This window comes from Pseudoxanthomonas sp. J35 (assembly GCF_000513995.1).
In the GTDB taxonomy this organism is placed as follows: Bacteria; Pseudomonadota; Gammaproteobacteria; order Xanthomonadales; family Xanthomonadaceae; genus Pseudoxanthomonas.
Map to the genome: position 1 here is coordinate 1 of NZ_AZVB01000010.1, position 55,552 is coordinate 55,552.

At 71.0% G+C, this 55,552-nt stretch carries 52 protein-coding genes and 1 tRNA gene (1 of these 53 cut by a window edge); 26 read left to right on the top strand and 27 right to left on the bottom strand.

Going from position 1 to position 55,552, the window contains the following annotated elements:
- Positions 1 to 280: hypothetical protein (locus PSEJ35_RS17450; protein WP_198014169.1), on the top strand; the 280-nt coding region annotated here is incomplete at its 5' end.
- Between the two features lie 215 nt (positions 281 to 495).
- Here the strand turns inward: PSEJ35_RS17450 and PSEJ35_RS0107740 are convergent.
- From PSEJ35_RS0107740 to PSEJ35_RS16945, 5 genes are read right to left on the bottom strand one after another with little or no spacing between them, the layout of a single operon-like run.
- The gene (locus PSEJ35_RS0107740; protein WP_028917286.1) at positions 496 to 1,281 is read right to left on the bottom strand and encodes a succinate dehydrogenase iron-sulfur subunit; all 786 of its coding nucleotides are present in this window, start codon (positions 1,279 to 1,281) and stop codon (positions 496 to 498) included.
- 21 nt (positions 1,282 to 1,302) lie between these two features.
- Complete coding sequence (gene sdhA / locus PSEJ35_RS0107745) at positions 1,303 to 3,096, bottom strand: succinate dehydrogenase flavoprotein subunit (RefSeq protein ID WP_028917287.1); 1,794 nt, start codon at positions 3,094 to 3,096, stop codon at positions 1,303 to 1,305.
- Between the two features lie 28 nt (positions 3,097 to 3,124).
- On the bottom strand, positions 3,125 to 3,508 hold the full coding sequence (gene sdhD / locus PSEJ35_RS0107750; protein WP_028917288.1) for a succinate dehydrogenase, hydrophobic membrane anchor protein: 384 nt from the start codon (positions 3,506 to 3,508) through the stop codon (positions 3,125 to 3,127).
- Positions 3,505 to 3,897 carry a succinate dehydrogenase, cytochrome b556 subunit gene (sdhC, locus tag PSEJ35_RS0107755; protein ID WP_028917289.1) on the bottom strand — a complete coding sequence of 131 codons (393 nt, stop codon included), beginning with the start codon at positions 3,895 to 3,897 and terminating at the stop codon, positions 3,505 to 3,507. Before sdhC ends, sdhD begins: the two co-directional genes overlap by 4 nt.
- Positions 3,898 to 3,954: 57 nt before the next feature.
- On the bottom strand, positions 3,955 to 4,128 hold the full coding sequence (locus PSEJ35_RS16945; RefSeq protein WP_084635483.1) for a DUF1674 domain-containing protein: 174 nt from the start codon (positions 4,126 to 4,128) through the stop codon (positions 3,955 to 3,957).
- 82 nt (positions 4,129 to 4,210) lie between these two features.
- Here PSEJ35_RS16945 and PSEJ35_RS0107760 point away from each other — a divergent pair, with 82 nt between their 5' ends.
- Complete coding sequence (locus tag PSEJ35_RS0107760; protein WP_028917290.1) at positions 4,211 to 5,056, top strand: hypothetical protein; 846 nt, start codon at positions 4,211 to 4,213, stop codon at positions 5,054 to 5,056.
- A 2-nt stretch (positions 5,057 to 5,058) separates the two neighbouring features.
- On the opposite strand, the gene ugpC is transcribed toward PSEJ35_RS0107760, so the two are convergent.
- Positions 5,059 to 6,135, bottom strand: a complete 1,077-nt coding sequence (gene ugpC / locus PSEJ35_RS0107765; RefSeq protein ID WP_028917291.1) for a sn-glycerol-3-phosphate ABC transporter ATP-binding protein UgpC — start codon at positions 6,133 to 6,135, stop codon at positions 5,059 to 5,061.
- 321 nt (positions 6,136 to 6,456) lie between these two features.
- Between ugpC and zwf the strand changes: the two genes are divergently transcribed.
- From zwf to eda, 5 genes are all read left to right on the top strand, one after another.
- Positions 6,457 to 7,896, top strand: coding sequence for a glucose-6-phosphate dehydrogenase (gene zwf, locus PSEJ35_RS0107770; protein ID WP_028917292.1), 1,440 nt, complete (start codon positions 6,457 to 6,459; stop codon positions 7,894 to 7,896).
- A gap of 2 nt (positions 7,897 to 7,898) precedes the next feature.
- The gene (glk, locus tag PSEJ35_RS0107775; RefSeq protein WP_037082769.1) at positions 7,899 to 8,891 is read left to right on the top strand and encodes a glucokinase; all 993 of its coding nucleotides are present in this window, start codon (positions 7,899 to 7,901) and stop codon (positions 8,889 to 8,891) included.
- Complete coding sequence (pgl, locus tag PSEJ35_RS0107780; protein ID WP_028917294.1) at positions 8,888 to 9,601, top strand: 6-phosphogluconolactonase; 714 nt, start codon at positions 8,888 to 8,890, stop codon at positions 9,599 to 9,601. Before glk ends, pgl begins: the two co-directional genes overlap by 4 nt.
- Before the next feature lie 127 nt (positions 9,602 to 9,728).
- Positions 9,729 to 11,642, top strand: coding sequence for a phosphogluconate dehydratase (gene edd / locus PSEJ35_RS0107785; protein ID WP_028917295.1), 1,914 nt, complete (start codon positions 9,729 to 9,731; stop codon positions 11,640 to 11,642).
- A gap of 142 nt (positions 11,643 to 11,784) precedes the next feature.
- On the top strand, positions 11,785 to 12,444 hold the full coding sequence (eda, locus tag PSEJ35_RS0107790; protein ID WP_028917296.1) for a bifunctional 4-hydroxy-2-oxoglutarate aldolase/2-dehydro-3-deoxy-phosphogluconate aldolase: 660 nt from the start codon (positions 11,785 to 11,787) through the stop codon (positions 12,442 to 12,444).
- A gap of 688 nt (positions 12,445 to 13,132) precedes the next feature.
- Here eda and PSEJ35_RS17210 read toward each other — a convergent pair.
- From PSEJ35_RS17210 to PSEJ35_RS0107830, 8 genes are all read right to left on the bottom strand, one after another.
- Positions 13,133 to 13,276, bottom strand: a complete 144-nt coding sequence (locus tag PSEJ35_RS17210) for a hypothetical protein (protein ID WP_156924766.1) — start codon at positions 13,274 to 13,276, stop codon at positions 13,133 to 13,135.
- 88 nt (positions 13,277 to 13,364) lie between these two features.
- Positions 13,365 to 16,484 carry a discoidin domain-containing protein gene (locus PSEJ35_RS0107800; RefSeq protein WP_028917297.1) on the bottom strand — a complete coding sequence of 1,040 codons (3,120 nt, stop codon included), beginning with the start codon at positions 16,482 to 16,484 and terminating at the stop codon, positions 13,365 to 13,367.
- A 67-nt stretch (positions 16,485 to 16,551) separates the two neighbouring features.
- Positions 16,552 to 17,388: a carbohydrate ABC transporter permease gene (locus PSEJ35_RS0107805; protein WP_028917298.1), complete on the bottom strand. Its 837-nt coding sequence runs from the start codon at positions 17,386 to 17,388 to the stop codon at positions 16,552 to 16,554.
- Entirely contained in the window at positions 17,385 to 18,263 is an 879-nt protein-coding gene (locus tag PSEJ35_RS0107810; protein ID WP_028917299.1) for a sugar ABC transporter permease, read from the bottom strand. The genes PSEJ35_RS0107805 and PSEJ35_RS0107810 overlap by 4 nt, the downstream gene beginning before the upstream one ends.
- The gene (locus PSEJ35_RS0107815) at positions 18,260 to 19,558 is read right to left on the bottom strand and encodes a sugar ABC transporter substrate-binding protein (RefSeq protein ID WP_028917300.1); all 1,299 of its coding nucleotides are present in this window, start codon (positions 19,556 to 19,558) and stop codon (positions 18,260 to 18,262) included. Before PSEJ35_RS0107815 ends, PSEJ35_RS0107810 begins: the two co-directional genes overlap by 4 nt.
- A gap of 8 nt (positions 19,559 to 19,566) precedes the next feature.
- Entirely contained in the window at positions 19,567 to 21,201 is a 1,635-nt protein-coding gene (locus PSEJ35_RS0107820; protein ID WP_232207605.1) for a glucoamylase family protein, read from the bottom strand.
- A gap of 136 nt (positions 21,202 to 21,337) precedes the next feature.
- Entirely contained in the window at positions 21,338 to 24,301 is a 2,964-nt protein-coding gene (locus PSEJ35_RS0107825) for a TonB-dependent receptor (protein WP_028917302.1), read from the bottom strand.
- Positions 24,302 to 24,329: 28 nt separating this feature from the next.
- Entirely contained in the window at positions 24,330 to 25,385 is a 1,056-nt protein-coding gene (locus PSEJ35_RS0107830; RefSeq protein WP_028917303.1) for a LacI family DNA-binding transcriptional regulator, read from the bottom strand.
- 580 nt (positions 25,386 to 25,965) lie between these two features.
- Here PSEJ35_RS0107830 and PSEJ35_RS0107835 point away from each other — a divergent pair.
- The 3 genes from PSEJ35_RS0107835 to rluB are packed head-to-tail and all read left to right on the top strand — an operon-like array spanning position 25,966 to position 29,223.
- Positions 25,966 to 26,880, top strand: a complete 915-nt coding sequence (locus PSEJ35_RS0107835) for a ScpA family protein (RefSeq protein WP_028917304.1) — start codon at positions 25,966 to 25,968, stop codon at positions 26,878 to 26,880.
- A 43-nt stretch (positions 26,881 to 26,923) separates the two neighbouring features.
- Positions 26,924 to 27,832 carry an SMC-Scp complex subunit ScpB gene (scpB, locus tag PSEJ35_RS15745; protein ID WP_037082773.1) on the top strand — a complete coding sequence of 303 codons (909 nt, stop codon included), beginning with the start codon at positions 26,924 to 26,926 and terminating at the stop codon, positions 27,830 to 27,832.
- Positions 27,832 to 29,223, top strand: coding sequence for a 23S rRNA pseudouridine(2605) synthase RluB (gene rluB, locus PSEJ35_RS15750; RefSeq protein WP_051412582.1), 1,392 nt, complete (start codon positions 27,832 to 27,834; stop codon positions 29,221 to 29,223). Before scpB ends, rluB begins: the two co-directional genes overlap by 1 nt.
- Positions 29,224 to 29,383: 160 nt before the next feature.
- Here the strand turns inward: rluB and PSEJ35_RS0107850 are convergent, their stop codons facing one another.
- The 3 genes from PSEJ35_RS0107850 to PSEJ35_RS0107860 form a co-directional block, all read right to left on the bottom strand.
- Entirely contained in the window at positions 29,384 to 29,818 is a 435-nt protein-coding gene (locus PSEJ35_RS0107850) for a hypothetical protein (RefSeq protein WP_028917305.1), read from the bottom strand.
- A 435-nt stretch (positions 29,819 to 30,253) separates the two neighbouring features.
- Entirely contained in the window at positions 30,254 to 31,054 is an 801-nt protein-coding gene (locus PSEJ35_RS0107855; protein ID WP_028917306.1) for an amidohydrolase, read from the bottom strand.
- 163 nt (positions 31,055 to 31,217) lie between these two features.
- Positions 31,218 to 32,375 carry a pyridoxal phosphate-dependent aminotransferase gene (locus PSEJ35_RS0107860; RefSeq protein ID WP_028917307.1) on the bottom strand — a complete coding sequence of 386 codons (1,158 nt, stop codon included), beginning with the start codon at positions 32,373 to 32,375 and terminating at the stop codon, positions 31,218 to 31,220.
- Positions 32,376 to 32,483: 108 nt separating this feature from the next.
- Between PSEJ35_RS0107860 and PSEJ35_RS0107865 the strand changes: the two genes are divergently transcribed.
- The 14 genes from PSEJ35_RS0107865 to PSEJ35_RS0107930 all read left to right on the top strand — a co-directional run bounded on the left by PSEJ35_RS0107865 (position 32,484) and on the right by PSEJ35_RS0107930 (position 43,341).
- A complete protein-coding gene (locus tag PSEJ35_RS0107865; RefSeq protein WP_232207606.1) occupies positions 32,484 to 32,969 on the top strand; it encodes a DUF3293 domain-containing protein in 486 nt (161 codons plus the stop codon).
- A gap of 98 nt (positions 32,970 to 33,067) precedes the next feature.
- Complete coding sequence (gene ccmA, locus PSEJ35_RS0107870) at positions 33,068 to 33,706, top strand: heme ABC exporter ATP-binding protein CcmA (protein ID WP_028917309.1); 639 nt, start codon at positions 33,068 to 33,070, stop codon at positions 33,704 to 33,706.
- The gene (ccmB, locus tag PSEJ35_RS0107875) at positions 33,703 to 34,392 is read left to right on the top strand and encodes a heme exporter protein CcmB (RefSeq protein ID WP_028917310.1); all 690 of its coding nucleotides are present in this window, start codon (positions 33,703 to 33,705) and stop codon (positions 34,390 to 34,392) included. Before ccmA ends, ccmB begins: the two co-directional genes overlap by 4 nt.
- 1,170 nt (positions 34,393 to 35,562) lie before the next feature.
- The gene (locus PSEJ35_RS0107880; protein WP_028917311.1) at positions 35,563 to 36,312 is read left to right on the top strand and encodes a heme ABC transporter permease; all 750 of its coding nucleotides are present in this window, start codon (positions 35,563 to 35,565) and stop codon (positions 36,310 to 36,312) included.
- Positions 36,309 to 36,485, top strand: a complete 177-nt coding sequence (ccmD, locus tag PSEJ35_RS0107885) for a heme exporter protein CcmD (protein ID WP_028917312.1) — start codon at positions 36,309 to 36,311, stop codon at positions 36,483 to 36,485. The genes PSEJ35_RS0107880 and ccmD overlap by 4 nt, the downstream gene beginning before the upstream one ends.
- Positions 36,482 to 36,946: a cytochrome c maturation protein CcmE gene (gene ccmE / locus PSEJ35_RS0107890; RefSeq protein ID WP_028917313.1), complete on the top strand. Its 465-nt coding sequence runs from the start codon at positions 36,482 to 36,484 to the stop codon at positions 36,944 to 36,946. Before ccmD ends, ccmE begins: the two co-directional genes overlap by 4 nt.
- 51 nt (positions 36,947 to 36,997) lie before the next feature.
- Positions 36,998 to 38,920 (top strand): heme lyase CcmF/NrfE family subunit, encoded by a 1,923-nt coding sequence (locus PSEJ35_RS0107895; RefSeq protein ID WP_028917314.1) that lies wholly within the window; start codon positions 36,998 to 37,000, stop codon positions 38,918 to 38,920.
- Positions 38,917 to 39,504, top strand: coding sequence for a DsbE family thiol:disulfide interchange protein (locus tag PSEJ35_RS0107900; protein WP_037082777.1), 588 nt, complete (start codon positions 38,917 to 38,919; stop codon positions 39,502 to 39,504). Before PSEJ35_RS0107895 ends, PSEJ35_RS0107900 begins: the two co-directional genes overlap by 4 nt.
- On the top strand, positions 39,501 to 39,956 hold the full coding sequence (locus PSEJ35_RS0107905) for a cytochrome c-type biogenesis protein (RefSeq protein WP_037082780.1): 456 nt from the start codon (positions 39,501 to 39,503) through the stop codon (positions 39,954 to 39,956). Before PSEJ35_RS0107900 ends, PSEJ35_RS0107905 begins: the two co-directional genes overlap by 4 nt.
- Positions 39,950 to 40,981: a cytochrome c biogenesis protein gene (locus PSEJ35_RS0107910; RefSeq protein WP_051412584.1), complete on the top strand. Its 1,032-nt coding sequence runs from the start codon at positions 39,950 to 39,952 to the stop codon at positions 40,979 to 40,981. The genes PSEJ35_RS0107905 and PSEJ35_RS0107910 overlap by 7 nt, the downstream gene beginning before the upstream one ends.
- 58 nt (positions 40,982 to 41,039) lie before the next feature.
- On the top strand, positions 41,040 to 42,182 hold the full coding sequence (locus PSEJ35_RS0107915; RefSeq protein ID WP_028917318.1) for a homoserine O-acetyltransferase: 1,143 nt from the start codon (positions 41,040 to 41,042) through the stop codon (positions 42,180 to 42,182).
- 44 nt (positions 42,183 to 42,226) lie between these two features.
- Complete coding sequence (locus PSEJ35_RS0107920) at positions 42,227 to 42,835, top strand: cysteine dioxygenase family protein (RefSeq protein WP_232207607.1); 609 nt, start codon at positions 42,227 to 42,229, stop codon at positions 42,833 to 42,835.
- Positions 42,836 to 42,874: 39 nt separating this feature from the next.
- Positions 42,875 to 42,960: transfer RNA gene (locus PSEJ35_RS0107925), tRNA-Leu, on the top strand.
- A gap of 96 nt (positions 42,961 to 43,056) precedes the next feature.
- On the top strand, positions 43,057 to 43,341 hold the full coding sequence (locus tag PSEJ35_RS0107930; RefSeq protein ID WP_028917320.1) for a DUF3247 family protein: 285 nt from the start codon (positions 43,057 to 43,059) through the stop codon (positions 43,339 to 43,341).
- Positions 43,342 to 43,404: 63 nt separating this feature from the next.
- On the opposite strand, the gene PSEJ35_RS0107935 is transcribed toward PSEJ35_RS0107930, so the two are convergent.
- The 8 genes from PSEJ35_RS0107935 to PSEJ35_RS0107970 form a co-directional block, all read right to left on the bottom strand.
- Complete coding sequence (locus PSEJ35_RS0107935; protein ID WP_028917321.1) at positions 43,405 to 43,644, bottom strand: hypothetical protein; 240 nt, start codon at positions 43,642 to 43,644, stop codon at positions 43,405 to 43,407.
- Positions 43,645 to 43,794: 150 nt separating this feature from the next.
- Positions 43,795 to 44,223, bottom strand: coding sequence for a hypothetical protein (locus PSEJ35_RS0107940; protein ID WP_051412596.1), 429 nt, complete (start codon positions 44,221 to 44,223; stop codon positions 43,795 to 43,797).
- 44 nt (positions 44,224 to 44,267) lie between these two features.
- Complete coding sequence (locus PSEJ35_RS0107945; protein WP_024869546.1) at positions 44,268 to 44,477, bottom strand: PspC domain-containing protein; 210 nt, start codon at positions 44,475 to 44,477, stop codon at positions 44,268 to 44,270.
- Positions 44,478 to 44,511: 34 nt separating this feature from the next.
- On the bottom strand, positions 44,512 to 44,907 hold the full coding sequence (locus PSEJ35_RS15755; protein ID WP_232207608.1) for a DUF5329 domain-containing protein: 396 nt from the start codon (positions 44,905 to 44,907) through the stop codon (positions 44,512 to 44,514).
- A gap of 105 nt (positions 44,908 to 45,012) precedes the next feature.
- A complete protein-coding gene (locus tag PSEJ35_RS0107955) occupies positions 45,013 to 46,080 on the bottom strand; it encodes a class III poly(R)-hydroxyalkanoic acid synthase subunit PhaC (protein ID WP_028917323.1) in 1,068 nt (355 codons plus the stop codon).
- The gene (locus PSEJ35_RS17805; RefSeq protein ID WP_051412585.1) at positions 46,077 to 47,618 is read right to left on the bottom strand and encodes a poly(R)-hydroxyalkanoic acid synthase subunit PhaE; all 1,542 of its coding nucleotides are present in this window, start codon (positions 47,616 to 47,618) and stop codon (positions 46,077 to 46,079) included. Before PSEJ35_RS17805 ends, PSEJ35_RS0107955 begins: the two co-directional genes overlap by 4 nt.
- A 57-nt stretch (positions 47,619 to 47,675) precedes the next feature.
- Complete coding sequence (locus PSEJ35_RS0107965) at positions 47,676 to 48,290, bottom strand: CDP-alcohol phosphatidyltransferase family protein (protein WP_028917324.1); 615 nt, start codon at positions 48,288 to 48,290, stop codon at positions 47,676 to 47,678.
- 138 nt (positions 48,291 to 48,428) lie between these two features.
- Positions 48,429 to 50,171, bottom strand: coding sequence for a 3-hydroxybutyrate oligomer hydrolase family protein (locus tag PSEJ35_RS0107970; RefSeq protein WP_028917325.1), 1,743 nt, complete (start codon positions 50,169 to 50,171; stop codon positions 48,429 to 48,431).
- A gap of 229 nt (positions 50,172 to 50,400) precedes the next feature.
- On the opposite strand from PSEJ35_RS0107970, the gene PSEJ35_RS0107975 reads away from it, so the two are divergent.
- On the top strand, positions 50,401 to 51,159 hold the full coding sequence (locus tag PSEJ35_RS0107975; RefSeq protein ID WP_028917326.1) for a 3-hydroxybutyrate dehydrogenase: 759 nt from the start codon (positions 50,401 to 50,403) through the stop codon (positions 51,157 to 51,159).
- 4 nt (positions 51,160 to 51,163) lie between these two features.
- Entirely contained in the window at positions 51,164 to 51,829 is a 666-nt protein-coding gene (locus PSEJ35_RS0107980; RefSeq protein ID WP_028917327.1) for a response regulator transcription factor, read from the top strand.
- Positions 51,830 to 52,150: 321 nt separating this feature from the next.
- Here PSEJ35_RS0107980 and PSEJ35_RS0107985 read toward each other — a convergent pair whose 3' ends face one another.
- Complete coding sequence (locus PSEJ35_RS0107985; protein WP_028917328.1) at positions 52,151 to 52,639, bottom strand: 8-oxo-dGTP diphosphatase; 489 nt, start codon at positions 52,637 to 52,639, stop codon at positions 52,151 to 52,153.
- 75 nt (positions 52,640 to 52,714) lie between these two features.
- Positions 52,715 to 55,552, bottom strand: partial view of a PAS domain-containing hybrid sensor histidine kinase/response regulator gene (locus PSEJ35_RS0107990; RefSeq protein ID WP_028917329.1) — the 3' portion only. It continues 507 nt past the right edge of the window; 2,838 of the gene's 3,345 nt are visible here — the last part of the coding sequence; its start codon lies beyond the right edge, outside the window — the gene reads right to left on this strand; it ends in the stop codon at positions 52,715 to 52,717.

Sequence of the window (55,552 nt, forward strand, 5' to 3'; positions counted from 1 at the left end):
CAACGGCAACGGCAACGGCAACGGCAACGGCAACGGCAACGGCAACGGCAACGGCAACGGCAACGGCAACGGCAACGGCAACGGCAACGGCAACGACGGAAGCAACGGCAACCGCAGCCGCAACCGCAACGCAGCGGCGTCGACGGGCGCCGGATGCGCCGGGCGTGCGGGGCCTGGGTACTCATGTCCCCCGGTGCCGGCCTGCGGCCGGCACCTCCTCCTTTACTTCGCACCCGGGCCCCGCACACCCGACGCCCTGCGCGTTGCTGGCGCTCGCTGACGAGCAACGACGCCGACAACAGCAACAGCGAGAGCCAAGAATCGGAGACCGCAGCCCGGTTTCCGCATGATTGGAGCACCCAGCCCCGGCACGGTGGGCGGGCCGGGGCCCTTCAGGTGGCGACGCTGTCGGGCACCGCCTGGGGCCCGCTGCGACGACCAAAAACAAAGGCCCGGAAAACCGGGCCTTTGTTTTAACCATGCCGGAAGCGGGGATCAGGAACGGCGCTCCATCATCAGCTTCTTGATCTCCGCGATCGCCAGAGCCGGGTTGAGGCCCTTCGGACAGGTGCGGGTGCAGTTCATGATGGTGTGGCAGCGGTACAGCTTGAACGGATCCTCGAGGTCGTCCAGCCGCGCACCGGTGTCCTCGTCGCGCGAGTCGATGATCCAGCGGTAGGCCTGCAGGAGGATCGCCGGGCCCAGGTAACGCTCACCGTTCCACCAGTAGCTCGGGCAGCTGGTCGAGCAGCAGGCGCACAGGATGCACTCGTACAGGCCGTCGAGCTTCTTGCGGTCCTCCGGCGACTGCAGGCGCTCGCGGTCCGGCGGCGGCGGGGTCTGGGTGCGGATCCAGGGCTTGATCGAGGCGTACTGCGCGTAGAAGTGGGTCAGGTCCGGGACCAGGTCCTTGACCACGTACATGTGCGGCAGCGGGTAGATCGGGACCTCGTCCTTCTTGCAGTCGCCGATCGCCTTGGTGCAGGCCAGCGTGTTCGTGCCGTCGATGTTCATCGCGCACGAACCGCAGATGCCCTCGCGGCAGGAACGGCGGAAGGTCAGGGTCGGGTCGACCTCGTTCTTGATCTTGATCAGCGCGTCCAGGACCATCGGGCCGCACTTGTCGAGGTCGAGCTCGTAGGTGTCGGTGCGCGGGTTGGCGCCGTCGTCCGGGTTCCAGCGATACACCTTGAAGGTGCGCACGTTTTTCGCACCGGCCGGCGCGGGGAAGTGCTTGCCCTTGGTGATGCGGGAATTCTTGGGGAGTGCAAACTCTGCCATTGGTCTTTCTCTCGCCCTGGCTCAGTACACGCGTGGCTTGGGCGGCACCACATCCACATCCTTGCTCAGGGTGTACATGTGCACCGGACGGTAGTCGAAGCTGGTCTTGCCGGTCTGGGCATCGACCGTGACCAGGGTGTGCTTTTGCCAGTTGGCGTCGTCGCGCTCAGGATAGTCCTCGTGCGCGTGCGCGCCGCGGCTTTCCTTGCGCTGTTCGGCCGAGTTGATCGTGGCGACGGCGTTGAGCAGCAGGTTGTGCAGCTCGTAGGTCTCGATCAGGTCGGAGTTCCAGACCAGCGAGCGGTCGGAGACCTTGACGTCCTCGAAGCTGGCGAAGATGTCGGCCATCTTCTCGCAGCCTTCCTTCAGCGTCTTGCTGGTGCGGAACACCGCCGCGTCGGCCTGCATGGTGCGCTGCATCCGGTCGCGGATGACCGCGGTCGGGGTGCCGCCGTTGGCGTTGCGCAGCCTGTCGAGCTGGGACAGCGCCTTGTCGCAGGCGTCCGAGGCCAGCGGCTTGTGCGGCGCGCCCTTCCTGATCGTCTCGGCGCAGCGGTTGGCGACCGCGCGGCCGAACACCACCAGGTCCAGCAGCGAGTTGGAGCCCAGGCGGTTGGCGCCGTGCACAGACACGCAGGCCGCCTCGCCGATGGCGTACAGGCCCGGCACGACCGCATCCGGGTCGTCGCCGACCTTGCGCACCACTTCGCCGTGGTAATTGGTCGGGATGCCGCCCATGTTGTAGTGCACGGTCGGGATCACCGGGATCGGCTCCTTGTGCACGTCGACGCCGGCGAAGATACGGGCGCTCTCGGCGATGCCCGGCAGCTTCTCGTCGATCACCTCCGGGCCCAGGTGGGTCAGGTCGAGCAGGATGTGGTCCTTGTGCTCGCCGACGCCGCGGCCTTCGCGGATCTCGATGGTCATCGAGCGCGAGACCACGTCGCGCGAGGCCAGGTCCTTGTAGTGCGGCGCGTAGCGCTCCATGAAGCGCTCGCCGTTGGAGTTGCGCAGGATGCCGCCTTCGCCGCGGACGCCCTCGGTGATCAGGCAGCCGGCGCCGTAGATGCCGGTCGGGTGGAACTGCACGAACTCCATGTCCTGCATCGGCAGGCCGGCGCGCATCACCAGGCCGCCGCCGTCGCCGGTGCAGGTGTGGGCGGAGGTGGCGCTGAAGTAGGCGCGGCCGTAGCCGCCGGTCGCCAGGACCACGCCGTGGGCGCGGAACAGGTGCAGCGTGCCTTCGGCCATGTCCAGGGCGAGCACGCCGCGGCACACGCCCTCTTCGTCGAAGATCAGGTCCAGCGCGAAGTACTCGATCATGAAGCGCGCGTTGTGCGCCAGCGACTGCTGGTACAGCGTGTGCAGCATGGCGTGGCCGGTGCGGTCGGCCGCGGCGCAGGTGCGCTGCGCCGGCGGGCCCTCGCCGTAGCGGGTGGTCATGCCGCCGAACGGGCGCTGGTAGATCTTGCCTTCCTCGGTGCGCGAGAACGGCACGCCGTAGTGCTCCAGCTCGATGATCGCGGGGATCGCCTCGCGGCACATGTACTCGATGGCGTCCTGGTCGCCCAGCCAGTCCGAACCCTTGATGGTGTCGTAGAAGTGGTAGCGCCAGTCGTCCTCGCCCATGTTGCCCAGCGCGGCGGAAATGCCGCCCTGCGCCGCCACGGTGTGGGAGCGGGTCGGGAAGACCTTGGTCAGGCACACCGTCTGCAGGCCCTTCTGGGCCAGGCCGAAGGTGGCGCGCAGGCCGGCGCCACCGGCGCCGACGACGACCATGTCGTACTTGTGTTCGGTGATCTTGTAGGCGGACATCGGGTCTGTGTTCCTTGGCTGCCGGCGGTCAGTGGGCCAGCGCGATGCGGGCCACGGCGAAGATGCTGACGATCGCGCCGAGCACCGCGATGAACTTCACGCCGGTCTGCAACACCAGGGCCAGCAGCGAATGATGGATGTAGTCCTCGAGCACGACCTGCAGGCCGAGCTGCGCGTGCCAGAAGGCGGCGACCAGGAAGCCGACCAGCAGCACGGCGTTCCACGGGCGGGAGACGGCGTCGGTGGCGGCCAGGTAGTCGCTGCCGACCAGGCCCAGGACGAACCAGACGAACCACAGGCCGAGGATGACCAGCGCGGTGGCGGTCAGGCGCTGGTGGATGAAGTGCTCCGTGCCGGTCTTGGCCGAGCCCCAGCCACGCACGTTCTTCAGGGGGGTACGGTAGCGGCTCATGCGGCACCTCCGTTCAGCGCGCAAACCCAGATCAGGGCGGTGATCACCAGGCTGCCCACGACCGACAGCCAGCTGTTGCGCACGAAGGCCGGGATGCTGAAGCCGATGGCGAAGTCCTGGACGACGTGGCGGACGCCGTTGCACAGGTGGTAGGCGAAGGCCCAGCTCCACCCGAACAGGAACAGCTTGCCGTACCAGGCGCCGGCGACGCCGGTGAAGCAGGCCCAGGATTCAGGGCCGATCATCAGGGACAGCAGGCCGGCGGCGATGACCAGGGCGCCGGCGGCCAGCACCACGCCGGTGGCGCGGTGCAGGATCGAGGTCACCATCTGGATCTGCCAGCGGTACACCTGCAGATGCGGTGACAGGGGGCGTTCGCGACTGCTCATGCGCTGGTATGTCTCGGCTGTGCGGCCGTCATGGCCGCGTGGCTTGTAGGCGCCGCGTCAGAAATCGACGCAGCGTCCGTTCTTTTCCCAGTCCCCGTAGCGGGTAGGTTCGGGGCCCTCGCGCCCGCCGATCTCGCGCGGCAACGCCGGCGTGGCGCCATCGCTGGACGACTGCGTTCCACGTTCCTCGGGCTTCTCCGCCTCGGGAACGCCAGGGCTTTGGCCTATCATGGGACTCCTTGCAACGCACAAAATTTTAAGCCCCGGTTCACCGGCTGACAACCGCCACGCCCACCATCCTTTGGTATCCCCCTTGATTCCCGCGGACTTTTTCGCACTCGACGAGCATACGGTACTCGCCCTCGACGGACCGGAGGCGCTGGTGTTCGCGCAGGCGCAGTTCGCCAACGACGTGGCTGCGCTGTCACCCGGCCAATGGCAGTGGAACGCCTGGCTCAACGCCAAGGGACGCGTCATCGCCGTGTTCGCCTTGCTGCGCTGCGGCGACGCCCTGCGCCTGGTCCTGCCCGACCACGATGTCAGCGGACTGGGCGACGCGCTGCGCCGCTTCGTGTTCCGGCGCAAGGTGACCGTCACGCCGCGCCCGGACCTGCACGTCGCCGGCGCGTTCGCGGCGTCCGCCACCGCCTCCGGCGCCCGGCTGGCCGGCGACGAGGGAGCCGGCCTGGAACTGGATTACGGCGCCCCCGCCCTGCCCCGCACCCTGCGTCTCGGCCCGGTGGCCGCACCGGCGGATCCGGCCGCGCGCGAAGCCTGGGCCGTGGCCGACCTGCGCCTGGGCCTGCCACGCCTGCCGGTGTCGCAGCGCGAGCAGTGGACGCCGCAGCAGCTGGCGCTGGACCGGCTGCGCGCCTACAGCGTGAAGAAGGGTTGCTACCCGGGCCAGGAAATCGTGGCCCGCACCCACTTCCTGGGAAAGGCCAAGCGCGAACCGCTGCTGGTGCACGTGCCCGCGGCCGTGGAAGCCGGCGCGGAAGTGCGGCAGTCCGGGCGCGCGATCGGCCACGTGGCCAGCGTCGCCGGCAGCGCGCCGCGGCTGGCGCTGGCGGTGCTGCCGCTGGACCGCGGGGACGCGCCACTGGAAGTGGCCGGCGTGGCCGCCCCGGTCGAGCCCTTCGTCGAAGGCCTGGCGCGCTGAGGTCAGGCGGCCAGCCGCGCGCCGCCGACCGGATCGAAGAAATGCAGGTGCGCCGGATCGGCGCGCAGGCGCAGCGTGCTGCCCGCTTCGGGCAGGGCCTGCGGCGGCAGCCGCGACACCAGCGGGCGGCCGCCGAAATCCAGGTGCAGGTAGGCCTCGCTGCCGACCGCCTCGACCACGTCCACCCGCGCCTGCAGGCCCTCCTCCGCCGGCAGCAGGTGTTCCGGGCGTACGCCCAGCGCCACCCGCCGGCCCAGCCAGGACGGCGGCACTTCGGCCCCGGGCAGCGGCACCTGGCCCTGCCGGTCCAGCACCAGGCGCAACCCTTCGACCGCCTGCAGTTCGCCCTCGAGCACGTTCATCGCCGGGCTGCCGAGGAAACCGGCCACGAACAGGTTGGCCGGGCGCTCGTACAGCGCCATCGGCGTGTCGATCTGCTGCACCTTGCCCGCGTCCAGCACCACGATGCGCTGGCCCAGGGTCATCGCCTCGACCTGGTCGTGGGTGACGTAGACCATGGTCGCGCCGAGGCGCTGGTGCAGGCGCGCGATCTCGGTGCGGGTGGAATGGCGCAGCTTGGCGTCGAGGTTGGACAGCGGCTCGTCGAGCAGGAACACCGCCGGTTCGCGCACCAGCGCCCGGCCCAGGGCCACGCGCTGGCGCTGGCCGCCGGACATCTCGCGCGGCTTCTTGCCGAGCATGTCCTGCAGCCCCAGCATCGCCGCCGCCTCGCCGACCCGGCGCTCCACCTCCGCGCGCGGCAGGCCGCGCAGCTTCAGGCCGAAGGCCAGGTTCTCGGCCACGGTCATGTGCGGGTACAGCGCGTAGCTCTGGAACACCATGGCGATGTCGCGGTCCTTCGGGGCCACGTCGTTCACCACGCGGTCGCCGATCCTCAGGGTGCCGGAGGTGATCTCCTCCAGCCCCGCGATCATCCGCAGCAGGGTCGACTTGCCGCAGCCGGACGGCCCAACCAGGACCATCAGCTCGCCGTCGGCGATGTCGAAGGTGGCGCCGTCCACGGCCACCTGGCCGTTGTCGTAGACCTTGCGCACCCGGTCCAGCTGCAAACCCGCCATCACGCCTCCGCAGGAATACGTATGCGGACACGGTATACGGCGTCCGCGCACGCCGGGATGATGTCACGCTGTGGCGGCGATGGCGACCGCCGCCGCGGAGGCGCCCGACCGTGCGCCGCGGCATGGAAGAACCGTTTCCACGGAGACGTTCCTGACCACTGGACAAGAGGCTTGCCGCACGGCGATATTCCAATGGTTTGCACGCGACCAGGCGTGTCCCCACGCCATCCCCCGCCGCCCTTCCGCGCGCCCGCCAAGGCGGGCGCCGCGGCCTCCAGAGAATCCACGGACCCGATGTCGAACGCCACGGAAGCCCACCGGATGCATGACACCCTGCTGCTGTTCGGCGCCACCGGCGACCTCGCGCAGCGCTACCTGTTTCCCTCGCTGCTGCGCCTGCAGGGCGACGGCCTGCTGCCGCCGGACTTCCGCGTGCGCGCCCTGGCCCTGTCGCCGCACGACACCGGGAAGTTCCGCCAGATCCTGCGTGAGCGCTTCGCCACCCTGTCGCACTACACGCCCACGGCGGAGCAGGTCGAGGAATTCCTGGCGCGGGTGGACTACCGCTCGGTGGACATGCGCACGCCGGCATCGGTGGCCGAGGCGGTGGCCGACTGCGTCGACCGCCCCTGCGTGAGCTACCTGTCGATCCCGCCGGGCCTGTACATCAGCACCTGCGAAGGCCTGGCCCTGGGCGGCGCGTTCAAGGCGCCCAACCGCCTGATGCTGGAAAAGCCGATCGGCCACGACCTGGCCTCGGCGCGCGAGATCAACGCCACCATCGGCCGGCTGATCGACGAGGACCGGATCTTCCGCATCGACCACTACCTGGGCAAGGCGGCGGTGCAGAACCTGCTGGCCCTGCGCTTCGCCAACACCCTGCTGGAGGCGGTGTGGAACCGCAACTACATTGACTCGGTCAACATCCTGGTGTCCGAGACCGAGGGCGTGGACGGGCGCAATTCCTACTACGCCCGCTCCGGCGCGCTGCGCGACATGGTCCAGAGCCACATCCTGCAGCTGCTGTGCCTGGTGGCGATGGAGCCGCCGGCCTCGCTGGCCGCCGACCGCATCCGCGACGAGAAGGTCAAGGTGCTGCGCGCCCTGCGCCCGTTCACCGCCGCCGAGGCGCAGCGCCACAGCGTGCGCGCCCGCTACATCGCGGGGACGATCGAGGGCCAGCCGGTGCAGGCTTACATGCCCCCGGATGACAGCGATGTCGAAACCTTCGTCGGCGTCACCGCGCACATCGACAACTGGCGCTGGGCCGGGGTGCCGTTCCACCTGGCCACCGGCAAGCGCATGGCCGAGCGCTCCACGGTGGTGACGGTGACGCTCAAGCCGGTCACCCACTGGCTGTTCGAGCGCCCCGATGGCGCGCATGCGGCGCCCAACCGCCTCACCTTCCGCCTGCAGCCGCAGGAGGACATCGAGCTGGGCTTGATGAGCAGCCTGGCCGGCCCGGAATGGGGCACGCTGGAACTGCATCCGCTGGAGCTGGAACTGTCCTCGCAGACCGGGCAGAACCGCCGCATCGCCTACGAGCGCCTGTTCCTCGACGCCATGCACGGCAACCACGCGCTGTTCGTGCGCAACGACGAGGTCGAGGCCGCCTGGGCCTGGATCGACAGCGTGGTCGAGGGCTGGAAGGCCGGCGACGTGCCGCTGGAGTACTACCCCGCCGGTACCTGGGGCCCGCGCGAGGCGCTGCCGTTCCTGCCGGCGCAGTTCGACGCGATCGTCCCGCGGCGCGAGGCGTGAGCATGGCCGGCCACCTGCTGATCGCCGACATCGGCGGCACCAACGCCCGTTTCGCCCTGGCCGATCCGGACGCCAGCGTCCCGCTGCTGGACGACAGCGTGCGCGAGTTCGCGGTCGCCGAGTTCCCGTCGCTGGCCGACGCCGCGCGCCACTACCTGGAACAGGTCGGCGCCGAGGCCCGCCGCGGCGTGTTCGCCGTGGCCGGGCGCGTGGACGGCGACGAGGCGCGGATCACCAACCACCCCTGGGTGATCTCGCGCACCCGCACCCGCGACATGCTCGGCTTCGACCAGGTGCACCTGGTCAACGACTTCGCCGCGCAGGCGATGGCGATCAGCCTGTTCCGCGCCGAGGACGTGGTGCCGATCGGCGGCACCGGCTGGGCCCCGGCTCCGCTGAGCGAGCCGCGCACCTACGCCGTGCTCGGCCCGGGCACCGGCCTGGGCGTGGGCGGCCTGATCATCCGCGACGGCCGCTGCTATCCGCTGGAAACCGAAGGCGGCCACGTCAGCTTCCCGCCGGGGACGCCGGAGGAGATCCGCATCCTCGAGATCCTCTCGGCGCAGTTCGGCCGCGTTTCCAACGAACGGCTGATCTGCGGCCCGGGCCTGGTCAACATCCACCGTGCGCTGTGCGAGATCGCCGGCGTCGATCCGGGCCTGCTCGAACCGAAGGACATCACCGCCCGCGCCGCCGCCGGCGACGCCCTGGGCATGCGCGCCGTGGACGTGTTCTGCGCGCTGTTCGGCGCCATCGCCGGCGACCTGGTGCTGACCCTGGGCGCCTGGGACGGTGTGTTCCTCACCGGCGGCCTGGTACCGAAGATGCTCGACTCGCTGCGCCATTCCGGCTTCCGCCAGCGCTTCGAGTACAAGGGCCGGTTCTCGCCGAACATGGCCCGCGTGCCCTCGCTGGCGGTGATGCATCCGCGCGCCGGCCTGCTCGGCGCGGCGGCCTACGCGGTCGACCTGCTGAAGCGCGAGGCGGCGGCATGAAGGCCGACCCGCGCGTCGAATGGTTCGAGCACCGCGACGCCGAGGCGTGGATCCACGCCGTCGCGGCGGACATGGAACGCATCCTCGCCGTGGAGCTGGCGATCCGCGGCGAGGCGCGCATGCTGCTGTCCGGCGGCACCACCCCTGCACCGGTCTACGAGCAGGTCGCGGTCGCGCCGCTGGACTGGCCGAAGGTCACCGTCGGCCTGGTCGACGAACGCTGGCTGTCGCCGCGCGACAGCGCCAGCAACGCCCGCCTGGTGCGCGAGAGCCTGCTGGAGCGCGCCGACGTCGGCCATTTCGAGCCGCTGGTGCGCGAAGGCCTGACCCTGGCCGAATCGGTGCACGCGGCCAACCTCGAGGCCAGCCACGCCGCCGACGCCTGCCTGGCCGTGCTGGGGATGGGCAACGACGGCCACACCGCTTCGCTGTTCCCCGGCTCGGCCGACCTGGACCGCGTGCTGGCCAGCGACCAGCCCTACGCCGCCCTCGACGCCACCGGCTGCCCGGTGGCCGGCGAATGGCCGCTGCGCATCACCCTGACCCCGGCCGGCCTGGCCCGCACCCGCCACCGCCTGCTGCTGCTGCGCGGCCAGACCAAGCGCGAGGTGTTCGAACGCGCGCTAGCCGGCGACGATGTGCGCGAACTGCCGATCCGCGTGGCGCTGGGCCTCGGCATCGAGCCGCTGCGGGTGCACTGGTGCCCCTGACCGCAGCCCCGCGGCGCGTGCGCCCCGTCCTGACCCGACCCATGCACGCCCTGCACGGAGTCGCCTCCCCGGCCCTGCCTAGAATGGCCGCAGGGCCTTCCCCCCGGGTTTCACCAGCCATACGCCCATGAACCTGCATCCCCAGATCGAAGCGGTCACCGAGCGCATCCGCAAGCGCAGCGCGCCCTCCCGCGCCGCCTACCTGGCCGGCATCGAGCAGGCCGTGCGCAACGGTCCCAACCGCACCCGGCTCAGCTGCGCCAACCTGGCCCACGTGTTCGCCGCCTGCGGCGACCACGACAAGGCCCGCCTGCGCGGCGCGGCCACGCCCAACCTCGGCATCATCACCGCCTACAACGACATGCTCTCGGCGCACCAGCCGTACGAGCCCTACCCCGAGCGCATCCGCGCCCTCGCCCGCAGCCTCGGCGCCACGGCCCAGGTCGCCGGCGGCGTGCCGGCGATGTGCGACGGCGTCACCCAGGGGCGCCCGGGCATGGAGCTGTCGCTGTTCTCGCGCGACGTGATCGCCCAGGGCACCGCGGTCGGCCTCAGCCACGATGCCTTCGACGCCGCCCTGTACCTGGGCATCTGCGACAAGATCGTGCCGGGCCTGCTGATCGGCGCGCTGGCCTTCGGCCACCTGCCGGCGCTGTTCGTCCCGGCCGGGCCGATGCCGCCGGGCATCCCCAACAAGAAGAAGGCCGAGGTGCGCGAACGTTACGCCGCCGGCGAGGCCACCCGGGAGGAACTGCTGGAGGTGGAGGCGCAGTCCTACCACTCGCCGGGCACCTGCACCTTCTACGGCACCGCCAATTCCAACCAGGTGCTGCTGGAGGCGATGGGCGTGCAGCTGCCGGGCAGCTCGTTCATCAACCCGGGCACGCCGCTGCGCCAGGCGCTGGACGAGGAGGCGGTGCGCCGCGTGCTGCAGATGACCGCGCTGGGCGAGGACTACCGTCCGCTCGGCCGGCTGATCGACGAGCGCGCCATCGTCAACGCCATCGTCGCGCTGATGGCCACCGGCGGCTCGACCAACCACACCATCCACTGGATCGCCGTGGCCCGCGCCGCCGGCATCGTCCTGACCTGGGACGACATGGACCAGATCTCGCAGGTGGTGCCACTGCTGGCGCGCGTGTATCCCAACGGCGAGGCGGACGTGAACCGCTTCCAGGCCGCCGGCGGCGTGCCGTTCGTGTTCCGCGAGCTGCTCGACGCGGGCCTCATGCACGACCTCACCACCGTGGTCCCGGAGGGCATGCGCGCCTATACCCGCGAGCCGCGGCTCGAGGACGGCATGCTGTCCTCCGCGCCGTCGGCGACCGTGTCGGCCGACGAGACCGTGGTGCGCACCGTGGCGGCGCCGTTCGAGGCGCAGGGCGGCCTGCGCCTGCTCCGCGGCAACATCGGCCGCGGCCTGATCAAGCTGTCGGCGGTCAAGCCCGAATACCGCTTCATCGAAGCGCAGGCGGTGGTCGTGGACGCGCCGCAGAAGCTCAACAAGCTGCACGCCGCCGGCGTGCTGCCGCGCGATTTCGTTGCCGTGGTCACCTACCAGGGGCCGCGCGCCAACGGCATGCCGGAGCTGCACTCGCTGGCCCCGCTGCTGGGCATGCTGCAGAACCAGGGCCGCAAGGTCGCGCTGGTCACCGACGGCCGCCTCTCCGGCGCCTCCGGCAAGATCCCCGCGGCGATCCACGTGACGCCGGAAGCGGCGCGTGGCGGCGCCATCGGCAAGGTCCGCGACGGCGACATCGTCCGCCTCGACAGCGAGGCCGGCACGTTGGAAGTGCTGGTCGATCCGCAGGAGTTCGCCGCGCGCGAAGTGGCGCCGAACACCAGCCCGGTCGCCCACGACCTGGGCCGCAATCTGTTCGCCTTCAACCGCGCCAACGTCGGCCCGGCCGACCAGGGCGCGCTGTCGATCTCCTGCGGCCCGCCCGCCCACGACGGCAGCGCCTGGGACTACGACGCCGAGTACGAACTCGGCTGCGACAGCGAGGCCGCACTGGCGCCGCACGATTCGAAGGACGCCTGAGCCCGCACCTGGCGCGCCGCCTGGCGGCGCGCCATCGCCGGCAGCGACCGCGCGCTGATGGATGCAGCCGCAACCGACATCCGTCCCCGCAATGGAGGCGGGTAGAATCGCCCCACCCCCGCATCCTGGAGTTCCACGCCCCATGAGCATCGCCGACACCCAGTCCCAGGCCGAACAGCTGCTGCGCAGGTCCGGCATCCTGCCGGTCGTCACTGCCGACAGCGTCGACGAGGCGCGCAAGCTGTCCGCCGCGCTGCTCAAGGGCGGGCTCACCGCGATCGAACTGACCCTGCGCACGCCGGCTGCGCTCGACGCGCTGGTCGCGCTGAAGAAGGAACTGCCCGGTATCGCCGTGGGCATGGGCACGGTGCTCACCGTCGAGCAGATGCAGAAGTGCATCGAGCTCGGTGCCGACTTCCTGGTCACCCCCGGCACCCCGCCGGAGCTGGCCGATGCGCTGGCCAAGGCGCAGATCCCGGTCGTGCCGGGTGGCGCCACGCCGACCGAATTCCTCTCGCTGATGGCGCGTGGCTTCCGCGTGTGCAAGCTGTTCCCGGCCACCGCCGTCGGCGGCATCACCATGCTCAAGGGCCTGGCCGGCCCGCTGGCCGAGCTGAAGATCTGCCCCACCGGCGGCATCACCGAGGACACCGCGGCCGAGTTCCTCTCCCAGCCCAACGTGGTCTGCGTGGGCGGCTCGTGGATGGTGCCGAAGAACTGGCTCAAGGCCGGCGAATGGGACAAGGTCGAGGCCAGCGCGGCCAAGGCGGCGGGCATCGTCGCTTCGGTCCGCGCCCGTTGAGAACCCGAAGGTCGTAGCCCGGATAAGGCCGCATCCGGGAAGGCCTGCAAGGGCAACCGGCCGGCCGGTCCCCGAGCGGCGATAGCGCGGCAACCACAACAGCAAAGGCGCATGCCGGCCTCGGACGGGGCCGTAGGCCGCATCCGGGGAGCCATGCCCTGCTACGCCGCTGCCATGGCTGGCTACGTATGAAGTGCCAGCTTGGAGCCCCTCTCCCACCGGGAGAGGGGGTTAGGGAGAGGTAGGTACACCGGCGCCGCTGGCCACCCGACCCTCACGCCCCCCCGCTCCGCGCCCAGGCCCACGACCACGGGACGCGGGCGTTCGACGGCACGCGCCAGTCGCGCGCAGATATGCCGCCTCACCGGGAGGGAGAAGAGGAACGAGCGAAGCCACGACCTGAAAGCGACTGAAGACGCGGTAGCGCGGGGGTATGCCGCAAGCAGCACATGGATGTGCTGCGTTCGCGCGTTGGAGCCAAGGATGGCGGAACCGCGCGATGCGGCATACCCCCGTGCTGCCGCGGCTCCGTCCGAAGCCGACGCGGCCTTTGCCTTTGCCGTTGCCGTTGCTGTGCTTTTGCTATGCACGTAACCCCCAAGAACGCACGCCGCATCCCGGTGACTGCGTGCCATTCCTGGCCAAGCGCCTGTCGCACACCTCCCCGGATGCGCTGCGCTTATCCGGGCTACGGATCGAGCGACAGGACGAGGCGTTGGCCGCGCCAGGCCCAGGCCTGCAGGAGGTGCAGCGACAGCCACCAGGCCAGGTGCACGGCCACGAACAGCAGCAGCGCGATCGCCAGGGGCACGGTCCACAAACGGATGGCCACGCGCGGCATGCCACCTCCACCGTAGAGCGGGGCTTGCCCCGCTGCTCCCGCCCTCTACCTACCCGGCGGACGCCACCCGGCCCGTCGCCTACTGCGTGTCGCCCACCTCGATCCGCACCTTCGCTCCCGGCCGGTCGATGCGCAGCTCGCCGTTCGACCACTTCGCCGGACGCCCATCGATGGTCGTGGCTCCCGGCGTACCCGCATACGGCCATGGCAGCACCAGCCCGCCACGCGGGATCCCGCTGCCCGCATCCACCTGCAGATCGAGCCAGCGGCCATCGCGCCGGAGCGAATAACCGAGGCGACCGTGCGGCGTGTACAGCCCTTCCACCGCCATCCCCTCGCCTTCGAACCAGGCCACCGGCACGCCCGCGGCCAGCACCAGGCTGTCGTCGCGCTCGCGCGCGTAGGCGAACATGTCCAGCGCCGAGCGCAGGAAGTCCGAGGCCACCCATGCGTGCGGCAGGTCGCCGACGAAGAACGGCTTGCGCGGGGTCGAGGAAACCACCTCGGCCCACTGGTTCCAGTCCCGTGGCGCGCGATCCCTGAAGAAGTACTCCACCGCCTCCCAGGCGCGCTCGCGCCATCCCAGGCGGACGAAGGCGGCGACGTTGCGCCACTCGTATGGCGTGTAGTCCTTCCATTCGCGCTGGCCGTCGCGGCGCTGCACGAACTCGTGCCAGTAACGCTCGAAAGTGTTCTCCAGCAGGTCGTGCGGCAGCCAGTCCTGCTCGCCGCCGGGCGCCAGCGCGATCGTGGTCGAGGTCGGGTCGAAATCGCCGAGCTCGGCCGCGCCAGGCAGGTACCCGATGCCGTGGCGCCGCGTCGCCGCGCTCAGCGAGGCGGCCAGGTCGGCGCGGAACTCGTCGCGCGCGGCGGCCATCCGCCGGGCATCGTCGTCCCGGCCCAGCGCCCGCGCGATCTCGACCGCATCCTTGTAGCCGCGCAGCGCCCAGAAGTTGTCCCAGTACGAGTGCATCGGCTTGGCCGAATAGCCCTCGTGGCTGATCGACACCGGCATCATCCCGTAGAACGCCGGGTCGAGCCTGCGGTTGGCATCGGTGCGCTCGCTGGCACGCAGCTGTTCCATGTAGGCGAACGCGCCTGCCACGTGCGGCCACATCTTCTCCAGGAAGGCGCGATCGCCGGTGTAGCGCCAGTACTCGGCGATGTTGAAGACCAGTTCGCCATGGCTGTCGTTCTCCGGTACCGGGTCGCTGCCGCGGTCGTCGACGCAGCACGGCACCTTGCCGTTGTCGAACTGGAACGGCGCGTACCACTCCAGGTAGCCGCGCACCACCTCGGGCCGGCCGAGGCGCAGCAGGCCTTCCGAGATCATCGCGCCGTCGCGGATCCAGCTGCGCGAATAGGAGCGCGTGCCCGGCTGCAGCCGCGCACCGACGCGCGAGACCAGCATGTGCGCCAGCGCGGTATGCACGGTGTCGGCGAAGGCCTGGCCATCCGCGGGCAGGCGCAGCCGGACCTGGCCCAGCAGGTCGCGCCAGTACGCCTCCGCTTCAGCCGTCGCACGCGCGACGTCGAATCCTTCGGGGATACGGGCCGCACCGGACAGCGGCGCCACCAGCGCGACCTCGCGCGATTCGCCCGGCGCCAGCCGCCAGCGGTACAGCAGCATGCCCGAGGCCAGGCCGGTGGGATCGTCCACCCCGGCAGCCCCGGGGATGTCCTCGTCGGCCAGCCGCATTACCTCCAGCCCTGCATCGAAGGGCGTGGTGAAGCCGGCATCCGGCGCCGGCGCCGCGAACACGCGTGGCCTTCCGTCCACCACCACCGTCCCGCCGGCAATGGCCAGCTGGCGGATCGGGCTGATGCCGCCGATGGTGTTGAGGAACTGGCTCGGCGGGTTGACCTGCAGCGGCCGCACCGCCAGGGCAAGCACGAAGTCGCGCGGCTGCGGATGCGGGTTGGCGAGCCTGTAGCGCGCCACCAGCTGCGAGTCCGCCGCCGTACCCTGGGCGAAAGCGAGCACCTCCAGCATCGGCTTCGCGCCCCCGGCCGCCTCCGGCAACGTCCAGGTCACCTCCGGCATCGGCAGTCCACCGTCCGGCAGTCCCTGCCCGGTGCGCACGTCGGCCCAGGTGAGCAGCCGGCCGTCGTCGACCACGAACGGCTCGATGCTGAAGCCGCCGCGCGCCACCTCGACCGCGCCGTCCTCGCCGATGAGTCCCTGCTCCACTCCGCCATCGATACCGACGATGGTCCAGTACGGCTGTTCGCCACTGAACCCGCGCGGCAGCCAGCCGCGGGGCAGGTCGGCCGCCACCGCCTTGATGAAGTCGTTCGGATGCGCGGAGAAGGCCAGCGGTTGCACCTGCGCCTCGGCCAGCGCGTAGCGGCCGCTCTCGAACACCAGCGCGATGCGCCGCGCCTCGGCTTCGGGCAACGCGATCCAGTCCGTCTTTCCGCGCCCTTCGTCGACGCGGCGCACCTCGCGCCAGCCGTCGCCGCCCAGGTCTTCCAGCTCGATCCGGTAGCGCGCCGGCCGCCGTTCCGCGTCGGCCCAGTGCAGTCGCAGTCCGCCGAACTCGCGTACCTCGGCCAGGTCCAGCACCAGGCGCTGCTGGCCGCGGGCTTCCCAGGCGGTGGCCAGGTCGCCATCGATCGCGCGTCCCGCCGTGGCCTGCGCGGTACTCGCCACCACCGCCATTGCCCGCGGCGGGGTCTGCGGATCCGGCGGCAACGCCTCCAGGGTGAGCTGGTCGAAGCAGACCGAGCCGGCTCCGCCGGCGTTGTTGTAGACGGTGAACTCGACCTTCGCGCTGCGCCGCAGGACCTTGTCGGGGTCCGGGCCCCAGGCCTTGTCAATATGGCGCTTGCGGTAGCGCACCCCGGTCCATTCCCCCGGGAAGGCCAGGCGCGGCCGGTTCACCCACCACACGTTGTCGCCGCTGGCATCGACCAGCTTGAACTGCAGGTCGTTGGCCGGCGAATCGCCGCGCAGGTGGAAGCCGAAGCGGTAGTTCTCCGGGAACTCCAGCGGCAGGTCGCGCTGGAGGCCGACGTAGCCGGACACACCGTTGAAGTCGTAGTCCAGGCACAGCGCGCCGCCCTCGACACCCTCGACCTGGCGGATCGAGCCGCTGACCTGGTTGGAAGTGACCACGCGCCACGGCGCCGGATCCTCGAACCCGTCGAGCAGCCTCGGCTGGGCCTGCGCGGATGCCGCCGCGAACCCGGCCGCCACCAGCAGCGCCCACCCGGCTCCGCGTACCGCGCCAACCACGCCCTTCCGCACCGCCATCGCCACCACCTCAACCCTTGACGCTGCCCAGCAGCAGCCCCTGTATGTAGTAACGCTGCAGCACCAGGAACAGCAGCAGCACCGGCAGCACGGTCACTACCGCGCCGGCCATCATCATCTCCACGTCCATGATGTGTTCGCGCGAAAGCGAGGCCAGCGCCACCGGCAGGGTGTAGTGCTCCTGGTCGATCAGCACGATCAGCGGCCACATGAAGTCGTTCCACGCGGCCATGAAGGTGAAGATCGCCAGGGTCACCAGCACCGGCTTGAGCATCGGCAGCACGATGCGGAAGAAGATCCGCCACTCCCCCGCCCCGTCGATCCGCGCCGCCTCCAGCAGCTCGTCGGGAATCGAGCGCGCGTACTGCCGCACCAGGAAGATGCCGAACACGCTGGCCAGCGCCGGCGCCACCACGCCGCCGTAGCTGTTGACCAGGCCCAGCTGCTTCATCATCAGGAACAGCGGCAGCATCGCCACCTGCGCCGGGATCACCAGCGCCGCCAGCAACAGCTGGAACACCCGCTCGCGGCCGGTGAAACGCAGCTTGGCGAAGGCGTAGCCGGCCAGGGTATTGAACAGCAGCGAGCCGAGGGTGATCGCCGAGGACACCAGCAGGCTGTTGGCGAAGTTCCTGGCCATGCCGGTGCGCGCGAACATCTCGCGGTAGCTGTCGAAGCTCGCCTGCGACGGCAGCAGCGGTGGCGGGAAGCGGCTGGCTTCGCCGGCGGGCATGAACGACACCGCCACCATCCACAGCAGCGGCGCCAGGCTGACCACGGACAGCGCCAGCAGCGCGCCGTTGACCAGCAGTCCGTGCCAGCGCAACTGCCCGACCTCGCGGCTCATACCAGCTCCTTGCGGCGGCCCAGCCGCAGCATCAGCGTGGTCACGCCGAGGATGATCAGGAACAGCAGGAACGCCACCGCCGAGGCGCGACCCAGGTTCCACCACTTGAAGCCTTCCTCGAACATGAAGTAAAGCACGCTGACCGTGCTCTGCAGCGGGTCGCCACGGGTCATCACGTATGGCTCGGCGAACAGCTGGAAGTAGCCGGACACGGTGATCACCCCGACCACCAGCAGCACCGGCCCCAGCTGCGGCAGCGTGATGTGCAGGAACTGCTTCCAGCGCGAGGCGCCGTCGATCCGCGCCGCCTCGTACAGGTCGCGCGGGATCGCCTGCAGACCGGCGAGGAAGATGACCATGTTGTAGCCGAAGTTCTTCCACACCGCGAACAGGATGATGGTCGGCATCGCCCAGCGCGGGTCTCCCAGCCAGTCGACCGGGCCGATGCCCACGTGGCCCAGCGCCCAGTTCACCAGGCCGTAGCTGGTGTGGAACAGGTAGCGCCAGATCACCGCCACCGCCACCAGGGTGGTCACCACCGGCGCGAACAGCGCGGTGCGGAACAGCGCGCGGAAGCGCGCGGCCGGCGCGTTGAGCAGCAGCGCCGCGCCCAGCGACACCGCCACCGACAGCGGCACGCCCACCACCACGAAGTAGGTGGTGTTCCACAGCGCCTTCCAGAACATCGGCGCCTGCAGGAGCTCCAGGTAGTTCCGCAGCCCCACGAAGCGCAGGTTGGCCGGATCGGCCAGCGCGTAGAGGTCGAAGTCGGTCAGGCTCAGCGCCAGCGCCGACAGCACCGGCAGGCCGAAGAACAGGCCGATCACCAGCAGCGCCGGCGCCGCGAACACCCATCCGGCCAGGGACGGCTTCATGGCGTGCTCCCTCCCGCGGCCGCTGCCCGGTCCCGTTCGCGCAACCAGCGGCGCTTCTCCAGGATCGCGTCGACCCGCTCGTCCAGCTCGCGCAGCGCCTGGTCCTGCGACTGCCCGCCGCGGACCACGCGTTCGCTGGCGATGCGCATCTCCTGGGCGATGCGCTCCCATTCCAGCACCCGGGGCGCCGGGCGCACGCGTTCGAGCTGGTCGCGGAACGCGCGCGACAGCTCGTCCTGCGCCAGCGCCGGGTGTTCCCAGGTGCTGCGCCGCGGCGGCAGGTTGCCGATCAGGGCGTGGAAGCGCTGCTGGATGTCCGGCCGCGACAGGAACTCCACCAGCTTCCAGGCCTGCTCCTTGCGCGGCGAATCGCGGAACACCACCAGGCTGGTACCGCCGGCAATGCCCGCGCCCGGCCCGTCCGGCCCCGGCAGCGGCATCGTGCCCCACTCCCCCGCCAGCGCCGGCGGCTGGCGCTTGCGGAACTCGCGGATGTTCCAGGGGCCGGACAGGTAGAACGCGTAGAAGCCGTTGAAGAACTCGTCCCACACGTTGGAGATCTGGGTTTCCGACATCTTCGGCGCCCAGCCCTGCTCGAAGATGTTGGCGTAGAACGCCATCGCCCGGCGGAAGCCGGGGCTCTGGAAGTTGCCGCGGGTGTCGTCGTCGCGCAACAGCGGATCGTCCTGCTGCAGGCCCAGCGACAGCAGCTGCTCGAACTCGTTGACCGGCATCAGGATCGCGTAGCGGCCGGGGCCGACGTGGCGCTTGACCGCGGCCATCGCCTGTTCCCATTCGGCCCAGTCGCGCGGGGTCCCGGCGACGCCGGCCTCGCGCAGCAGGTCGCGGCGGTAGAACAGCAGGCGCGTGTCCACGTACCAGGGGATGCCGATCAGCTCCCCGTCGATCACGCTGGTTTCCCACACGCCGGGGAAGTAGTCGTCCTGCGCGACCACCGCCGACGCATCGACCCTGCCCTGCAGCGGTTCCAGCACGCCAAGCGTGGCGAACTCCGGCAGCCAGGTGTTGCCCAGCTGGCACACGTCCGGCAGGGTCTCGGCGGCGAAGGCGGTCAGCAGCTTCTCGTGCGCCGCCGACCAGGGCACCTGCTGGATCTCCACCCGGATCCCGCTCTCACGCTCGAACTCCGGCAGCAGCGTGGCCACCACCTCGGCCTCGCGCCCCATCGCCCAGAAGCGCAGCGGCTCGTCCTCCTGGCGGCCGCAGCCGGCGAGCAGCACCGACGCCAGCAGCGCCGCCGCGACGATGCCCAACCGTTCCCGCAACCGGCGCATGCGCCCGCTCACTCCGGCGGCTGCGCCCGGTTGCTGGCGGGCTGGTCGTGCTGCTTCTGCGCCTCGGCGGCCGCCGCGCGCGACTCGGCCACGCCCAGCGCGCGGGCGGCCGCGGAGCCCGGCGCGGCGTCGTCCACCGGCGCGGCCTCCTCGTCCTCCGGGGCCAGCCAGCCGCCGCGGAAGCCAGCGCGTTCCAGGCCGCGGCGGATGTACGGGTTCTTCTTCATCACCGACCAGACGAACTCGTTCCGGTAGTTGGCGATCATCGCCAGGATCGGGCCCTGGTCGATGCCGATGTAGTCGCTGGCCACCCAGCCCTTGCCCGGCACCAGGCGCCCGGTCTTCAGCGGGATGTCGAACTCGAAGCTGGGATTGAATGAATCCAGGAAGCCGTAGCTGGAGTACAGGTAGTCGCCGTAGCGGCGGTGCATCTCCTCGGTGGCCGGGATCACCACCTCCGGCGCGAACACGATCGAGGAGATCGCCGCGGTCGGGACGATGGTGCCGTCGTCGAAGTTCTCGCGCAGGCCGGCGCCGCGCGAGGAATAGTGGCGGAACTCGCGCTCCTCGCCGCGGTAAATCTGGCGGGTGTTCTGCGGGCCGTCGCCGGCGGTCAGGCCCCACACGTTCTCGCCGTAGTCCTTCCACTTCATCGGGTTGGCGATGGCGTATTCGCGCTGCGCCAGCACGGCGCGGCGGCTGTTGAGGAAGTAGTCGATCCCGCGCGCCCGCATGTACTGGTCCTGGATGTCGCGGAAGTCGATCCAGACGTGGCTGTACTGGTGGCCGAACAGCGGACCGAACGACAGGTACTCCTGGCCGTAGTACACGCCCCAGTCGTGGTCGTACGTACGGGTCCACACCGTCCACGCGTCCGGGTCCACCGGGTGCGTGGGCGAACCGAGCGCCAGCACGTACAGCAGCATGGCCTCGTTGTAGCCCATCCAGTCGTGCTCGATGAAGCCGCTCTCCGGGAACCAGCCCATCGAGATCAGCGGCTTGCGCTGCTGCAGCCAGGTCCACTCCACCTTGCGGTAGAGCTGGTCGGCCAGGCGCCGGATCTCGCGCTCGCGCGGGTCCTCGCCCTCGTAGTAGGACTGCGCGAACAGCACGCCCATCATCAGCAGCGCGGTGTCCACGCTCGACAGTTCCACCCAGCTGTCGTAGCGGTGGCCCTGCTGCATGTCCAGGAAGTGGTAGTAGAAGCCGTGGTAGCCGCCGCGCCCGGTGCGCTGCGGGCCCTGCGGGATGTCGCGCAGGAAGCGCAGCGTGGTCAGGGTGCGGTCCACCGCCTGGGTGCGGCTGATCCAGCCGTTCTCGATGCCGATCGGGTACGCGGTCAGGGCGAAGCCGATCGAAGCGATGCTGGCGAATGGCCGCGACGGGTAGCGGTCCGGGGTGAGGCCGTTCTGCTCGTTGGTGACGTCCCAGAAGAACTGGAACGTGCGCTTCTCGATGTCGCGGAACAGCGGCGGCAGCTCCGGCCGCGGCGGGCGCTCGGGCAGAACCGGTTCGATCAGGATCACGTCGGGCTTGGGCGGCGGCGGCGCGGCAGGCGGCGGTGGCGGCTCACGTCCACAGGCGGCCAGCAGCCACATTGCCATGGCCAGTCCCGCCGCGATTCCCAGTTGCCGCCATTTCACCCTTGCGCCCTCGATGCCACGCCACTCCCCCGCCCTGCCAGGTTGTCCGCCACGCCGTGGAACGGCGGGGGCGGGAAACGCGACGACCGTCCCCGGCGGGAGAGGTGGCCGGGGGCGGCCGCCGCGCTTTTCGCGGTCACCAGTCGATGCCGATGCCCAGCTTGAACGTGCGGGTCGGCAAGGCGATCGCATTCGGCGTGCCCCAGAGCGGATTCTGCGGCTCGCCGGCGCCCCCGCGCCAGTCCTCGTACCCGGAGTAGTTCGACCAGTTGAACACGTTCAGCACGTCGAAGCGGATCCGCAGGGCGATGTCGCTGCCGGTGTCGAACACCTTCTCCATCGCCAGGTCCAGCTGCTTGAAGTCCTCGCGCGGGGTGTAGGCGTCGAAATGGCAGAACGCCCAGGCCGAGACGTTGCAGTTCTGGTAGTAGCGCGGGGTCGCGTCGGACCACACGCCCTTGCCGGAGAAGGTCAGGCCCCACGGGCCGTCCCAGATGCCGGTCAGCACCACCCGGTTCTCCGGCACCTTGCCCGGGAACCAGCCGTAGTCCTCGATGAACTCGGCGTTGAACGCGCCCGGCCAGCCGTCGATCGGGCTGTTCTGCTCCGAATCGGTCCAGGTGTAGGCCAGCGTCGCGCCCCAGCCGGAGTTGCGCGTGTACGGTTTCTCCAGCTTGACGTACACGGCCCTGGTCCGGGTCTCCAGCGCGTTCTGCGCCAGGATCAGGTTGGAGAACGGCGCGAAGCCCTGCCCCCACGGCGGCGGATCGCTGGCGCCCGGCGGATCCGGCGGGAAGAACAGCCCGTCGTCGCGGCGGTTGCCGAGCAGGAAGGCGATGCCGTCGTGGCTGCGCACGTAGGAGTACATCACCTCGGTGTTCCAGTCGTGGCCCCACAGCTCGAACATGTTGCGCATGCCCAGGCTGTACTGGTCCGAATACGGCACCACCAGGTTGTTGTTGTTCAGGAAGATCTCGCGGCTGCCGGCCACCGAGGAGGCGCGCAGGAACTCAGGGTCGAGGTAGCGCGGATCCCACTCGCGGCAGGTGGCGTCGACGCCGACCGCGCACGGGTGCATCGGGGTGTTGAAGTTGTAGACGTACTGGCCCCAGCTGCCCTTCGATATCTCGTTCTGCAGGTAGTCGAACAGGTTGCGGTCGTACGAGCGGCCGGCGCCGCCGAAGACCACGTGGCGCTGGTCGGCGTTGAGGTCGTAGGAGAAGCCGAAGCGCGGCGCCCAGTTGTTGCGGTCCGGGTCGCGGTTGCCGCCGGTGCTGATGTAGTCGTTGATGTCGATGCCCGAGTTGGGCAGGTTGGTGTTGGAGTTCTGCAGCGCGGTGACCACCTCGGCCGGGGTCACGTAGTCCTCGTAGCTGGGCGTGCTCTCCACGTCCCAGCGCACGCCCAGGTTCAGGGTCAGGTGCTCGTTGACCTCCCAGTCGTCCTGGACGTACAGGCCCAACTGCTTGTTGCCCGAGCTGACCGTGCCGTCGCCGTAACCGGCCACCGGCGCGCCGAACTCCACGTGGGTGGGCACCGACAGGCTTTCGTGGATGTCGTAGTAGAACTGCGGGTTGTAGCGGTTCTGCTCGAGGGTCTCCAGGTCGACCCGCTTGTACTTGATGCCCATCTTCACGGTGTGGCCGGAGAAGCCGGTGAAGGTCAGGTCGTCCTGGAACGACCAGCCCTTCTGGCCCTTGTCCTGGTAGTTGTCGCCGCCGCCGCTGCGGACGATGGTGTCCCACCAGTTGCCGTCGCTGAGGAAGTAGCCGGGCTCGAAGCGCGCCGGCCGCGGGCTCCAGAACGCGTCTTCCCATGTCAGGTGCGCGTCGTTGAGCCAGTCGCCGAAGGTCCACTGCCAGCGCAGGTCGACGCGGGTCTCCTCGTTGGTGTTGAGGGTGGCTGCCGGCGGCAGGCGCTGCCCCTCGACCTGGATGGTCTCGCTCTCGTCGCGGTACTTGCCGGTCAGCTCGAAATAGTGGTTCTCGCCGATCGCCCAGTCGATCTTGGCGAAATACAGGTCCTCCTTGAACGGCGAGGTATAGGTGCCGGTGCCGAACTGGGCCTGCAGGTCCGGCGGCAGCTGGTCGACGGTGAAGCCGCGGCCGAGGTTGAAGGTGCGCGGGCTGCTGAACTCCTTGGCCTCGTAGGCGACGAAGAAGTGGGCCACGTCGGGGATGATCGGGCCGCCGAAGGAGACGCCGTACTGCTCCTGCTTGCTCACCGCCTTGGTCGCGCCTTCGCGCTCCTCGAAGCGGCTGCGCGAGCGCCAGCCGGTGTGGGTGCGGTCCCAGAAGAAGCTGCCCTCGAACTCGTTGCTGCCCGAGCGCGTCGCCGCGACCACCGCGGCGCTGCTGAGCTGGTCGTACTCGGCCTTGTAGTTCTGGGTGATGACCTTGTACTCGCCGATCGCCGACTGCGGGAACGGGTTGCCGCGACTGGTGTCCTGGCCGCTGATGCCGCCGGTGGTGACGTAATTCTTCTGCCCCACGCCGTCGATGAACACGTTGACGGCGTTGGCGTTCTGCGCGCCGGAACGCAGCCGGGTGTTGCCGCTGGCGTCGGTGATGAACTGCACGCCCGGCACGGTGTCGGCGAAGGCGAGGAAGTTGCGGCTGTTCTGCGGCAGCGACTCGATCTGCTTGTTGCTGATGTAGGTGGCGACCTCGGAAGTGCGGGTCTCCACCGCGGTGCCGACCACCTGCACCGCTTCCAGAGTGGTGGCTTCGCCCGGCGCGGCGGTCTCGGCCACGCCGCCCACACCCAGGTCCAGGGTCGCGGTCTGGCCGACCTGGACGGTCAGTTCGCGGGTGGCGGTCTGGCCGGCGGCCTGGACCTCGATACGGTAGGTGCCCGGCGGCAGGCCGGCGACGGCGTAATTGCCGCCGGCGCCCACGCGCGCGGTGCGGCGCAGGCCGGTGGTGGTGTTGACCACGGTCACCACCGCGTCGGTGGCCGGGGCCGAATCGGCCATCACGTGGCCGCGGATGGTGGCGCCGGTGCTCTGCGCCATCGCCGGCGCCGCGCCGAACGCGATGCAGGTGGCCAGCGCCGTGGCCAGAAGGCGTCTTGCGGGTCTGCTCTCACGTTTGCCGTTCATGTTGCGTCCCTCCCAGGATGGTGCAGCGTCAGGATTTCTTCTTCTGTCTGCCAAGCGTCGCGGTGGCGGTCTTCTGTCCGCCGCTGGACTGGCGCACGACCAGTTCCGGCAGCAGCACGTGGCGTTCGTCCGTGGCCGGTTCGTCGCTCTCGATCTGTGCCAGCAACCGTTTCAATGCGTTGGCGCCAAGCTCGGTGATACTCACCCGCATCGTCGTCAATGACGGGTGAACGAAACGCGCCAGCGGAATGTCGTCGAAACCCGCCAGGGCGATGTCGCGCGGCACCTGCAGCCCGGCCTGCGCGAACGCGTACAGGCAGCCCAGCGCCATCATGTCGTTGGCCGCGAACACCGCGTCCGGACGTTGCGCCGGGTCGCCGGCGGCGATCGCGCTGCCGGCGCGGAAACCGGAGGCTTCGTCGAAGTCGCCGGCGAACTCGCTGCCGCGCGCGTCCGGATGCGCGGCGATCGCGTCGCGGAACCCGCGCAGGCGCTCGCGCGCATCGTGGTTGAGCTCGGGTCCGCCGATGAATGCGATATGGCGGTGGCCGAGCGACAGCAGGTGGCCGGTCATCGCCATCGCGCCGGCATGGTTGTCGATCTCGTAGACCGGCCAGGCCGGCTCGGCCTGCCGGGTGCTGATCAGCACCACCGGCAGCGGCTGCGGCAGGTTCTCGGCGAGGAAACCCGGCTGCCCGGCGTAAGGCGACATCACCAGCAGGCCATCGACCCGTCCGCGCATCGCGCGCAGCGCGGCGGCCTGCTCTTCCGGGTCGCCGTGGTAGCTGGACAGCAGCAGGTGGCGCCCGGAGGCTCGGGCCACCGAGTCGATCCCGCGGATCAGTTCGGAGAAGAACTCGCCATGCAGGTCCGGCAGGACCACGCCGATGGTCTGGGTGCTGCGGCTGCTGAGGCTACGCGCCGCCGCGTGCGGGCTGTAGCGCAGCCGGCGCGCGACCTCCAGCACCAGCTGCCGCACCGGTTCGGCCACGTTGGTGTGGCCGTTGAGCGCGCGCGAGACGGTGGCCACGGAGACATTGGCCTCGCGCGCGACGTCGCGGATCGTGACCGCCTGGCGCCCCATCCGCTTCCCCTCCGGTCCGTGCTTTCGGTCGACGGCGCGAATGTAATCGTTTACAGGATGAATGCAAAGAGCCGTGCCGCATACATTAGCCCAACGCTGGCAATCAGCTACGGCGTAAATTTGATACTGCAGTGCAGCAATGCAACGGCGACCGCCCGTCATTGCGCCCCGACGCCCCACCCACTGCCACCGGCGGAGTCGCCGGCTGCATGTACCGCAGCCCTCCGGCCCGCCACGCGGGCGTTCCGGCCTGCTGGACAGCACCCGGCGCGGCGCGTACCCTTGGCTCACACGTTGGCCGGAAGCAGCGGCCCGCCGGCAAGGGAACACCAGGGGACAGCCCGTCACATAGGGATATTCCGGGCACCTGCCACTCCCGGCGACCGATCGCTGCCCCTCCCCGCCACACGCAGACGACCCCCCGGCTATCGGCCACCGCCCTCCTGCGGTGCCGGGCCTGACTTGATGTGCACGTATTCAAGGCGCCGTCCCCGGCTGTTCCCGGCGACGTCCGCCACCGCAGGCGCGGCACGCCCGTATGGCGCCGCCCGCCTTCCGTTCCGGGCTGGCTTCCGAGCAGATGAGTTCCGAACCCGCGCAAGACGCGACCCCGACAACGCAGGCGTCCCCCGCCCCGCAGCAGCAGGAGATGCCGCTGGCGGTCGTGCATGGCCAGCCGCTGCTGCAGATCCCGCAGGACCTGTACATCCCGCCGGACGCGCTGGAAGTCATCCTCGACGCCTTCGAAGGCCCGCTGGACCTGCTGCTGTACCTGATCCGCCGCCAGAACCTGGACATCCTCGACATCCCCGTCGCCGAGATCACCCGGCAGTACGTGGACTACATCAACGTGATGCAGGACCTGCGGTTCGAACTGGCCGCCGAGTACCTGGTCATGGCTGCGATCCTGGCCGAGATCAAGTCGCGCATGCTGCTGCCGCGGCCGCCGGCCGAGGAAGGCCAGGAGGAGGACCCGCGCGCCGAGCTGGTGCGCCGCCTGCAGGAGTACGAACGCTTCAAGCAGGCCGCCGAGGACCTGGACGCCCTGCCCCGCCTGGACCGCGACACCACCCCGGTGCAGGCCTTCGTCCCGGACCGCGCCGTGGTCAAGCTGCCGCCGCCGGTGGACCTGCGCGAGATGCTGCTGGCCCTGCACGACGTGCTCAAGCGCGCCGAGCTGTTCAGCGGCCACCACATCAAGCGCGAGGCGCTGAGCGTCCGCCAGCGCATGGGCGAGGTGCTGCAGCGGCTGGACGACGGCCAGTTCCACCGCTTCGAGACGCTGTTCAGCCCGGAGGAAGGCCGCCTCGGCGTGCTGGTCACCTTCCTCTCCCTGCTGGAGCTGGCCAAGGAACAGCTGCTGGACATCGTCCAGGACGCCCCACTGGCGCCGATCTACGTGCGCTCGCTGGCGGTCGGCAACACCAACGAACCGCTGCAGTTCCACAGCGAGTTCGACGACGGCGACGCCGCCAACGAGCCGGCCGCGGGCTGAACCCGCGGACCTGCCATCCCATCCACCAGAACCTGCGAGATCCATGGACCAGGCGCTGATCACCCGCATCGTCGAGGCCGCCCTGCTGGCCGCCAACCAGCCGCTGGCGCTTGCCCAGCTGCACGGGCTCTTCCCCGAGGACGAGCCGGCCCCGCCGGGCAGCGTCGAGGCGGCGCTGGAACAGCTGCGCGAGGCCTGCGCCGACCGCGGCATCGAACTGGTCGAGGTCGCCTCCGGCTTCCGCTTCCAGGTCAAGGCCGACGTCCACCCATGGGTGGCGCGGCTGTGGACCGAACGCAAGACCCGCTATACCCGCGCCACCCTCGAAACCCTGGCGCTGATCGCCTACCGCCAGCCGATCACCCGCGGCGAGATCGAACAGGTCCGCGGCGTGGCGGTCAGCAGCAACATCATCCAGGCGCTGGAAGAGCGCGAGTGGATCCGCGTGGTCGGCCACCGCGACGTGCCGGGCCGCCCGGCGCTGTACGGCACCACCAAGGCGTTTCTGGACTACTTCGGCCTCAAGCGACTGGACGAACTGCCGCCGCTGTCGGAACTGAAGGACATCGGCGAACTGGAACCGCAGCTGCCGCTGGATCCGGACGCGGCCCCGGCCCCGGCCGGCGTCGCCAACGACGACGCGCCGGCCGCACCGGGCGAAGCGGCGAACGATGCGCCCGCCGGCGAAGGCGCGGACGACGCGACTGCCGCCGGTGCCGGTGAAGCGGCCGGCGACACCGGCAGCGATGCCAGCGAAGACACGCAGGACGGCGACGAAGCCGTCTCCAACGAATCCACCGGCGACCGCGCCGGCGATGACGAACAGGAAGAGCCCGCGGACGCCGACGATGGCGATTCCGGCGAGCCCGCCTCCACACCGCCCGAAGCCGACGAGGCCGAAGGTCCCGCAACACAGGCCGACGATGAAACGTCCGGCCGGAGCACCAACTGATGAACGCACCTACCCCCCGCAAGCCCCTCGGCAAGCTGTCGCTCAAGCGCGGCGAAGAAGCCGCCCCGGCGCCGAAGCTCGAGGAGCGCCTGCACAAGGTCCTGGCCCAGGCCGGGCTCGGCTCGCGCCGCGCGCTCGAGCAGCGCATCGCCGACGGCCTGATCAAGGTCAACGGCGAAACCGCCCAGGTCGGCCAGAGCATCCGCAGCGGCGACCGCGTCGAGCTGGACGGCAAGGCCTTCGTCGCCTCGGCCCTGACCGAGCCGGCGCGCGTGCTGGTCTACAACAAGCCCGAAGGCGAAGTGACCACCCGCGAGGACCCCGAAGGCCGCCCGACCATCTTCGAATCCCTGCCGCGCCTGAAGGGTGCGCGCTGGATCGCGATCGGCCGCCTCGACATCAACACCACCGGCCTGCTGCTGCTGACCACCGACGGCGAGATCGCCAACGCGATGATGCACCCCTCGCACGAGGTCGAACGCGAATACGTGGTGCGCGTGCGCGCCCCGGAAGGCCACGAGAAGGTGCCGGACAACATCGTCGACCGCCTCGCCCGGGGCGTCGCCCTCGAGGACGGCCCGGCCAGGTTCGACCAGATCGAGCGCATCGGCGGCACCGACTCGCACGACTGGTTCAAGGTCGTGGTCAAGGAAGGCCGCAACCGCGAAGTGCGCCGCCTGTGGGAATCGCAGGGCTGCCAGGTCAGCCGCCTCAAGCGCACCCGCTACGGCGACATCGGCCTGCCGCGCGAACTGCTGCGCGGCCACTCGCAGGAACTGCCGGCCGAGCAGGTCGAGGCGCTGCGCAAGTCGCTGGGCCTGGAGGACGCCGGCGCGTCCACCCTGACCCTGCTGCCGGTGATCGGCCAGCGTCGCGCCGCCAAGGCCACCGTGCACGTCGGCAGCGGCCGCGGCACCGGCCAGGCCTACGTCAACGGCCACAACACCGCCGACGAAGGCCGCGAGCTGCGCCGCTTCGATCACGTCCGCGAGGACCGTCGTGGCGGCCGCGGCGGCAAGAAGCCGCACGGCGGCCTGACCGTCAGCGGCGAGCAGGCGGCCAAGCAGTCGCAGAAGCCGTTCAAGCAGCGCAAGCAGAAGGGCGCGCTGAAGCCGCTGCCGGAAGGCAACCCGGCCGCGTTCCGCACCTGGTACGTGCCCGAAGGCGTGAGCACCGGCCCCAGCGGCCATCGCAACGCAGGCCCGGGCGGCGGCGGCAAGCGCTTCGGCAAGGGGGGCGGCGCTGGCGGCGGCCAGGGCCAGGGCCAGAACCCGCGCAAGGCCGCGCGTCCGTACGGCCATCCGGGCAACGCCCCGCACTTCCCGTCCGACCACGCCACCCCCGGCAGCCAGGCTCCGGGCGGCAACCGCGGCCCGCGCGGCCAGGGCTGAGCCCCCGGCGCCGGCAGGCAGATACGGGAACGGCCCGACATCGTCGGGCCGTTCCCGTTCATGCGGGGTCCCTGTACCGCGGGGTTACGCGACGCGGGGCAAAGGCAGCGGTACAAAGGCAGCGGGGCAAGCCCCGCTCTACAGGAAGCGCCGCGCGTGCTCAGCGCGGCTCGATCACGAACTTGCCGAAGGCCACGCCGATGTCCCAGCCCTTGCCGGTGCCGGCCAGCGCCAGCGACACCTCGCCCTTGGTCATCACCTGCGCCTTGCTCGACTTCACCGCGCCCGCGTGCGCCTCCGCCGCGGCGTAGGTGCCGAGCGTCTCGCGGATGCTGTGCACGCCGGAGAACTCGCCGACGCCGTTCTCGATCCGCGACTTGCCGAAGGTGATGCCGCCGCCCTTGGCGCTGACCTTTACCGGCATGCTGGTGCCGTTGTCGCAGGTGACCGTGCCGCTGCCCTGCTGGGTCTTGTAGAACGCCGACCACCCGGACATCGAGAAGTGCAGCTTGCAGTCGACATCACCGGCCGCCTGCGCGGCCGGGGCGGCGGCCAGCGCCAGCAGGCCGGCGACCAGGACTCGGGGGAATCGCATCATGTATGCTCTCCGTGACGGGCCGGCACCAGGCCGGCGGGATGGCCGGCCGAGCATATAGCACGGCAATGTCGCGGCCCCATGCAGGAAGCCCGCCCCAGGTCGGCAGCGGTTCAGCCGCATCGACGAGCCCGTCTCCTTCAGGAGACGGGCGCAGGACGCACCCTGTAGAGCCGGGCTTGCCCGGCTGCCCACGCCTGGCGAAGCGACGTAACGCAAAGGCAGCGGGGCAAGCCCCGCTCTACAGGATGCCCGCGTGCCCATTGCCCCTCTCCCGGAGAGAGGCGGGAAAGGAGGCGCGACCCGTAGAGCCGGGCTTGCCCGGCTGCCCACGCCCGGCAAATCGACGTAACGCAAGGCAGCGGGGCAAGGCCCGCTCTACAAAGACGCCGGCACCGATAGCCCCTCTCCCCACGGAGAGGGGTTGACAGGGTTCTACCCGCGCAGCTCGAATGCGTCCGCGTCCAGCATCGCCGGGAAATGCTCGCGGTGCGCCGCCAGCGCCGCCGCCGAGATGGTCGTGGTCGCCACCTGTTCGCGCCCGTGCAACTCCACCTGCGGCTGGCCGAGGAAATCGATCACCGCGCTGTCGCCGTCGTAGCCCAGCCCGTTGCCATCGACGCCGACCCGGTTCACCGCCGCCACGTAGCACAGGTTCTCGATGGCCCGCGCACGCAGCAGCGTCTTCCACGCATGCGCGCGCGGCGCCGGCCAGTTGGCGACGAAGATCTGCAGATCGAAGTCCAGCGCCCCTTCCCGCTCCACGCCGTAGCGGTTGCGGCAGAACACCGGGAATCGCAGGTCGTAGCAGACCTGCGGATTGATCCGCCAGCCCTTCCACTCCAGTACCAGCCGCTCGCGCCCGGCCGCATAGCGCTTGTGCTCGCCCGCGTAACGGAACAGGTGGCGCTTGTCGTACCACTGCAGCCCGCCGTCCGGCGTCGCCCACAGCAGGCGGTTGAACACCCCCTCCGGCGTGCGCAGCTGCACGCTGCCGGTCACCGCCGCGTCGAGGGCCTTCGCCTGCGCACGGATCCACTCCACCGTCGGCCCGTCCATGCCTTCGGCACGGTCGATCGCGTCGTTGGAGAACCCGCTGGTGAAGGTCTCCGGCAGGATCACCAGGTCGGTCGCGCCGGCCAGCGGCGCAATCAGCGCCCCGTAGTAGTCGCGGTTCGCGGCCGGGTCGTGCCAGCGGGTGTCGCCCTGGACGAGGGAGATGCGGAGATCGGGCATGGTGGGCTTCGGGATTCGGGATGACCGGACATGCGTCCGTTGAAAGTGGGGACTGGGGATTATTGCTTAGTGAGCGCGGTATTTTCCTGGCTGGCCCGGCATGGAGATTCTGTGTTTGCTTTTTCGAATCCCGAATCCCGAATCCCTAATCCCGGCCCCCCAATCACAACGCCGCCAGGCGTTCCACCGCCGCATCCAGCGTCGCCTCGTTCTTGGCGAAGCACAGCCGCGCCAGGCGCTGGCCGGGCGGCGGGGCCTCGTAGAACGGCGACAGCGGAATCGCGGCCACGCCCTTTTCCACCGTCAGCCACTTCACGAACTCATGGTCCGGCAGGTCGCTGACTTCCGAGTAGTCGACCAGCTGGAAGTAACCACCCGGCACCGGCAGCGGCTTCAGCCGCGTGCCCAGCAGCTGCTCGCGGAAGCGGTCGCGCTTGGCCTGGTAGAACGCGCCCAGCTGCTCGTCGTGCCCAGGCTCGTCGCGGATCATCGCCGCGAACGCATGTTGCGCCGGGGCGAAGGTGCAGAACACGTTGTACTGGTGGACCTTGCGGAACTCGGCGGTCAGCGCCGGTGGCGCGACCGCGTAGCCGACCTTCCAGCCGGTGCAGTGGTAGGTCTTGCCGAAGCTGGACACCACGAAGGCGCGTTCGCGCAGCTCCGGCCAGCGCAGCACCGATTCGTGGCGGCGGCCGTCGAACACGATGTGCTCGTAGACCTCGTCGGACACCAGCAGGATGCCGGTATCGCGCAGCAGCTCCGACAGCGCGCGCATGTCGTCGGCCGAGAACATCGCCCCGGACGGATTGTGCGGGCTGTTGATCATCAGCAGCCGGGTCTTCGGGGTGATCGCCGCGCGCACCCGCTCCCAGTCGACCGCGAAGGTCGCCGGGTCCAGCGGCACGTGCACCGCGCGCGCGCCGGCCAGGTCGATCGCCGGCTCGTAGCAGTCGTAGGCCGGGTCGAGCACGATCACTTCCTCGCCCGGGCGCACCACCGCGTGGATCGCGTTGAAGATCGCCTCGGTGGCGCCGCTGGTGACGGTGACCTCGCTGTCCGGGTCGACCTGCGCGCCGTAGCAGCGCAGTGCCTTGCCGGCGATGGCCTGGCGCAGCGCCGGGATGCCGGTCATCGGCGCGTACTGGTTGTGACCGTCGCGCATGGCCCTGTCGAGCTCGTCGACCAGCCGCTGCGGCACGGCGAAGTCCGGGAAGCCCTGGCCGAGGTTGACCGCGCCGTGCTCGGCCGCCAGCTGCGACATCACGGTGAAGATGGTGGTGCCCACCCGGGGCAGCTTGGTCGGTGGGGTCTGCAGCGGCATCGTGGTTCGTGGGGGATCGCGTGGGGGGGACGGCCGAGTGTACGCAATGGCGCCGGCCGGGGATGATGGGGCATGGCGCACAAGTACATTCCAGGCATGAAGCCAGGCGTGGAAACCCGGCCCGCCGCCGTGCCCGTGGCGGACACCGGCGCGCTGCTGGCCGCCTACCTGGCGGCCCGCTACGAAGTGCACGCGGCCGGCGGCCTGCTGCGGCTGCGGATCGGCGTGCCGGCGCCGCCGGCGCTGGCGGAAGCGCTGCCGGCCCGCGGCTGGACGCTGGTCACGGCCTGGAACCCGGGCTCCCGGCCCTGCGACGAGGCCGCCAACCGCCGGGCCGATGCGGCCCTGCAGGCGGACCTGGACGCCTTGGGCCTGCGCCGCCTGGCGGCCAGCAACAGCGACGGCAGCGGCCAGTGGCACGAGCCCGGCTGGCTGGTCGCCGACCTGGCTACCGATGATGCGGACGCCCTCGCCCGCCGTTACGGGCAGGCGGGGATCCTGCACTGGTCCGCCGGGACGGCGGTGCGGTTGCGCATGTACCTGCCGCGGCCGCCTGGGGCCGATTCGCCGTGGGTGGACTGGGTGCGCCCATGACGCCCGCTCCTCCGCGCATCGCCGCTAGCCGACACGCAGGCGGCGGCAATGCGCCCGGGCAAGCCGCCGCCGCGATGCCGCCGCTACAATGCGCGGCGATGACCGACACCGCTTCCGTCCCGCTGCTGGCCGCCCATGGCCTGGCGTTCGCCCGCAACGAGGAGCCGGTGTTCGGCCCGCTGGATTTCGCCGTCGATGCCGGCGAGGCGCTGCTCGTGCAGGGCAGCAACGGCTCGGGCAAGACCACGTTGCTGCGCGTCCTCGCCGGCCTGTTGCGTGCGGATGCCGGCCGCATCGAGATCGAAGGCCGCCCCGCCGATCCGGCGCGCCGGGCCCACGCCATCGCCTACCTCGGCCATCTGCCCGCGCTGAAGGGCGAGCTGACCGTGCTGGAGAACCTGCACTTCCTGTGCGGGCTGCACGGCAAGCGCCCGCACCAGCATCCGGAGGATGCCCTTGCCATCACCGGCATGGCCGGCTACGAGGACGCCCCGGCGCGGCAGCTGTCGGCCGGCCAGAAGAAGCGCGTCACCCTCGCCCGCATGTGGCTGTCGCCGGCGCCGCTGTGGCTGCTCGACGAGCCCTACGCCAACCTCGACCTGGACGGCATCAACCTGGTCAACCGCATGGTCTCGGCGCACCTGCGCGACGGCGGCGCCACCCTACTCACCACCCACGGCGCCTATGCCGCGCCGCCGGTGCGCACCCGCATGCTCGAACTGGGAGCGTCCGCATGAGCGCCAGCCCCGGCCTGCTCCAGGCCGCCCGCGCCCTGCTCCTGCGCGACCTGCGCCTGGTCTGGCGCCGCCGCGGCGACGCCCTGCAGCCGGCGCTGTTCGCGCTGCTGGTGGTGGTGATGTTCGGCCTGGTCCTCGGTGGCGAAAAAAAGGTGCTGGAGAACTTCGTCGCCCCGCACGCGATCTGGGTCGCGGTGCTGCTGGCCGGCCTGCTCTCGCTGGACAGCCTGTTCCGCGGCGACGCCGAGGACGGTTCGCTCGAGCAGTGGATCCTCGCCCCGGTGCCGCTGGCCTGGCTGGTGACGGTGCGCACCTTCGGCCACTGGCTGACCACCGCCGTGCCGCTGCTGGTCGTGGTGCCCGTGCTGGGCGAGTTCCTGTACCTGCCGCGGGCGCAGCTGCCGATGCTGATGCTGACCCTGCTGCTGGGCACGCCGGTGCTGAGCCTGCTCGGCGCGGTGGTCGCGGCGCTGACCGTGGGGCTGAAGCGCTCGGGCATCCTCGTCGCCCTGCTGGCCCTGCCGCTGTACGTGCCGGTGCTGGTATTCGGCGCCGGCAGCGTCGCCGCCAGCGCCCAGGGCCTGGACGCCAGCGGCTCCCTGCTGCTGATGGCGGCGATGCTCGTGGCCTCCGCCGTGCTGGCCCCGCTGGCCGCCGCCGCCGCGATCCGCATCGCCCAGGGCTGAGGGGCCAAAGCCGAAGCCGAAGGCAAATGCGGGGCACGGGCTCCGGACGGGGCCGCCCCCCCCAAGGGGGGCTGGCGCATCGGCTGGCTCCGCCGTCCATGGCTCCGACAGCCGACCGCAGCACATCCATGTGCTGCTTGCGCCAGCCCCCCTTGGGACGACGTCTCGGAGGGCGTTGACGACGTGGCTTCGATCGACCGCGAAAAGCACGCCCCCGCATCGGTCGGGACGCCGATGGGCGCCCGCTCCCTGTAGAGTCGGGCTTGCCCGACTCCCACGCTGGACGTGCCCGCACCCGCCAGGAGCAGCGGGGCAAGCCCCGCTCTACAGGAGGCGCGTGGCCGGATAAAGCCTCGGGCCCGCGCCCTGCAATGCCCGGCCGGTCGAGCAATCTTTCCCGCGACGCCGCTGGCCGCCGGGTGCGCTTCCCTTACCCGGGCCATGCCATCGATAGCCCGTCTCCCATCGGGAAAGGGGTTGGGAGAGGGCCGGGAGCCCGCAACGGTTGTCGGGACACCCACCCTCACCACTAGCCCTGCCCATCCCGTCAGGCGATGGAAATAAAACGAAGCCACAACCGGAACACGCCCGAAGACGTGGTGCACCGGGGGTATGGCGCAAGCAGGCCATGGATGGCCTGCGGTCGGCTGTCGGAGTCATGGACGGCGGAGCCAGCCGATGCGCCATACCCCCGGAGTACCGCGGCTCCGTCCGAAGCCGACCCACCCCAACGCCGTTGCCGTTGCCGTTGCCGTTGCGGTTGCAGTTGCCGTCGCTGTGGCTGTGGCTGTAGCGGACGCTGAAGCAGCCACCCACCCGACGCCTGGCCTGCCAACCGGAGCGCAACAGGGATCCAGAACAGCAGAGCCGTGACCCGCTAGCCCGCGCCCCGGGGCGTACGCCGGCACCCGGCCCTTCCAGCGCCCTCTGGCCGGCTCGCTCCGCGCCCCGGCCCACGTGCCTTGCGCCCGATCAATGCCTCCGCCCGCCGGCGAGGCGAACATGGATACATGGGATGATGCACTCCCGCCCTGCTCCGCAAGGGGTCGGACACTTTGACCCACCCGTTCCCTTGGCCCGGGGGTCCGAGTCTGGAAAAATGCCTCATTCGAGCCTGTCCGGTGGTCCCAGGGCCGCCGGCGCCCAACGCGAGCTGATGCGAACTTCCCCATGAACCCGGTGATCCGCTGGTTCCACCTTCTCGGCTCACCGCCGTACTTCGACCGCTTCGCGGCGCGCTGGGCCCCGTGGTGCTGGGGCGCGGCGCTGCTGACCCTGGCCGTCGGCGCCTGGCTGGCCCTGTTCCACGTGCCCGCCGACTACCAGCAGGGCGACAGCGCCCGCATCCTCTACATCCATGTCCCCTCGGCCTGGATGAGTCTGTTCGTGTTCGGGCTGATGGCGCTGTACGCGGCCATCGCCCTGGTCTGGCGGATCAAGCTGTGCGAGATCCTGGCCATGGCCTGCGCGCCGATCGGCGCCGGCTTCACCGTGATCACCCTGGCCACCGGTTCGATCTGGGGCAAGCCGATGTGGGGCACCTGGTGGGACTGGGACCCGCGCCTGACCACCGAACTGATCCTGCTGTTCCTGTACCTGGGCGTGATCGGCCTGTACCACGCCGGCGACGACCGCCGCGCCTCGGCCCGCGCCGCCGGCCTGCTGGCCATCGTCGGCGTCGCCCTGCTGCCGGTGATCCGCTACTCGGTCGAGTGGTGGGACTCGCTCCACCAGGGCCAGACCATCCGCGTGTTCGGCCAGTCCAGCCTGGACCCGAGCATGATGGCGCCGCTGTGGTGGATGGTGATCGGCACCAAGTTCTGGTTCGCCGGGTCGCTGCTTTCGCGCGCCCGCGCCGACAACCTGCGCCGCGAGGCCGGCAAGGACTGGGTGCGCAAGCTGGCCGGGGAAGGCGCATGAGCTACCTGCCCTACGTGATCGGCGCCTACGCGGTGTTCGCGCTGGTGTTCCTGTGGGATTTCCTGGCGCCGCGCCTGCAGGTGCGGCGCGAACTGCGTGCCGCGCGCCTGCGCGCGCGGCGCGAACGCAAGCCGGCCGCCACCCCCGGCCCGGCCACGGAGTTGAATCGATGAATCCGGTCCGCCGCCGCCGGCTGCTGTTCGTGGCCGTGCTGGTGCTTGCCTCGGGCGTGGCCACCGCCCTGGTCGCCCTGGCCCTGCAGCGCAACGTCGCCTACCTGTACACCCCGGCCGAGGTGCTGCGCGGCGAGGCCGGCGACCACGCCCGCTTCCGCCTCGGCGGCATGGTCGAGAAGGGCTCGTTCGAGCGCGCGCCCGGCTCGATGGACGCGCGCTTCAAGGTCACCGACGGCGATGCACAGCTGCCGGTGGTCTACACCGGCATCCTCCCCGACCTGTTCCGCGAAGGCCAGGCGGTGGTCGCCACCGGGCGTATGCAGGACGGCGTGTTCGTCGCCGAAAACGTGCTGGCCAAGCATGACGAGACCTACATGCCCAAGGAAGTGGCCGACAAGATGGGCGTCGCCCACCAGAAGCACGATGTGCAGGTGCCGGCGGCGGAGGCCGCGCCTTGACCGCGGCGCGCGGTGGCGCGCACCGCCACGCGGGCGTGCGCGGAGGCAACCATGCTTCCTGAACTTGGCCAGGTCCTGCTGGTCCTGGCGCTGCTGGTGGCCTTGCTGCAGGCGGTGCTGCCGATCGCCGGCGCCCAGCGCGGCAATGCCGCGTGGATGGCGGTCGCGCGTCCGGCCAGCTTCGCCCAGCTGGCGCTGGTCGCCGGCGCCTTCGCGCTGCTGACGTACGCCTTCGTCAGCCAGGACTTCTCGGTCCGCTACGTGGCGACCAACTCCAACTCGCTGCTGCCTCTGGTCTACCGCTACACCGCCGTGTGGGGCTCGCACGAGGGCTCGCTGCTGCTGTGGACCCTGGTGCTGGCCTGCTGGAACGGCGCGGTGGCGCTGTTCTCGTGGCGCCTGCCGGAAGCGGTGGTGGCGCGCGTGCTGGGGGTGATGGGCATCGTCGCCTTCGGCTTCCTCGCCTTCCTGATCTTCACCTCCAACCCGTTCGAGCGGCTGATCCCGGCCGCGGCCGAGGGCCGCGACCTCAATCCGCTGCTGCAGGACCCGGGCATGATCATCCACCCGCCGATGCAGTACGTCGGCTGGGCCGGGTTCTCGGTGCCATTCGCCTTCGCCATCGCCGCACTGCTGGACGGCCGCATCGATGCGCGCTGGCTGCGCTGGACCCGGCCGTGGACCAACATCGCCTGGGCGTTCCTGAGCGTGGGCATCGCCCTGGGCAGCTGGTGGGCGTACTACGAGCTGGGCTGGGGCGGCTGGTGGTTCTGGGACCCGGTGGAGAACGCGGCGTTCATGCCGTGGCTGGTCGGCGCGGCGCTGATCCACTCGCAGGCGGTGACCGAGAAGCGCGGCAGCTTCGCCGGCTGGACCCTGCTGCTGGCCATCGCCGCGTTCTCGCTGTCGCTGATGGGCACCTTCCTGGTGCGCTCGGGCGTGCTGACCAGCGTGCACGCGTTCGCCTCCGATCCGGCGCGCGGCCTGTTCATCCTGGTGTTCCTGGGCCTGGTCATCGGCGGTTCGCTGCTGCTGTACGCGCTGCGCGCCGGCCGCCTCGAAGCCGGGACCGGGTTCCAGCCGGCCTCGCGCGAAACCCTGCTGCTGCTCAACAACCTGTTGCTGGCCAGCGCCTGCGCGATGATCCTGCTGGGCACGCTGTACCCGCTGCTGGCCGATGCACTCGAGCTGGGCAAGATCTCGGTGGGCCCGCCCTACTTCGGCCTGCTGTTCTCCGTGCTGATGGCGCCGCTGGTGGCGCTGGTGCCGTTCGGCCCGCTGGCGCGCTGGCAGCGCGACCAGGCCTCGCGCGTGGTGGCGATGCTGCTGCCCTGGCTGGTGGCGGCGCTGGTGATGGGCGTGGTCGCCTTCTTCATGGCGCCGCAGGGCGCGTGGAAGAGCGCGTTCGGCGTCGCCGGCGCGGCCTGGGTCATCCTCGGCACGGCGCGCTTCGTGTGGAGCCGCCTGGCCAATGGCGGGCGCATGACCCCGGAGATGTGGGGCATGGTCCTGGCCCACGTCGGCATCGGCGTGTTCCTCGCCGGCGCGCTGCTGGTGGAAGCGCAGAACGTGCAGCGCGAGGTGGCGCTGCGGCCGGGCGAGTCGCTGCAGGTCGGTGGCCATGAGTTCGTCTTCCAGGGCGTGGACCAGCTGCGCGGCCCGAACTACCTGGCCGACCGCGGCCACGTGCTGGTCAAGCGCGGCGGCCGCGAGCTGACCCTGCTGCACCCGGAGAAGCGTGCCTACGCCAGCGGCGGCCAGGTGATGACCGAGGCCGGGATCCGGCCCGGCCTGTTCGGCGACGTCTACGTGGCCCTGGGCGAGTCGCTGGGCGACGGCGCCTGGGCGGTGCGCGTCCACATCAAGCCTTTCGTGCGCTGGATCTGGGCCGGCGCGTTCCTGATGGCGCTGGGCGGCCTGGTGACCGCGACCGACCGCCGTTTCCGCCGCATTCCGCAGGAGAAGTCCCCATGACCACCCCGAACCGCGAACCGGCCCCGCAGCAGGGCCTGCCCGTTGTCGCCGTGGTGATCGGCGCGCTGTTCTTCGTCGGCCTGGTCGGGCTGATGCTGTACGGCGTGATGCGTTCCGGCGACGCCGAGCGCGACGTGCTGCCTTCGGCGCTGATCGACCGGCCGGCGCCGGAGTTCACCCTGCCGATCCTGCACGACCCGTCGGTGCAGGTCGGTTCGGCCGAACTGCGCGGCGCGCCCTACCTGCTCAATGTCTGGGGCAGCTGGTGCGCGGCCTGCCGCGACGAGCACCCGGTGCTGACGAAGTTCGCCGAGACCCGTCGGGTGCGCGTGGTCGGCTACAACTGGAAGGACGAACCGGCCGATGCGCTGCGCTGGCTGGAGCAGTTCGGCAACCCGTTCTTCGTCGTCCTCGCCGACCAGGAAGGCCGCTACGCGCTGGACTGGGGCGTGGCCGGCGCGCCGGAGACCTTCCTGGTCGACGGCAACGGCATCGTCCGCTGGAAGCACACCGGCCCCCTGACCGAGCAGGTCGTGGCCGAACGCCTGCTGCCGGCGCTGGAACAGGTGGAGCGCCAGCAATGATCCACCTCGCGCGCGCGTTGCTGCTCGGGCTGGCGCTGGCCCTGCCGGCGGCGGGCGGGCGTGCGCAGCCGGCCGGCAACCCGGCGCCGCTGCAGTTCGCCGACGCCGCCGAGGAGGCGCGCTTCCACGCGCTGACCGCCGAGCTGCGCTGCGTGATGTGCCAGAACCAGTCGCTGGCCGATTCCAACGCGCAGATCGCCCAGGACATGCGTCGCGAAGTGCTGGCGCTGATGCGCCAGGGCCGCAGCGACGCGGAGATCAGGCAGTTCCTCGTCGACCGCTACGGCGAGTTCGTGCTGTACCGCCCCGAAGTGGGCGCGCACACCTGGCTGCTGTGGTTCGGCCCGGGCCTGGTGCTGCTGGCCGGCGCCGGCGTGCTCTGGCACGTGGTCCGCCGCCGCGCGCGGCAGGCGCCAGCGGCGAGTGGCGACGATGGAGAACAGGAATGGTGATCCCGCCGACCGCGCTGTTCGCGGCCGTGGCCACGCTGCTGACCTTCGGCGTGCTGGCCTGGGTGCTGCGCCCGCTGTGGCGGACCCGTCGCACCTGGATCGCCGGCGTGCTGGCGCTGGGCCTGGCGACGCTGGCACTGTACCGCGTGGTCGGCACGCCAGCGGCGCTGGACGCGCCGGCCTTCGAGGCGCCGGAGAGCCTCGAAGAAGCGGTCAGGCAGCTGGAGGCCGAACTGCAGCGCAACCCCGCGCAGCCGGACGGCTGGGCCCTGCTGGCCCGTTCGCAGGCGGCGATGGGCAACCCGGTCGCGGCACGCAACGCCTACGCGCGCGCGGTGGAGCTGGCGCCGGACGAGCCCGCCCTGCTGGTCGACGCCGCCGAGTCGCGCGCCCTGGCCGATCCGCAGCGCCACTTCGACGACCAGGCCGTGGCCTGGCTGCAGCGGGCGCTGGAGCTCGAACCGGCGCACCAGCGCGCGACCTGGTTCCTGGGCGTGGCCCAGCGCCAGGCGCGGCAGCCGGCCGAAGCGGCGAAGACCTGGGAATCGCTGCTGCCGGTGGTCGACGCGGCCACCGCGCGCAGCCTGCGCGTGCAGATCGACGAGGCCCGCGCCGAAGCCGGCCTGCCGCCGCTGCCGGCCGGTGCCGAAGGCGCTGCCGCGCCCGCCGGCACGCATGCGCTGACGGTGAAGGTCGCGCTGGATCCGTCCTTCGCCGAACGCGTGCGCCTGCGTGGCGATGCCACCGTGTTCGTGATCGCACGCCTGCCCGACGGCCCGCCGATGCCGGTGGCGGTCGAACGCCATGCACTGGCCGACCTGCCGCTGGAAGTGGTGCTGGACGACGGCGACAGCCCGATGCCGACGCAGAAGCTGTCGGCGCTGCAGGAAGTGGAAGTGCTGACGCGGATCTCGGCCAGCGGCAGCGCCGCCCGCGGCGAAGGCGACCTGGAATCGGCGCCGGTGCGCGTGGCCCTGCCGGCCAGCGGACCGGTCGAACTGGTGCTGGGCGCCCCCGCCCCGTAACGCTGCGTCGCGCCCCGACCGTGGGGCGTGGCGGCCGATGCCGGTAAACTCCGGCCCTATGGTCGCCCCCCCCCACGAATTCATCCCGCCGGGCACGCAGTTCCACGCCCTGCCTTCGCCCTTCCCGATGAAGCGCGGCGGCGTCCTCCACGGCGCCCGCGTGGCCTACGAGACCTGGGGCACGCTCGCCCCCGGCAAGGACAACGCGCTGCTGATCCTCACCGGCCTGTCGCCGGACGCCCACGCCGCCTCCAGCGCCGCCGACCCGACCCCGGGCTGGTGGGAGAACATGGTCGGCCCGGGCAAGCCGATCGACACCGATCGCTGGTTCGTGGTCTGCGTGAACTCGCTGGGCAGCTGCAAGGGCTCCACCGGCCCGGCTTCGGTCGATCCGGCCACCGGCCAGGCCTACCGCCTGTCCTTCCCCGAACTGTCGGTGGAGGACATCGGCGACGCCGCGGCCGAGGTCGTGCGCGGCCTGGGCATCGGGCAGCTGGCCTGCGTGGTCGGCAACTCGATGGGCGGCATGGTCGCCCTGGCCCTGCTGCTGCGCCATCCGGGCATCGCCCGCGCCCACATCAACATCTCCGGCAGCGCCCGCGCCCTGCCGTTCTCGATCGCGGTGCGTTCGCTGCAGCGCGAGGCGATCCGCCTGGACCCGAACTGGAACAACGGCGAGTACGACGACGCCACGTACCCGGAATCGGGCATGCGCATCGCCCGCAAGCTGGGCGTGATCACCTACCGCTCGGCGCTGGAGTGGGACGGCCGCTTCGGCCGCGTGCGCCTGGACGAGGCCATCCCGGTGGCCGGCGCCGGCGAGGAGGATCCGTTCGGGCTGGAATTCCAGGTCGAGAGCTACCTGGAAGGCCACGCACGCCGCTTCGTGCGCCGCTACGACCCCAACTGCTACCTCTACCTCAGCCGCTCGATGGACTGGTTCGACCTGGCCGAATACGCCGGTGGCGACGTGCTGGCCGGCCTGGCGAAGATCAAGGTCGAGCGCGCCCTCGCGATCGGCGCCAGCACCGACATCCTGTTCCCCGTGCAGCAGCAGCAGGAGATCGCCGAAGGACTGGGCCGGGGCGGCGCGCAGGCGCAGTTCCTCGGCATGGACTCGCCGCAGGGCCATGACGCCTTCCTCGTCGACTTCGACCGCTTTGGCCCCGCCGTCCGCGGCTTCCTCGACCGCCTGGCGTGACCGGTTTCACAGGAAACACTTTTCTAACGGCCGCGGGACTACCCTTGACGCCTATTCAGGAAGAGGCCGCCCGCGTGGATTTCCCCGGCAAGCCGAAGCTCGTCAGCACCCTGGACGCCGCCGTCCGGCTGCAGGACGAAGCCGCCATCACCGCCGCGCTGCGCGAAGCGCTGGTCGCGTTCTTCCACGATCCGGAAGTGCAGCTGCCGGCCGGCGTGCTGCGCCCGATCCCCGACCACTACGCCCGCCGCGATCTGCACGTCAGCCCGGAGCTGGGCTACAGCGTGGTCGCCATGGCCTGGGGCCCCGGCCAGGGCACCCAGGTGCACGACCACGGCCATTCCTGGTGCGTGGAAAGCGTGTGGCAGGGTCGGCTGGCGATCACCCAGTACGAACCGGCCGAGCACGACGGCGACCGCTGGCGCTTCGACGCCATGGGCACCATCGAGGCCGGCCCTGGCACCGCCGGCAGCCTGATCCCGCCGCACGAGTACCACGCCATCCGCAACGCCTGCGACGCGACCGTCGCCGTGTCGGTGCACGTCTACCAGCGCCCGCTGGTGCGCTGCCGGGTCTTCGTTCCCGAGGAGCCGGGCGCCGCGGAAGGCTGGATGCGCCGCGAGGAACGCGTGCTGGCCACCGACGCGGCCTGATAGCCGCCCCCTGCCCCGCCGGCTATACTCCACGCCCTTGCCGAAGTGGCGGAATGGTAGACGCAGCGGACTCAAAATCCGCCGGTAGCGATATCGTGTGGGTTCGAGTCCCACCTTCGGCACCAGCACACAGGCCCGCGCAAGCGGGCCTTCGTGTTTCACACGGCAACTTCCGCCGATGTTCCATCCTGCACGCCTCGCCCGATTCGCGGAGCACAGGCATGAACGAGCAACCCGAGCGCCTGCTGGTCGACGACACCGAGATCGCGCGGCTCACGCAGCTGGTCAAGGAACTGGACGACGAGGAACAGGTGCGGCTGACGCTGGACGACGGCACGGTCGTCGAGGGCGTGGTGGCGGTGCGGCCTGCGGTGCAGCTGTTCCGCGATGACGCGGGATCGGGCATGAACGCACTGCTGCGGCTCGACCCGCTGGAGGGCGATATGCCGCCGCGTTATCTGTGGCTGGACCGCGTGGTGGAAGTGTTCCGCCTGGGTAGCGATTGAGGCACAACTGACGACGCGCGGGATTTCCCGCGCGTCTGTTGGCGAACGCAAGATGCCGCCGCATTACGCGGCGGCGGGTTCGGCACCGCCAAAGTGGCGGGTCACCAGACTGTCGAGGATTTCCTCGCACAGCGTTTCCAGCGCCATGATCCGCACCGTGCCGTAACGGGCCAGGCGGACGAAGCGCTCGACGTAGATCTCGCAGCCATGCTCGACGGTTTCCAGCATGGTCTTGGTGAATCCGTTGGGGACATGACCGTGGGTGCCATCCTTGCTGCCACCCACGTAAAGAACGATGCTCATTCGGCCGTTTCCTCTTGTTCTGTACTGCCCTTCGGTCGATGCCGCGCAGTGTGCGCGGCGAGCCGTTAGAAGGTCGTATAGAACGTGGCAACCAGGCGTTGCCGAGGTGCGTCGCGCAGGTTGCGATTGGCTGACCGGTGCAGCTTGGGTTCAGGCCAGCGGCGGCTTCGACCACGGCCACCAGCCGCGGCCCGACATCGCGTAGCGGTCGGCCGCGCGTTCGAACGGATTGCGCACCGAGATTCCGCCGCACAGGAAGTACAGCGGCACGAACAGCGGGCCCAGCAGCATGTACTGGTAGACGTGCGCGCGTTCGTGGTCGCCCAGCCGCACCGGCGGATGCGAACAGCGGCCGGCGCGGTGCTCGTAGGTGATGCACGAGACGTCCAGGTCCTTGCCGGTGGCGAGGATCACGTTGCCCAGGGTCATCGCCCCGCCCGGCCCCCACGGCCAGCGCACGAACACAAGCGCGCGGTCGCGGCGGCCCAGGCGCAGGCGCGCACCGGCCGGCATCGCGGCAACGCCGGCGAGCAGCCCGGCGATGCTCCAGGGCAAGGCCCAGAGGATGCCCAGCAGCATCCCGGTGGCGCGCAGCCAGGCCGGCAACGCCCGGGTACCGGTGCTCAATCGGCTTCGTTCGGGATCAGCAGCCACAGCAGCAGGTAGACGAGGATGCCGGGGAAGGCCGCCGACAGCACCGACACGACCACGTAGATGATCCGCAGCCAGGTGGAACTCCAGCCGTAGCGGTGGGCGATGCCGCCCATCACGCCTGCGATCATGCGGTCGTTGAGCGAGCGGGAAAGGCCGGTGGTGGGATTGCTGGCATTCATGCGCTGGCTCCTTGTAGGGGCTGGCACGGCCAGTCTAGCGCGGTGGCGTAGCCGGCTGGTGATCCTGGCGCAGCTCGCGCAGCTGCGCGCGGAACCAGTCGCCGGCGTCGCGTTCGGGTTGGCCGGCGCAGGCGACCTTGTAGGGACGGCCGGTGAGGCTGCTGCGGCTGGCGGCGCGCCCGATGAACGCCTCGGCGTCGCCGGACATGCCGCGGCGGCGGGCCCAGTCGTACTTGCGCTGCAGGTGGGACTGCGCCTCGTCCGCCTCGTGCCAGCGGCCGTTGCGCTGGAAGCGGCAGGCGGAATCGCCGATGCGCGCGATCAGGGCCTGGATCTCGGCAGCGGCGACGTCGGTGCCCTGCCCGCCCGCGCTTGCGGGGGCCAGCAGGGCCAGCAGGAGCAAGGCGTGGTCGCGACGCATGCGGGACATGGTACGGCCCAGAACCTGTAGAGCGGGCTTGCGCCGCTGCTTCTTCGACACGTTGGGGAATCAGGCCGGGGAGTCGGGCGAGCCCGACTCTACAGGGCGAGCGGGTCAGCGGGCGGCGAGCCAGCGGTGGATGGTGCCCGGCACCTCGCGCTGGGCGCGGCCGGACACGTAGATGCCGATATGGCCGCCCTTGAAGCCCAGCTCGGTGTAATCATCGCTGCCGACCAGGCTGGCCAGCGCCCGCGACGCCGCCGGCGGCACCAGGTGGTCCTGCTCGGCATAGATGTTCAGCACCGGCATGTCGACGAAGCCCAGGTCGACCTTCTGCCCGCCGATGCGGGCGGTGCCGTTGACGAAGGCATTGCCCTGGTAGAACTGCTTGATGAAGTCGCGGAACGCCTCGCCGGCCTGGTCGGGCGAATCGAAGATCCACTTCTCCATGCGCAGGAAATCCTCCAGCGCCTTCGGATTCCCGAAGGTGTCGACCATGCCCACGTACTTCTGCAGGTTCAGCCGGAACGGCTTGAGCATCAGGTAGCTGGCGTTCATCAGGTCGGCCGGGATGTTGCCCAGCGCGTCGACGAACAGGTCCACGTCCAGGTCGCGCACCCAGCCGGACAGCATGTTGTCCGGGGTCTGGAAGTCGACCGGGGTGACCATGGTGACCAGGTTGCGCACCTTTTCCGGGTGCAGCGCCGAGTAACACAGCGAGAACGAACCGCCCTGGCACACGCCGAGCAGGTTGATCGGGCCGCCGGAGACCTCGATGAGGTGGTCGACCGCACCGTCGATGAAGCGGTTGATGTAGTCGTCGAGGGTCAGGTAGCGGTCGGAGCGGTCCGGGTAGCCCCAGTCGATCACGTACACGTCCTGGCCCAGCCCCAGCAGGCCCTTCACCAGCGAGCGGTCGTGCTGCAGGTCGACCATGTACGGCCGGTTGACCAGCGCATACACGATCAGCAGCGGCGGGCCTTTTGCCCGGGTCGTGCCCTCGCCCACGAAGCGGTACAGCACGGCCTTGCCGTCGCGCCAGACTTCCTCGCGCTCGCTGGCGCCGTAGTCCACATCGGCCACCTCGCCGAGCACGCGCACGCCGTCGGCCAGGTGCTTCTGGAACTCCCAGGCCTCGCGGGCCAGGTCCAGCGGGTCGAACTGCAGCGGGCCGGGACTCATCGGTTACCTCCGCGCTTGCCGGTGGAGGTGCCCGCCAGGTTGCGGCTGACCCAGTCCTTGATCGAGACGACCTTGGCCGCGGGCGCGGCTTCAGCGGCGGCGCGCCGGGCCGGCTTGCCGGCGGTCTTGCGGGTGGCCGGAGCAGTTGCCGCCGGCTTGGCGCTGGCCGTGCCGCGCGAAGCGGCGGCCGTCGCGCGCTGGCCCGCGGCCTTGCCCATCGCGGCCTTGGCGGGTGCGGGTCTGGCCGGGCGCGCAGTCGTGGCGGCGCCCGCCTTCGGTCGCTGCACCGCCTTGCGTGCGGCCTGCTTCGCCACTGCCTGGCGGGTAGCGGCGCGCGTTTCCGTCGCGGCGGCCTGTGCCTTCGTCGTGGCCTTTGCCGCAGCCTGGGACGTTCGAGCGGGCCTCGGTTTCGCCGGCGCGGCCTTGGCCAGGGCCTTCAGCGATGCGCCAGCGGCGACGGCCGCCGAAACCGCGCGCTTGGCTGTCGCCTTCTTCGCGACCGTCGCGGCTTTCCGCGTCTTGCCGGGGGCTCGGGCCTTGCGCGCGCCCGCACTTGCCGTGGCGGGCTTCGCCTCCGCAACGGCAGGCGTTGCCGGTTCCTTCGCCGCCGCTCTCGCCGGTGCCTGCGGACGCGTGGGCTTCGCGGCCGGTGCCGCGGCCTTTGCCGGTTGCGACGCCTGCGCGCCCGGCTTTGCCGCCGCCCGTCGCGCCGCATGCAGCGCGCGCTCCAGGTCGGCGACCTTGCGCGCCAAGGCGTCCACTTCGGTGCGGCCGGGCAGGCCCAGCAGGCTGGCGAACTGCTCGGCCTCGCGCTGCAGGCCAATGCGCAGCCGCATCAGCGCATTGGTCATCCCGCCATAGGCGCGGCGGTATTCGTCCGACAGCGCCAGCTCGGCCCAGGCTTCCTCGGCCGCATCGATCCACAGGTCGAACAGCGCCCGCGCCGATTCCAGGGTGCGGCCGTTCTTCTCGCAGTCCTCGAGCATCCGCTCGAAGCGCGCGAACGCCTCCTCCCCCACCTTCGACAGCAGCGCGTTGAACGCGTCGTTGCGCTCTTCCCACTCCTGCCAGGCCAGGGCCAGCGCCTGCAGGCGCTCCTGGTGCTCGCGCGCCGGGCCGAAGGTGGGCCGCTGCAGCCACTCGGCGTTCTGCTGGCGCAGCGGCCGCAGCAGCGCCTCCAGCATCGGCCGCACCTGCTCGATCCAGTGCCCGCCGGCGAGGCCGCCGTGCATCGCCCGCAGCGTCGCCACGAACGGTTCGGTGCCCTCGCCGCCCATCAGGGTGCGCCACGCCGCGGCCACGTCCGCGGCACTGCCGCCGCCGCTGAAATCCGAGGCCAGGCGCTGCATGCGCTGGTACCAGTCGAAGGCGGTCGGATCGAGGCTGCCGAGGCCGGCCGGCATCGCCGCGCCCGCCCCCCCCAGTCCCCAGCCGTCGAAGGTGCCGCTGCGGCCAAGCAGCTCGTTCCAGGTGTTCCAGTACTGCCGGGCCAGCGATTCGAAGTCGCCCTGGAAAGGTGGGAACGGTGCGTTGGCCATGGACCCTCCGGTATGCCCGCTCGATTCTAGCGCCGCCGGACGGTACGCGGGGCCGCGTCAGGGCTTGGGAATGCGCAGGGTCTTGCTGATCATCAGCGAGCCGGACAGGGCGAACATCAGCACCAGCGGGTGCAGCTGCCAGGGGCCCAGGTGCCAGCGCCCGCCCCACAATTCCGCGCCGATGTTGCCGGTGGCCGCGGCGATGGCCAGCACCACCACCAGCAGCAGGCTGGTCGGGATCGGCGTGCCTTCGAAGAACCTGACCTTGTCGCCGCCGCCGGACAGCTGCTCGGCGGTGACGTTGTAACGGGCCAGGCGGCTCACCCCGCAGCAGACGAAGTACGACAGCACCAGCCAGTCCCAGCCGCCCTGCATGCCGCAGGCATAGGCCAGCGCGGCCGGGGCCACGCCGAAGGAGATCACGTCGGCCAGCGAGTCCAGCTCGCGGCCCAGCGTCGAGGCGGATTTGCGCCAGCGGGCCACGCGCCCGTCCAGCGCGTCGAAGACAAAGGCCAGCGGCACCAGGGCCATGCCCAGCAGCAGGTCGCGCACGTGCCCGTCCTGCAGGAAGCGCATCGCCGCGAATACCGCGCCGGTGCCGCAGAAGGCATTGGCCAGGGTGAACCAGTCGGCGAGCCGGAACTCGCGCAGCATCGAGAAGTGACGGCTCATGCGGTCGGCCATGGTCGGGAGCCGACAGCATAACGGACCGCGGGTGTACGCATGGTGGCGGGGCCGGCTGCGCATGGCAGGACCCGAGGGCGGATGCGGGAACGCCGCCCCCCCCAGCGGGCCGGCGTCCCGGGCCAATCAGCGCGGCAACGCCAGCTGGCCCGCCTCCACCGCCCCGGCGCCACGGCCGCGGGCTTCGATCACCGCGTCGGCCGGCAGCGCGGCCTTGCCATCGAGGTAGGCGTCGACACGGTCCAGCGCCGCGTACACGAAGGGCAGCATCGGCGCGTAGCGCGCGCCGTAGGCCGGGAAGGCCAGGAAGGCGTCGAAGTGCTCGCCATTGCGTACCTGCCAGTAGCGCACCTGGTCGCGGCCGGCGGCGCGGGCGGCGGCCACGTACGGCGCGCTGGTGAACGCCGGCGGCACCAGGCCGTCGTCGGTGCCGTGCACCACCAGCACCGGCAGGCCGGCGCGCGGCATCGCGGCGCGGGTCTCGGCGATGCCGGCGCGGACCTTGTCGGCGTCGGCGCCCTGCCCCGTGTAGAGGTCGCGCAGGCACTGCAGGCCCGGCAGGGTGAAGTCCGGCGGCGCCAGCTTCGTGTCGACGATGCCCACGCCATTGCCCGGCGGGATGCCGGCGGCGTCGGCCCACCACACGTTGCGTTCGTCGGCCGTGGCCGCGCGGGGGGTGAAGTCCGGGTTCTGCGCGGAGAAGGCGTAGCCGCACGGATGCGCGCCGATGCCGTAGCGGCCGTAGGCCGAGGCGTAGGTCACCACTACCGAGCGCCACAGGTCGAAGCCGACCGACAGCGCGCCGGCCTGCAGCGCCTCGTCGGTCCAGCCCTTCGCCCGCATCTGCGCGTAGGCCGAACGCGCCTGCGCGGCCACGTCGTCGCCTTCGACCAGGCCGGCCGCGCGCAACGTCGCGCAGCGGCCCTGCCACAGCGGTTCGACCTGGGCACGCAGCGGCGGTTGCGGCAGGCTCGCGGCCGGCAGCTGCAGCAGCGCGCACGGCATCAGCAGCGCCGCCTCGGTGGAGAAGTCGTACAGCGGGCGGCTGCCATGGCCTTCCACGTACACGTTCGGCTCGCCGGCGACCACCGCGTCCAGCCACTCGCCTTCCAGCTCGGCCGCGCGCAGCACCGCGCCGCCGCCGTTGGAGATCCCGGCGGCGATGATCCGGGTGTTGTCGAAGGTGAACGGCGCCGCCTGCGGGAAGGCCTCGCCCAGCGCCGACAGCGCGAACTCGGCGGCCTGCTTCACGTGGCGGCCCCAGTCGGCCTCCGGGTTGTCCTGCGAGTGGGCGTGCTTGAAGGCCACACCCTTCGCGCCCTCGGGGACTTCCGGGGCGAACGCCAGGTCGGTGTCCTTGCCCAGCTGGCCGGTGGTGCCGTCCAGGCGCACGCCGGTGCCGGCGTCGAGGTCGACGTAGTCGCTGCCGGCGCCCTTGTCGGTATAGGCCACCGCGCAGCCGCGCGGCAGCGCCCACGGCGCGGCCACCGCGATGGCGCCGTACACGCCGCGCGAGCCGGAGGCCGGGGCCACCACCACGCAGCGCCTGGCCAGGTCGAACGCGTCGGGCACCTGCACCAGCACGCGGTGCGGCTGCTTCGCGCCCGGTACCGTCGCCAGCGCCGAGTACTCGCGGCCCGGCACGCTGGCCACGCTGCCGTACAGCGAGCCGAAGCCGCCGGTCGGCGACAGGTCGGCGATGCCGCGCCAGCTGCTCCAGATCGCGCGGCGGCGCAGTTCGTCGGCAGTGGGGTTGGTGGCGTCGGCGAAGGCCGGCGGCACCATCGCGCGCAGGCCGTCCAGGCCCAGGCCGGCGGTGAGCAGGTCGTCGCTGCCGCGGTGTTCGGTGACGCGTTGGGGTTCGATCATGGGGGCGGCGGCCTGGCGGGTCGGCGTGCCGCTGCTGCAGGCGGAAAGCAGGCAGGCGCCGAGAAAGGCGGTGAGAACGGAAGAACGGGGCATGTCGGGACCCGGCATGAGGGATGCTGCCACGCTACCGGCGGCGGCCCTCCGGCCGCATCGTACTTTGGTACCACGCCGGTGCCGGGAGGGCTTGCTAAGCTGCCCGGCGACTTTCCAACGCTTCCCGGTAACCCCCATGCGCAGCATCCTCATCACCGGCGCCGCCAGCGGCATCGGCGCGGGCATCGCCCACGAACTGGCCGCCGCCGGCCACCACGTCATCGTCAGCGACCTGTCGCTCGACGGCGCCGAAGCGGTCGCCGCCGACATCCGTGGCAAGGGCGGCTCGGCCGAGGCCGTGGCCCTGGACGTCACCTCCGACGAGAGCGTGGCCGCGGCCCTGGCCGCCATCTCCCGCCCGGTCGAGGTGCTGGTCAACAACGCCGGCCTGCAGCACGTCTCGCCGCTGGAGGAATTCCCGATCGCCAGGTGGGACTTCCTGGTGCAGGTGATGCTGACCGGCGTGGCCCGCCTGACCCGCGCCGTGCTGCCGGGCATGCGCGAGCGCGGCTTCGGCCGCATCGTCAACATCGGCAGCATCCACGCGCTGGTCGCCAGCCCGTACAAGAGCGCCTACGTCGCCGCCAAGCACGGCCTGGTCGGCTTCTCCAAGGTGATCGCGCTGGAGACGGCCGATACCGACATCACCATCAATACGGTGTGCCCCAGCTACGTGAAGACCCCGCTGGTCGACAAGCAGATCGCCGACCAGGCGCGGACCCGCGGCATCAGCGAGTCCGACGTGGTCAGCCAGGTCATGCTCAAGCCGATGCCCAAGGGCGTGTTCATCGAGATGGACGAACTGGCCGGCACCACCACCTTCCTGATCTCGCACGCCGCGCGCAACATGACCGGGCAGACCCTGGTGCTGGACGGCGGCTGGACGGTGCAGTGAGCCCGTGCCTACCCTGCTGATCGCCGACGACCATCCGCTGTTCCGCGCCGCGCTGCGCGGCGCGGCGGCCGGCGCCGTGGCCCAGCTGCAGGTGCTGGAGGCCGAATCGCTGGACGGGGTGCTGGCCACGCTGGAAGCGCATCCGGACGTGGACCTGGTCCTGCTCGACCTGCACATGCCCGGCAACCACGGCCTGGCCGGGCTGGCCGCGATCCGCGCACAGTTCCCGGCGGTGGCGGTGGTGGTGGTCTCGGCCAACGACGATCCGCGCGTGGTGCGCCGCGCGCTCGACCACGGCGCCGCCGGCTACCTGCCCAAGAGTTCCGGCCTGGACGAACTGCGCGAGGCGATCCGCAGCGTCCTGGCCTGCGAGCAGTGGCTGCCGCCGTCGCTGCGCGCGGCGGTGGCGCGCGCGCAGTCCTCGCACCAGGACACCGAGCTGGCCGCGCGCCTGGCCAGCCTGTCGCCGCAGCAGTTCCGGGTGCTGAGCCTGGTCGCCCAGGGCCTGCTCAACAAGCAGATCGCCGACCGCCTGGACGTGCAGGAACGCACGGTCAAGGCGCACCTGTCCGCCATCTTCGAGCGCCTGGGCGTGCGCAACCGCACCCAGGCCGGCGTGGTCCTGCGCGAGCTCGAGCTCAGCGACCCGAGCCGCCAGATCGAAGGCTGAGCGCCTTCCGTGGAACCTCCGCGGCGCGCATCGCCGCCGCGGAGACCGCTGGTGAAATTTTCGCCAAGCCTCTTGACGTCCATGCGCCGCAAGGCGTCGCGGCGGTTATCCACATCTTTGTGCGCAACTGATCCACACCCGGTGTGGAAAACCGCGCACCGCCCCTTCCCCATGCTGGCGAAATTTTCGCCATCCATCTTGACAGCATTGCCCCGCAAGCCGCCCCGGCGGTTATCCACACGCTTTTCCATCCGCTTTCCACATCCGGTGTGGACAAGCGCGGCGCGCGTGGAACCTCGCCGGTTGCGACCGGATCCCCGCTCAGATCCTCGAATAGCTCCAGGACTTCATGCTGCCGTTCTCGTACGGCATGACGCCATGGAAGGCGCGCGGGTCGGCATCGAACACCAGCGGCAGGAAATGGCGGTCGCCGTCCCACAGCGGCAGCTCGGGGATGCGTTCGATCGCGACCCATTCCAGCTCGCCCTCGGCATTGCTCTGGAACGGCTCGCCCTCGAACGCGTCGACCAGGAACACGAAGCCCAGCCAGTCCTCGCCATGCTTGCCGAAGCCCGGCCAGCTGATCGTGCCGCGCAGGCGCATGGCCGTGCATTCGATGCCGGCCTCCTCGCGGATCTCGCGGCGCATGCAGGCGACCACGTCCTCGTCGCGCTCGATCTTGCCGCCGAGGCCGTTGTACTTGCCCAGCTGGTGGTCGTCGGGACGCGCGTTGCGGTGGACCATCAGTACCTTGCTGCGGTCGGGCGAGAGGACGTAGCCCAGGGTGGCGACGATCGGCGTATAGGGCATGGGCGCACCTGCGGTCGAGGGGGAGCCGGCGATTCTAGCCGGCGCCGCGGCCGTGGCCGGCCGCGCGCCCTTCTCTCAGACGCGGGTGGCGGCGAACATGCGGTCCAGCACCGACTTCAGCGCCAGCGGCCGCACCGGTTTGGGCAGCAGCCCCAGCTCGGCCTCCTGCACCGCCGCGCGGGTGGCGGCACTGGCATCGGCCGACAGGATCAGGCACGGCGCCGGGCCGTAGCGGCCGCGCAGGCGCCCGGCCAGCAGCACGCCGGTGTCGCCGCGGTCCAGGTGGTAGTCGAACAGCCACAGGTCGGCCGGCCGCTGCGCCAGCGCCGCCGCGGCCGCCTCGCCGTCGGCGGCGGTGGCGACCTCGCAGCCCCAGCCGGACAGCAGCTGGGCCAGCGCGGACAGCGCGTCGGGATCGTTGTCGACCAGCAGCAGGCGCCGCCCGGCCAGGCCACGCACGCCCTGGGCCTGCGGACGCGCCACCACCGGCGGCTGCGCCCGGCGCAGTTCCACCGAGAACACCGAGCCGCGGCCCTCGCGGCTGCGCAGGCCCAGCGGCGCGTCCAGCAGGCGGGCGATGCGGTCGGCGATGGACAGGCCCAGTCCCAGCCCCTGCCCCGGCGCGTCCTCGCCACGGCGGAACTCCTCGAAGATCGCCTGGCGTGCCGACTCGGGTACGCCCGGGCCGGTGTCGTGCACCTCGATCCGCACCCGCCCGTCGACCCGGCGCACGCCCAGCACCACCCGGCCGCGGCCGGTGTAGCGCACCGCGTTGCCGAGGAAGTTCTGCAGTACCCGGCGCAGCAGTTGCGGGTCGCTGTGCACCCACAGTGTGGTCGGGCGGTAGGCGAAGGCCAGGCCGCGTTCGCCGGCCATGGCGCGGAACTGCTCGGCCAGCGGCGCCAGCACCTCGTCCAGCGGGAAGTCGCGCGGCGCCGGCACCAGGCCGCCGGCTTCCAGCCGCGACATGTCGAGCAGGCCGGTCAGCAGGTCGGAGGTCGAATCGAGCGCGCCGCCGAGCTGGCGCAGGGTCTCGCGCGAGGCGGCCAGGTTGGCCTCCGGCGTGGCGAACTGCCGCGACAGCGAATCGACGAACAGCTGCGCTGCGTGCAGCGGCTGCAGCAGGTCGTGACCGATCGCGGCGAGGAAGCGGCTCTTGGCGTCGTTGGCATGCTCGGCTTCCTGCTTGGCCGTCTCCAGCAGCGCGGTGCGCTCGGCCACGCGCTGCTCCAGGGTTTCGTTGGCGCGGATCAGGCCGCGCTCGGCCTCGCGGAACGCGGTCACGTCGGTGAAGGTGGCGACGAAGCCGCCGCCGGGCATCGGATTGCCGCGGATCTCGACGATGCTGCCGTCGGGGAACACGCGCTCGGTCAGGTGCGGGCTGCCGTGGCGCATGAAAGCCAGGCGCCGCTCGACCATGCGCGTGATCTGGCGCGCGTCGGTGCCCACCGGCGCCTGCCGCCGCAGCGACCACTCGGTGAGGTCGGCGATCGGCCGGCCCACCTGCAGCAGCTCCTCGGGGAAGCCGAACAGCTCGGCATAGCGCCGGTTCCAGGCGACCAGCCGCTGTTCGCGGTCGATCACGCTGATCCCCTGGCTCATGTTCTGCAGTGCCGCCTGCAGCACCTGCTGGTTGAAGCGCAGGTCCTGCGAGGCCTCGCCGACGATGGCGGCGACCGTGTCCAGGTCGCCGCTCTCGCGCCGCGCCGCGTCCAGCAGCAGGCGCGCCGAGGCCGATCCCAGCACCGCTGACAGCTCGCGTTCCACCCGCGCCTCGATCAGCGCCGGTACCGGGCCGCTGCGCGGCGCCTGCGCCAGCAGTTCGGCGACCCGCTCCTCCGGCAGGAAGCGGCGGCCGGCGTCGCGCAGCGCCTCGGCGCCGAGGTTGCGGCTGGCCCGGTGCGGCGCCTCGCGCCGCCAGGCCATCGCCAGCACCGTGGCCAGGGTGCCGGTGAACAGGCTCGCGCCCACCGCGCGCCCCAACGGACTCCAGCCGGTCAGGCCGAACAGCGCGTTCGGGGCCAGCCAGCGCTGGCCGAACGGGCCTTCGACGATCCAGTGCGCGTCCACGCCGGCAGCGGCGGCCAGGGTCGGCGCCAGCAGCACCCAGGCCCAGGTGAGGAAGGCGACGAGCACGCCCAGCACCGCCGCCCGCGGCGAGGTCTGTGGCCGCCACACCGCGAATGCCAGCACCGGCGCCAGGGTGGCCAGCGCCGAGAACGACAGCGCGCCGACATCGGCCAGCGCCTCGCTGCCGGCCACGAGCCGGCTGTAGGCCCAGGCCAGCAGCATGATCGCGGCGATGCCGGCGCGGCGCAGCAGCAGCAGGTCGCCGCGCCGGTCGCCGCCTTCGCCGCGCGCCCACGCGCCACGCAGCAGGCCCGGCGCGAACCAGTGGTTGCCGATCATCAGGCTCAGGGTGAGCGTGCTGACCACGACCATGCCGGTGGCGGCGCTGAGCCCGCCGAGGAATGCGAACAGGGCCACGCCTTCGTGTCCCTGCGAGAACGGCAGCGCCAGCGCGTACATGTCCGACGGCACCGCGTCGCCCAGCAGCGCGCGGCCGGCGTGGGCCAGCGGCAGCGTCGGCGCGGCGATCAGCAGCAGGTACAGCGGGAACAGCCAGCGCGCGGTGCGCACGTCGCGCTCGTCGCGACACTCGACCACGCCGACGTGGAACTGGTGCGGCAGCACGAACATCGCCAGCGCGCCCAGCAGGACCAGCGGGATGAAGCCGCCCGACGAGGCCGGCGGCGCAGGCGGCACGTCCGGCAGCGGTCCCAGGCCGAACCAGACGAACGCGCCCAGCACCAGCATCGCCAGCAGCTTGAACAGCGATTCGGCGGCCATCGCCAGCACCAGGCCACGGTTGTGCTCGGCCGCGCTGGCGCGACGGGTGCCGAACAGCATCGC

Excerpts from the sequence above, each read along its gene's own strand:
- PSEJ35_RS0107740 (WP_028917286.1), bottom strand. The coding sequence starts at position 1,281 with ATGGCAGAGTTTGCACTCCCCAAGAATTCCCGCATCACCAAGGGCAAG.
- sdhA (WP_028917287.1), bottom strand. The coding sequence starts at position 3,096 with ATGTCCGCCTACAAGATCACCGAACACAAGTACGACATGGTCGTCGTC.
- sdhD (WP_028917288.1), bottom strand. The coding sequence starts at position 3,508 with ATGAGCCGCTACCGTACCCCCCTGAAGAACGTGCGTGGCTGGGGCTCG.
- sdhC (WP_028917289.1), bottom strand. The coding sequence starts at position 3,897 with ATGAGCAGTCGCGAACGCCCCCTGTCACCGCATCTGCAGGTGTACCGC.
- PSEJ35_RS16945 (WP_084635483.1), bottom strand. The coding sequence starts at position 4,128 with ATGATAGGCCAAAGCCCTGGCGTTCCCGAGGCGGAGAAGCCCGAGGAA.
- ugpC (WP_028917291.1), bottom strand. The coding sequence starts at position 6,135 with ATGGCGGGTTTGCAGCTGGACCGGGTGCGCAAGGTCTACGACAACGGC.
- zwf (WP_028917292.1), top strand. The coding sequence starts at position 6,457 with ATGCATGACACCCTGCTGCTGTTCGGCGCCACCGGCGACCTCGCGCAG.
- glk (WP_037082769.1), top strand. The coding sequence starts at position 7,899 with ATGGCCGGCCACCTGCTGATCGCCGACATCGGCGGCACCAACGCCCGT.
- pgl (WP_028917294.1), top strand. The coding sequence starts at position 8,888 with ATGAAGGCCGACCCGCGCGTCGAATGGTTCGAGCACCGCGACGCCGAG.
- edd (WP_028917295.1), top strand. The coding sequence starts at position 9,729 with ATGAACCTGCATCCCCAGATCGAAGCGGTCACCGAGCGCATCCGCAAG.
- eda (WP_028917296.1), top strand. The coding sequence starts at position 11,785 with ATGAGCATCGCCGACACCCAGTCCCAGGCCGAACAGCTGCTGCGCAGG.
- PSEJ35_RS0107805 (WP_028917298.1), bottom strand. The coding sequence starts at position 17,388 with ATGAGCCGCGAGGTCGGGCAGTTGCGCTGGCACGGACTGCTGGTCAAC.
- PSEJ35_RS0107810 (WP_028917299.1), bottom strand. The coding sequence starts at position 18,263 with ATGAAGCCGTCCCTGGCCGGATGGGTGTTCGCGGCGCCGGCGCTGCTG.
- PSEJ35_RS0107815 (WP_028917300.1), bottom strand. The coding sequence starts at position 19,558 with ATGCGCCGGTTGCGGGAACGGTTGGGCATCGTCGCGGCGGCGCTGCTG.
- PSEJ35_RS0107825 (WP_028917302.1), bottom strand. The coding sequence starts at position 24,301 with ATGAACGGCAAACGTGAGAGCAGACCCGCAAGACGCCTTCTGGCCACG.
- PSEJ35_RS0107830 (WP_028917303.1), bottom strand. The coding sequence starts at position 25,385 with ATGGGGCGCCAGGCGGTCACGATCCGCGACGTCGCGCGCGAGGCCAAT.
- PSEJ35_RS0107835 (WP_028917304.1), top strand. The coding sequence starts at position 25,966 with ATGAGTTCCGAACCCGCGCAAGACGCGACCCCGACAACGCAGGCGTCC.
- scpB (WP_037082773.1), top strand. The coding sequence starts at position 26,924 with ATGGACCAGGCGCTGATCACCCGCATCGTCGAGGCCGCCCTGCTGGCC.
- rluB (WP_051412582.1), top strand. The coding sequence starts at position 27,832 with ATGAACGCACCTACCCCCCGCAAGCCCCTCGGCAAGCTGTCGCTCAAG.
- PSEJ35_RS0107850 (WP_028917305.1), bottom strand. The coding sequence starts at position 29,818 with ATGCGATTCCCCCGAGTCCTGGTCGCCGGCCTGCTGGCGCTGGCCGCC.
- PSEJ35_RS0107855 (WP_028917306.1), bottom strand. The coding sequence starts at position 31,054 with ATGCCCGATCTCCGCATCTCCCTCGTCCAGGGCGACACCCGCTGGCAC.
- PSEJ35_RS0107860 (WP_028917307.1), bottom strand. The coding sequence starts at position 32,375 with ATGCCGCTGCAGACCCCACCGACCAAGCTGCCCCGGGTGGGCACCACC.
- ccmA (WP_028917309.1), top strand. The coding sequence starts at position 33,068 with ATGACCGACACCGCTTCCGTCCCGCTGCTGGCCGCCCATGGCCTGGCG.
- ccmB (WP_028917310.1), top strand. The coding sequence starts at position 33,703 with ATGAGCGCCAGCCCCGGCCTGCTCCAGGCCGCCCGCGCCCTGCTCCTG.
- PSEJ35_RS0107880 (WP_028917311.1), top strand. The coding sequence starts at position 35,563 with ATGAACCCGGTGATCCGCTGGTTCCACCTTCTCGGCTCACCGCCGTAC.
- ccmD (WP_028917312.1), top strand. The coding sequence starts at position 36,309 with ATGAGCTACCTGCCCTACGTGATCGGCGCCTACGCGGTGTTCGCGCTG.
- ccmE (WP_028917313.1), top strand. The coding sequence starts at position 36,482 with ATGAATCCGGTCCGCCGCCGCCGGCTGCTGTTCGTGGCCGTGCTGGTG.
- PSEJ35_RS0107895 (WP_028917314.1), top strand. The coding sequence starts at position 36,998 with ATGCTTCCTGAACTTGGCCAGGTCCTGCTGGTCCTGGCGCTGCTGGTG.
- PSEJ35_RS0107900 (WP_037082777.1), top strand. The coding sequence starts at position 38,917 with ATGACCACCCCGAACCGCGAACCGGCCCCGCAGCAGGGCCTGCCCGTT.
- PSEJ35_RS0107905 (WP_037082780.1), top strand. The coding sequence starts at position 39,501 with ATGATCCACCTCGCGCGCGCGTTGCTGCTCGGGCTGGCGCTGGCCCTG.
- PSEJ35_RS0107910 (WP_051412584.1), top strand. The coding sequence starts at position 39,950 with ATGGTGATCCCGCCGACCGCGCTGTTCGCGGCCGTGGCCACGCTGCTG.
- PSEJ35_RS0107915 (WP_028917318.1), top strand. The coding sequence starts at position 41,040 with ATGGTCGCCCCCCCCCACGAATTCATCCCGCCGGGCACGCAGTTCCAC.
- PSEJ35_RS0107930 (WP_028917320.1), top strand. The coding sequence starts at position 43,057 with ATGAACGAGCAACCCGAGCGCCTGCTGGTCGACGACACCGAGATCGCG.
- PSEJ35_RS0107935 (WP_028917321.1), bottom strand. The coding sequence starts at position 43,644 with ATGAGCATCGTTCTTTACGTGGGTGGCAGCAAGGATGGCACCCACGGT.
- PSEJ35_RS0107940 (WP_051412596.1), bottom strand. The coding sequence starts at position 44,223 with ATGCTGCTGGGCATCCTCTGGGCCTTGCCCTGGAGCATCGCCGGGCTG.
- PSEJ35_RS0107945 (WP_024869546.1), bottom strand. The coding sequence starts at position 44,477 with ATGAATGCCAGCAATCCCACCACCGGCCTTTCCCGCTCGCTCAACGAC.
- PSEJ35_RS15755 (WP_232207608.1), bottom strand. The coding sequence starts at position 44,907 with ATGTCCCGCATGCGTCGCGACCACGCCTTGCTCCTGCTGGCCCTGCTG.
- PSEJ35_RS0107955 (WP_028917323.1), bottom strand. The coding sequence starts at position 46,080 with ATGAGTCCCGGCCCGCTGCAGTTCGACCCGCTGGACCTGGCCCGCGAG.
- PSEJ35_RS17805 (WP_051412585.1), bottom strand. The coding sequence starts at position 47,618 with ATGGCCAACGCACCGTTCCCACCTTTCCAGGGCGACTTCGAATCGCTG.
- PSEJ35_RS0107965 (WP_028917324.1), bottom strand. The coding sequence starts at position 48,290 with ATGAGCCGTCACTTCTCGATGCTGCGCGAGTTCCGGCTCGCCGACTGG.
- PSEJ35_RS0107970 (WP_028917325.1), bottom strand. The coding sequence starts at position 50,171 with ATGATCGAACCCCAACGCGTCACCGAACACCGCGGCAGCGACGACCTG.
- PSEJ35_RS0107975 (WP_028917326.1), top strand. The coding sequence starts at position 50,401 with ATGCGCAGCATCCTCATCACCGGCGCCGCCAGCGGCATCGGCGCGGGC.
- PSEJ35_RS0107985 (WP_028917328.1), bottom strand. The coding sequence starts at position 52,639 with ATGCCCTATACGCCGATCGTCGCCACCCTGGGCTACGTCCTCTCGCCC.